This is a genomic window from Pseudomonas sp. TUM25319 (assembly GCF_056388475.1).
In genome coordinates this window covers 3,378,582-3,434,855 of the sequence record NZ_CM150751.1, presented here as the reverse complement: position 1 = coordinate 3,434,855, position 56,274 = coordinate 3,378,582, and the positions used below count along the sequence as shown (strand labels likewise).

Here is a 56,274-nt window from a genome sequence, read left to right as displayed (position 1 = left end):
CCCGGTCGCCGCGGTGATCCGCTTCAAGACCGAGGAAGAAGCCCTGGCGATTGCCAACGACTCGCAGTTCGGCCTCGCCGCCGGCATCTGGACCCGCGACCTGGGCCGTGCCCACCGCCTGGCCCGCGACGTGCGTTCGGGGATCATCTGGGTCAACACCTACCGTGCCGTCTCGGCCATGGCGCCCATCGGTGGCTTCAAGAACAGTGGCTATGGCCGCGAAAGCGGTATCGACTCGGTGCTGGCCTACACGGAACTGAAAACGGTCTGGATCAACCTCTCGACCGCGCCCATGCCCGACCCCTTCGTGATGCGCTGACAGGTGAACTGAAATGATCGAACCCGGCATCTACAAAGACGTGATGGGCTCCTTCCCGTCCGGCGTGACCATCGTCACCACGCTGGATGCCGAGGGCGGCATCGTCGGCATCACCGCCAGCGCGTTCAGCGCGCTGTCGATCGAACCGGCGCTGGTGCTGTTCTGCCCCAACTACGCCTCCGACACCTACCCGATCCTGCGCGACGCCAAGCGCTTCGCCATCCACCTGCTGGCCGCAGGGCAGACGGCCGAAGCCTACGCGTTCGCCGGCAAGGGCAAGGACAAGGCCAAGGGCATCGCCTGGCACCTCAGTGAGCTGGGCAACCCGCTGCTGGACAACGCCACGGCGATCATCGAATGCGAACTGTGGCGCGAGTACGACGGTGGCGACCACGCCATCATCGTCGGCGAGGTGAAGAACCTGGTGCTGCCCGAGCAGCCGGCGACCCCGATGATCTACCACAAGGGCAAACTGGGCGCGCTGCCGCCCCTGGGTTGACCTTGAGGGCCCTATCGCTGGCAACGCCAGCTCCCACAGGTCCCGAGGTGCATGCGGTCACTGTGGGAGCTGGGGTTGCCAGCGATGAGGCCCTCAAGAACTACCAAGCTTTCAGGGGTTGCCGCACGCAATCGCTCACCTTCGGTTGCGGCACCCCGTTTTTCTTCTCCCCTGCAGGAACCCGAGCATGAGCAACGAAAAATTCGAAAAAGGCCTGAAGATCCGCACCCAGGTGCTGGGCGAGGACTACGTCAACCGCTCGATCCAGAACGCCGACGAGTTCAGCAAGCCGCTGCAGGAACTGGTCACCGAATACTGCTGGGGCCATGTCTGGGGCCGAGACGGTTTGTCGCTCAAGGAACGCAGCATGATAAACTTGGCCATGATTTCGGCGCTCAACCGGCCACACGAACTCAAGCTGCATATCCGAGGCGCCTTGCGCAACGGCCTGAGTCGTGAACAAATACGTGAAATCCTGCTTCAGGTCGGTATCTATTGCGGTGTACCCGCGGCCGTGGACAGCTTCCGCCTGGCCCGCGAAGCCTTCGCCGAGGCCGACTCGGAGTCAACCAGTTAAACACTGGCTGTTCGAAACCACCGCAGGGAGCACCCGGTTGTCGTGTGCTCCGATGTCGCTGGCGCAACAGCCAACTGCAGAGCGCAAACGATGAAACGCCAGCCACTCGACGACACCTTCAAGGTCAACCGCAACCCTGTCACCCTGCGCGAAATCGTGCTCGACAAACTGCGCGGCGCGATCATGAACTTCCACCTCCTGCCCGGCGACCGCCTGGTCGAACGCGACCTCTGCGACCGCCTCGGCGTCAGCCGCACCTCCGTTCGCGAAGCCCTGCGCCACCTGGAATCCGAAGGCCTGGTGGAATTCGCCGACGCCAAGGGCCCACGGGTCGCCATCATCACCCTCGAAGACGCCCGCGACATCTACGAGCTGCGCTGCGTGCTCGAAGGGCTGATCGTCCAGCTGTTCACCCTCAACGCCAAGGCCAAGGACATCCGCGCCCTGGAAAAGGCGCTGGAAGAAAACCGCGAAGCCCTCAAGGACGGCGAGCTGCAGCAGGTGCTGGAGTCGGTCCAGGGCTTCTACGACGTGCTCCTGGAAGGCTCCGGCAACCACGTCGCCGCCACCCAGTTGCGCCAGTTGCAGGCGCGCATCAGCTATCTGCGGGCGACCTCGGTGTCCCAGGAAAACCGCCGTGGCGCCAGTAACCAGGAAATGGAAAAGATCGTCGAGGCGATCAAGAGCGGCGATCCGCTGGCCGCCCACCAGGCCTCGGTGGACCACGTCCGCGCTGCCGCCAAGGTCGCCCTGGACTACCTGCGCTCCAAGCAGGAAGACAACAGCAAGATCCGTGAAATCGCCACTCCCATCGCTCTCAAAGAGCCCCGCATAGGTCGCTGATCATGCCCGCCGTCCCGCGTTTCTGCCCGCAATGCTCCGCCGCGCTGAGCCAGGGACGGCCCGACGGCGATACCCACGAGCGGCTGCTCTGCGCCGCCTGTGGCTACATCCACTACGTCAACCCGAAGATCATCGCCGGCTGCATCATCGAGCGCGATGGCAAGTACCTGCTGTGCCAGCGCGCCATCCCGCCGCGGCCCGGCACCTGGACCTTGCCGGCAGGCTTCATGGAAGCCGGGGAAACCACCGAACAGGCGGCCCTGCGCGAAGTCTGGGAAGAAACCGGCGTGCGCGCCGACATCGTCTCGCCGTACTCGATCTTCAGCGTGCCGCAGATCAGCGAGGTGTACATCATCTTCCGCGCCGTGGCGGTGGAGATCACCGGCGAATACGGCCCCGAGACCATGGACTGCCGCTTCTTCGCCCCCGATGAAATCCCCTGGGACGCCATCTACTACCCGGCGATCCGGCAGATCCTCGAACGCTACATCGAGGAACGCCAGGCCGGGGTCTACGGCATCTACATGGGCAACGACGATACCGGCAAGGTGCATTTCATCCGCTGAGGCGTTCGCGCAGAAACTCGATCAACGCCTGCACCGGCCGCGCACTCTGGCGGTGCTGGGGATAGACCGCCGACAGCTGCAACGGCTCCGGCGCGAAGTCCTGCAATACCGGCACCAGCGATCCCGCCGCCAGGGCTTCGCCGACGATGAAGGTCGGCAGGTAGGTGATACCCATCCCGCTGATGGCCGCCTCGCGCAGCAGATCACCGTTGTTCGCCCGCATCCGCCCGCACACCGTTACCACCCGCGCCTTGCCCTGCTCGACGAAACGCCACTGCACCTGGCGGCCATGGCCGTAGGGCAGGCATTCGTGGGCCGCCAGTTCATCGGGCCGTGACGGCGTGCCGTTCCGAGCCAGGTAGTCGGGGCTGGCGCAGTACACCCGCTCGATGGCCGCCAGGCGCCGGGCGATCAGGGTCGAGTCTTCCAGCACGCCGATACGCAGGGCCAGGTCGTAGCCTTCGGCGAGCAGGTCCACCGAGCGGTCGCTCAGGTCCACTTCGACGCTGACCTGCGGGTGACGCTGGAGAAAGGCCGGCAGCAACTCGCCCAGGTGCGCCACGGCAAACGACAGCGGTGCACTCAGGCGCACCGTGCCACGCGGCTCGCTGGTCTGCCCGGCGATGCCCTGTTCAACCTGCTCCACTTCGGCCAGCAGGCGCAGGGCCGATTCGTAATAGCTCTGGCCCAGCGGCGTCGGATCGAGGCGCCGGGTCGAACGGTTGAGCAGGCGCACGCCCAGGCGCTCCTCCAGGGCCATCAGCCGGCGGCTGACGAACTGCTTGGACAGGCCCAGCTTCTCGGCGGCGGCGGTAAAGCTGCCGGACTCCATGACCTGGGAAAAGATACGCATGTCTTCGAACGGGTTCATTGTCACTCTCTGGTGGACAGTCAAACGCTTTATAGCGGCTTTTTCACTCCGGCGCATCTGAATAATCTACACCCACGTTGCAGCGATGGCCCGCAGCAGAGCCCTCGCCGCCCGAATCGCAACCTTGCGTACCTCACGTGCCAACACTTACGAAGAAAAGGAATCCACAGATGAACCGCATTCACAAAACCCTCGGCGCCACCCTCCTCGCCCTCTCCATCGGCAACGCCTTCGCTGCCGGCAGCCCGGGTGTCGAACACACCACCCAGGCGTTCCTCGAAGCACTGGAACAAGGCGGCGGCAAGCCCCTCGAGCAACTGGCCCCGAAAGACGCCCGCGCCGTCCTCAGCGGTGCCCAGTCGTCGGTAAAGGTAGACCTGTCGGGGATCGAGGTCAGCGAGCGGACCATTAATGTCGGCCAGGACAAGGTTACCCTGAAGATCGTCCGCCCGGCCAAGGTCGAAGGTGAGTTGCCGGTGTTCATGTTCTTCCACGGCGGCGGCTGGGTGCTGGGCGACTTCCCGACCCACCAGCGGCTGATCCGTGACCTGGTGGTGGGCTCAGGCGCCGTGGCGGTGTATGTCGACTACACGCCGTCCCCCGAGGCGCACTACCCGACCGCGATCAACCAGGCCTACGCCGCGACCCAATGGGTGGCCGAGCATGGCAAGGAGATCGGTGTGGACAGCACCCGCCTGGCGGTGGCCGGCAACAGCGTCGGCGGCAACATGGCGGCGGTGGTGGCGCTGATGGCCAAGGAACGCAAGACCCCGGCGCTGCGCTTCCAGTTGCTGCTGTGGCCGGTGACCGACGCGAACTTCGAGACCGCTTCATACAAGCAGTTCGCCGAAGGTCACTTCCTCACCACCGGACTGATGAAATGGTTCTGGGACAACTACACCACCGACCAGGGCCAGCGTGCGCAGATCCAGGCTTCGCCGCTGCGCGCCAGCAGCGAGCAGCTCAAGGGCCTGCCGCCAGCGCTGGTGCAGACCGCCGAGTTCGACGTACTGCGTGACGAAGGCGAAGCCTATGCCCGCAAGCTCGATGCCGCCGGCGTGACCGTCACCGCCGTGCGCTACAACGGCATGATCCACGACTACGGCCTGCTCAACCCGCTGGCCAAGGTGCCAGCGGTGCAAGCAGCGATGCGCCAGGCGGCAGGCGAGCTGAAAGCCCACCTGAACTGACGTACCCACGCCACACCGACAAGCGCGCTCCCGAGAGGGAGCGCGCTGTTATTTACGCAGGGCTCTGCCAGAACGGCTCCTTGCCCGGCAGCGCTATCTGCACCCGGCCATCGTCGCGCAACGTCAGCACCGAGTTGCGGTAGAGCGCCTGTTGGTCCTTGAAGTACTTGTCCGTCGCCCAGTAAGGGAAGCCTTCCTGGGTGTAGGCAACGAAATTACCGTCCGCCTGCAGCAGCAGGCGCCCCGTTGCCGTCAGCACGACCGTGGTTGCCACGGCCCAGACCGCCTTGTTTTCGCCGGTCCTGACCACTTCCACCGCGCCACCGTGGCGGTAGTACAGGCGGTAGGTGTCGGCGGGCGACTTCAGGTAGTCGCCTGGCCGCAGATATTCGTCGACCCGCAGTTGCTCCTTGACCGTAATCTTGTAGGGCACTATCTGGAACAACCGGTCCCTGTCGAAATACTGGCTCAACATGCGGCCTTCCACTTTGTGCCCATTCGGTACGTCATGGCTCACAAGGTTCTTGCCGGTATTGGGATCATCGGACCTGCCCTGATACTTCAGGCGGAATGCACCAGGGCCTGGCTCGAAAGCGATGGACCAGCCCTCGAGCACCGTCGAGTCGTCGTGCCGCTCGCCCCCTTTTCGTTTGCCCCGCTGGATACCCGATGCGCCCCGCACGTCGTCCAGCACCAGGATTCTGTCCGATACAATCTGGCGCAAGCGGAACCGATGGTCGACGGTCGGGCTGTAGAGCCACGACTCCATGAGTTCCAGCCGCCACTCCTCGGTCCATGAAGACGCCTGCAGCCGATCTTCGTTGTCCAGCCTCAACCCGTCGCCACCCGGGACGCGAAGGGTCACGGCCGCGGCGGCATGCATCCCGTCCGACTCCTGCGCCAACTGCCGGACCAGATCCTGCACCGGCTGATGCAGGGTACAGAACATCGCGTACTCGCTCTTGTGCGTCTGTTCTTCGAAGTCGTTGAGCTCGGTGGACAGCCGGTAGGGGTTGCGCGGATCCTTGTGCGCCAGGTGCAGCAGCAGGAATGCCTTGACCTGAGCGAGGTAAAGACGGGCATAGCCGAACTTGGTGCCGTAGAAGAACGACATGAAATCGCGCTCGCGGTGTTCCTGGTAGAACTCATCGACGAAGTTTCCATCGGACCTGTTCAGCACGCGCTGGAGCTTGCTCAGGTTCGCACCGATCTCTCTGCCCGCCCGAAGACTCACGTCGCTCAGGCGCACCGACGCCTCGAAACGCTGGGCCCTGATCTCCGGCGCCCCTGCCGCTTGCTGGCGGATGCGCTCCAGCAGGTTATCGAGCGAGTCCTCGAACTCCCGGTAGCGCGCCTCTACGGTGCTGACCGCGGCGGCCAGCGGATATCGGGAGATATCAGGCTGGTAGCGGTCGATCTGGCGATGGACGGCCGCGATCCCCGAACGCACCGCGTCCAGCGCGCGAAGCCGCTGGCCCAGGATCGCACCCATCTTCTGGGCGTCGGTACTGCCGTAATTCTGCAAGAGCACTTCCCACACACCATCGAAGGCCCAGGACAGCGACCGGAATCCGGTTTGCTGCGCGAGCGATTCGGCGCTGATCTCTATGCCGTACTGGAACGGTGAACTGCTCATCGATGCCTTTCTCCCTGAATAGCACTGTGGCCAGACAACCCGGCCGACGGTCGACCGAGTGTAGGGACAGCGCGTGACAGAGGAAATAGCAAAATGCCACCAATGATTACCCTGCCAGCGCCAACCCCGCCAGATAGCCGAAGGTCATCCCCGGCCCGAGGGTGATCCCGCCGCTCGGGTAATGCCCGCCCATGATGCTGTGCATGTCATTGCCGACCGCGTGCAGGCCCGGAATCACTTCGCCGGTGGCGTCCAGCACCCGCGCCTGAGCGTCGGTCTTCAGCCCGGCGAAGGTGCCGAGGCTGCCGGGCACCAGGCGCACCGCACAGAGCGGCCCGTTCAAAGGTCGCAATGACGGATTAGGACCGTTCGACGGATCACCCAGGGCGCGGTTGTAGGCCGACTGGCCACGTCCGAAGTCCGGGTCATGTCCCACCTGTGCATGCTGGTTGAAACGCTCGATCGTGGCCTGCAACTGCTGCGGATCGAGGCCGCAGCGCTCGGCCAGCTCATATGCGTCACGCCCCCGGACCAGATAGCCACGGCGCTGGTAATACCAGAGCGGAAAGGGAAACGGCTTGGCCCAGCCCAGGCCGAAGCGCCGCTGCGCCTGCCGGTCGCAGATCATCCAGGCGTAAGGCTGCTGCCCGGCCGGTGTGCGGGCGAACAGGTTGTTCATGAAGTCGTGGTAGCAGTCGGCTTCGTTGGTGAAGCGCCGGCCCTCGCCATCCACGGCGATAAAGCCCGGTTTGCCGCGATCCACCAAGTGTGGAAAGCGTCCGGTCGAGCCGTCGCGACGAGGTACCAGCGACACCGGCACGAATGCCGCGTCATGGGCCAGATCCTCGCCCAGCAAGCCACCAGCCTGCTCGCCGAGGCGCAGGCCGTCACCGCTGTTGCTGGTGGGCGCCGCGCAGTGATGGACATGGCCAAGCCGCTGCGCCAGCCGGGGTCCGTCGTGGGCGAAACCGCCACAGGCCAGAACCACACCACGCCGCGCCAGCACATCGCACTCCTTGCCGTCACGCCGCAAGACCGCACCGCTGACGCGACCGTCATGGCGTAGCAACCGTACCGCCGGACTGTCGCTGAACAGCTGTACCTGCCGGTCCAGCGCACTGCGCAGCAGCCGCGCCACCAGCGCATTACCATTGACCAGATGCATGCCACGTCGGTACAGCAACAGGTCGCGGGCATGGCGCAGCAAGCGCCCGCCCACATGCCAGGCGGCCTTTGCCGAGCGGCGGACATTGAAGAACGCTCCCAGGTCGGCGCCTCCGGCAATGCCCATGCCGAACAGGCTGACGATATCCAGGGGCGGTCGCAACCGCTCGATCCACGGCCCCAGTTCGCGGCCGTCGTACGGCTGCGCACACAGCGAGCGGCCGCCCCTGGCCGAGCCTTCGCCATCGCGCATGTCCGGCATGGCGCTGCCGGAATAGAACTGCACGGCGGTATGACGCTGGAAGAACGAGACCATCTCCGGGCCCCGTTCGAGGTAGGTGCGCTGTTGTTCGCTCAGGTGCTCGCCGTGAACCTGCGCCAGCAGGTAGCGCGCGGGTGCGTCCTCCGGCTCTACCCTACCCTCGGCCACTGCCAGCGGGTTGCCCGGCACCCACAGCCAGCCGCCGGACCAGGCGCTGGTGCCACCGAACCAGCGGGTCTTCTCCGCGACGATGACCTTCAGTCCCTGCTGCGCCGCCGTCACCGCCGCCGCCAGACCAGCGGCCCCGGAGCCGATCACCAGCACATCGCATTCAAGCTGTTGCATTGCGTGTTGCCTTTTCTGGGGCCGCGGTGCGGCCCTTCGCGAGCGAGCTCGCTCCCACAGGGAATGGAATTCCCCGAACCGGTCACTTCAGCGGCGAGAACCCGGTCGGGCGCATCAACCGCGACTCCAGTTTCAGCACCGCACCCAGCTCCTTGTTCTTGCGGCCGAACTCGGCCCAGCGCGGGTCGGCGGCCATGCTGGCGCGGCGGGCGGCGCGGTCATCGAGGCTCTCGTAGGCCCAGATATGCACCACCTGGTTGGCCTCGCCGAACTCGGTGGTGAAGAACCCCACCAGGTTGCCCAGGTGTTCAGTCTGCACCGCCAGCGCATCGCTCTGGTACAGCGCCAGCCAGTCGGCCATGCGGGTCGGGCTCAGGGTGTAGGTGCGCAGTTCGTAGTACATGGTCATTGTTCCTGGATGAGTGAAGGGGTTTGCGCCAGCCGTTCGGCGGCATGGCAGGCGGCGAGCCAGCCGAAGGTCAGGCCGGGGCCGAGGGTGATGCCGGGGCCGGGATAGGTGCCGTCCATCAGCGAGTTCATGTCGTTGCCGGCGGCGTACAGGCCGGGAATCGGCGCGCCGCTGGCGTCCAGCACCCGCGCCGCGCTGTCGGTGGCAAGGCCACGGGCCGAGCCGAGGTCGCCGGTGTGCAGGCGGATCGCGTACCACGGCGCCTTGAGCAACGGCGCGTTGCACGGGTCAGGTCGGTGGTCGGGATCGCCCATGTAGCGGTTGTAGCTGTTGCCGCCCTTGCCGAACTGACGATCGACGCCGTCGCGGGCGTCGCGGTTGTAGCGCTCCAGCGTGCGGCGCAAGCCGTGGGGATCGACGCCGACCCGGGCTGCCAGTTGCTCGGCCGTGTCGGCACGGAAGAGGTAGCCGGCCTCGATCAGCGCGCCGTTGTCCACCGGCTTGGGCCGGGCCAGGCCCAGTCCGTATTTGTTCAGCGCCTCGGCGTCGCAGATCAGCCAGCACGAGGTATTGCCGGTGGCGAACATGGTCTGGACGAAGTGGTGATAGGAGTCGGACTCGTTGACGAAGCGTTCGCCGGCACTGTTGACCGCAATCACGCCAGGCTTGGCACGGTCGGTCACCAGGTGCGGGAAGCGTTCGCGCACGCCGTTGCGGTGCAGCACCTCCGATACCGGCGCCAAGAAGAAATTGGCGGCGAGGCCCTGCCCCAGCGCCGCGCCAGCTTGCTGGCCGAGGTGCAGGCCATCGCCCACGTTGGTCTCGGGCGACATGCTCAGGTGTGGCGCGTCGCCCTGGGGACGCTGCGCCGCAGCCTCCGGCCCCGCCGCGAAACCACCGGTGGCACAAACCACGCCACCATGAGAGCGCACTCGCAGCTGGCGACCGCCACGCTCGATCACCGCGCCCACCACGGTGCCGCCTTCGACGATCAGTGATCGGGTCTGGCTGTCCAGCCACAATTCGAGACCGTGGGCGAACGCGGTGGTCGCCAGCCGGGCGATCAGCGCGTTGCCAGTGGTGAGCCGAGTGCCACGGGGATGACTCAGGCGGTCAATGGCATAGCGCCCCATGAGTTTCAGGCAATGCAGCAACGAGCGCGGCGAGCGACGGAAACTGAGGAAATGCTGGATATCGACGCGATTGACCATCATCCCGCCGAACAGCAGCATGCCCGCCGGCGGCATCTTCAGGTCCTTGAAGTGCGCGCCCAGGTGGCGGCCGTCGTATTCGAGCATTTCCAGTGCCCGGCCACGCTCGGTGGCGCCCTCCTCGTCCGGGTAGTAATCCGGTGACAGCGGGCGCAGGGCGTACTTGAGTTCGGTGTTGGCTTCCAGCCAGCGCAGTGCCTGATGGCCCTGCTCGATATAGGCATCCACCAGCGCGGCGTTGTAGCCGGGGCCAATGACCTTCTGCAGATAGCGGCGCATGGCCTCGGCGCTGTCCTGCACACCGGCGGCATGGGCCTGGTCGGTGCCGTACAGCCACACGGCGCCACCGGAGATCGCCGACGTGCCGCCGAACTGCGCGGCCTTCTCCACCAGCAACACCTTGAGGCCCTTGCGCGCCGCCGTGGCAGCGGCGGCGAAACCGGCGGCGCCGCTGCCGAGCACGATCAGGTCGAACGCCGCGTCGCTGCCATCGGGAAAACGGGTTGCGCTGTTCATCGTCCGGCCCTCACAACTGCAAGGGCGTGACGCCCATGAAATGACCGAGGTTGCCGAGCTGCGCCAGGGCCATCTGCGGGCCGGTCTGCACGCTGCAGCCACGGGCACGGGCGGCGGCCAGCAACGGGGTGATTTCCGGTGACGTCACCACATCGGCCACCAGGGTCGAGGCGGCCAGCTGGTCCAGGTGAACCGCAGGCAGCGGCAACTCACCGGTGCCGCCCATGCCCGCAGGCGTGGCATTGACCAGCAGATCGAAGCCCGCCAGCGAGTCGTAGCCGATCTCCACATCAACCTCGGCAAAGGCCTTGCGCAGCAGCGCCGCCAGTGCCTCGCAGCGCGCCAGGCTGGCGTCGCTGAGCACCAGCGACACGACCCCGGCCTGGCACAGCGACCAGGCGATCGCACTGCCAACGCCGCCGGCGCCAATCACCAGGGCACGCTTGCCGCGGGCCTGGAAGCCATTGAGGCAGGCGGCGTTGAGAAAGCCTTCGCCATCGACGTTGTCGCCCAGCAGGCGACCATCGGCCTGACGCCGGATGACATTCACCGAGCCCAACGCGGCAGCGCGTTCGCTGACTTCGTCCAGACGCCCGGCCAGGACCTGCTTGTACGGCACCGTCACCACCACGCCGCGCAGGTTCTGCCAGCCACGGAGGGTGTCGATGAAGGCATCGAGGGCCTCCTCGCGGATATCGATGGGCAGCATCGCCAGGTTGCGGCTGTTGTCCTGGAACCAGCGATTGAAGTTTTCCGGGGATTTGACCTGGGTGATGGGCGACCCGACGATCGCCACCAGTTCAGTGGATCCGTGCAGCATGCTGACCTCCAGAAGGTCGTTGTTGTTATGCCGTCAGGTTGCGTGACGGCGCTGAAGCGGCCAATGGCGCAGATCGTGGTTCTGGTTGTTATTCGCAGCATCACTGCGATAATCGCGTTATTCGTCGAAATCTGCGGAGTCACCATGACCCAGCCCAGCATTCATCCACGGGACCTGATCGCCGGCCTGCAAAAGGGCCTGGCACTGATGCAACTGTTCAGCGTCGACCAGCCGAAACTCACCGTGCCCCAGGCCGCCAGCCTGTCGGGCATGACCCCGAGCGCCGCACGGCGCTTTTTGCTGACCCTGGTACACGATGCCTTCGTCGAAACCGATGGCCGCCACTACTGGCTGACACCCAAGGCCCTGCGCATTGGCCAGGCCTATGTGGATTCGGCGCAATTGCCGCGGATGCTGCGACCGGTGGTGGAACAGGTGGCGCGGACCACCCAGGAACATGTGTCGGTGGGCACCCGCGACGGCGACGAGATCGTGCACATCGTCCGCAGCCGCTACAGCCATGTGGCGTCGCTGTCGATCCGCCCCGGCTCGCGGGTACCGATGTACTGCACCGCCAGCGGCCGCCTGTGGCTGGCGGCGCTGGCTCCGGCGGAGCTGGACGCCTACTTTGCCCGCACCGAACTGCGCGGCCTGACGCCCTACACCTGCATCGACGAAGCGACCCTGCGCGAAGAACTGAAAGCCATCGCCCGCCAGGGCTTTGCGGCGGTAGACCAGGAATTCGAAGTGGGCATGCGCGTGCTCGGCGTGCCGCTGCCGGATCGCCACGGAGTGCTGCGCTCGACCCTGGCGATCACCAGCCATGCCTCGCGCATCAGCCTGGACGAGATGAAAAAGCGCTTTCTGACGCCGCTGTACGAAGCGCAAGCCTTACTCAAACCCGTGCTGGACTGAAGTAACACGTCGCTTATCTCCAATTCGAATAAATTTATTTTTATTAAGAATTGGACGGAATAACACGTCCCCTCTAAAAATCCCCGCCTGTCGAACAGTGTTCACCCAACAACTGTTCGCCCACCAACAGCAGATCAACAGTTGCGTCGCCCGGGCAACACAGCCTTTGCTTAAAAAGCGACGCAACCTGTTGATTCACAACGATTTCAAAAACTGGAACGGCTCTTGCTCCACCCCAGGCAACCCTCCGCGCCAAAGGAATCGAATCAATGAGCACTGCTTTCAATATCGTCGCTGTTTCCGGTGGGGCCTGGCGCCCATCGCGCACCCTGGTCCTGACCGAAGCGCTGATCACCGCCCTCGGCCAGCACCTGGATTTCAACGTCAAGGTCATCGAACTGGGCGATATCGCCCGTCCTGTAGGCGGCGCGCTGTCCCGTGCCGAATTGCCGATTGAGGTCGAAGCGCAACTGCTGGCCATCGAACAGGCCGACCTGCTGATCGTCGCCGCACCGGTCTACCGCGGCTCGTACCCGGGCCAGTTCAAGCACCTGTTCGACCTGATCGGCCAGGATGCACTGATCGACACCCCGGTGCTGCTGGCCGCCACCGGTGGCAGCGAGCGCCACGCGCTGGTCATCGATCACCAGTTGCGCCCGCTGTTCAGTTTCTTCCAGGCGCTGACCCTGCCCATCGGCGTCTACGCCTCGCAAGCCGACTTCCACGACTACCAGATCACCAGCCCGGCCCTGCAGGCGCGTATCGCCCTGGCCGCCGAGCGGGCCGCCGCGACCCTGGCCGGCGTGGTCACCGACAGCGCCCTGCGCAAGATCGCCTGAGGCCGATGTCGACCATGAACCTGCCTTCCCGATCCCTGCAAACCCCAGTGCAAATCGCCCGTGAACTGGCCGCGCAATTCGCCGAGACGGCGGTCGAGCGCGATGCCCGTGGCGGCACGCCCAAGACCGAACGCGACGCCCTGCGCGCCAGCGGCCTGCTCGGCCTGGTGATCCCCACCCAGTACGGCGGCCTCGGCGCCACCTGGACAGAAACCTTTGAAGTGGTGCGTCAGTTCGCCCGGGTCGATAGCTCCATCGCCCATGTCTTCGGCTTCCAGCACCTGATGCTGGCCACCGTGCGCCTGTTCTCGCGCCCCGAACAATGGGAGCCGTGGTTCGAACTGACCGCCCGCAAAGACTGGTTCTGGGGCAACGCCCTCAACCCGCTGGACACCCGCACGGTGGTCAAGCGCTTCGATGGCTGGTGCGAGTTCTCCGGCAAGAAGAGCTTCTGCTCCGGCGCCAGCGACTCGGAAATGCTCATCGCCTCGGCGGTGGACGAAAGCGCCGGCGGCAAGCTGCTGATCGCCGCCATCCCCAGCGGCCGCACCGGCATCACCCTGCACGGCGACTGGGACAATATCGGCCAGCGCCAGACCGACAGCGGCAGCGCCACCTTCGAGCGGGTGCGGGTCGAACACAGCGAACTGCTGCTCGATCCAGGCCCGCTGAGCACGCCGTTCGCCTGCCTGCGCCCGCTGATCGCGCAACTGCATTTCGCCAATATGTTCCTCGGCATCACCGAAGGCGCCTTCGAAGAAGCGCGCCAGTACACCCTCAACGAAAGCCGGCCATGGTTCCGCTCCACAGCGCGTCACAGCGGCGAAGACCCCCATGTGCTGCGCCACTACGGTGAGTTCTGGGTCGGACTGGAAAGCGTGCGCCTGCTGATCGAACGCGCTGCGGACCTGCTCGACCGCGCCTGGGCCAAGGAACACGCACTGGGCGCCGAGGAGCGCGCGCAACTGGCGCTGGCCATCGGCACCGCGAAAGTGGCCGCCACCCGCCACGGCCTGGATATCTGCAACCGCCTGTTCGAAGTCACCGGCGCCCGCGCCACCCACGCCTCGCTGCGCTTCGACCGGCACTGGCGCAACCTGCGCACCCAGACCCTGCACGACCCGCTGGATTACCGCATCCACGAGCTGGGCGAGTGGGCGCTGAACGGTACGCGCCCGACCCCGACCTTCTACTCATAAGGCCCGTCCATGCAATTGCTGACCCTGCCCCCGTCGCCCTCTCTGGCCACCTCGATCCGCGCTACCGCGCAGGTCTTCGAAGACCCGCACTCGCAGGCGCTGCTTGCCCACCTGCAACAGGTCGCGCCCAGCGAGGCCAGCGTGCTGATCATCGGCGAGACCGGGACCGGCAAGGAGTTGGTGGCACGGCACATCCACAACCTCAGCGGGCGGCGCAACGGGCCGTTCGTGGCGGTCAACTGCGGCGCGTTCTCCGAGTCGCTGGTGGAAGCCGAGCTGTTCGGCCATGAGAAAGGCGCCTTTACCGGTGCCCTGGCGGCCAAGGCCGGCTGGTTCGAAGAAGCCAACGGCGGCACGCTGTTCCTCGACGAGATCGGCGACCTGCCGATGCCGATCCAGGTCAAGCTGCTACGGGTGCTGCAGGAACGCGAGGTGGTGCGCCTCGGTTCGCGCAAGAGCATCCCGATCAACGTGCGGGTACTGGCCGCCACCAACGTGCATCTGGAAAAGGCCATCAACGCCGGGCACTTCCGCGAAGACCTGTACTACCGCCTCAACGTGGTCAGCCTGCAGCTGCACCCGCTGCGTGACCGCCCCGGCGACATCCTGCCCCTGGCCCGGCACTTCATTGCCGAGTACAGCCGGCGCCTGGGCTACGCCGACGTCAGCCTGAGCGAGGAAGCCCGCCAGCGCCTGGCCGGCTATGACTGGCCGGGGAACATCCGCGAGCTGGAAAACGTCATCCACCACACCCTGCTGATCTGCCGCGACAAGGTCATTCGCGCCGAAGACCTGCACCTGTCCAACCTGCGCATCGAGCGCGAGGACAGCGGCCGGCCACGGACGGAAAGCGCCGATGAACTGCTGCAGCGGGCGCTGTTGCAACTCTTCGAGGAACAAGGCGAAGGGCTGCACGAAAAGGTCGAGGACGCCCTGCTGCGGGCGGCCTATCGCTTCTGCCATTACAACCAGGTCCACACCGCACAACTGCTGGGCCTGTCGCGCAACATCACCCGCACCCACCTGATCCGCATCGGCGAACTGGTGGTGAACAAGCGTCGCGCCGCCCCGGGCGGTTTCGATGGCCGGGTGATCAACCTGTCGATCTGAATTCCTAGAAAACACCCCCTGCCACGCGTGCCCACTCAACGATGGCAATGAGGACAAATTGATGAGTCTCGATATTTTCTGGTTCCTGCCGACTTCCGGCGACACCCGTTACCTGGGCCACTCGGCCAGCGGCCGGCCGGCGACCAACGCCTACATGCGGCAGATCGCCGTGGCCGCCGACCAGCTTGGCTACGATGGCCTGCTGATCCCCACCGGTGCCAGTTGCCTCGACCCGTGGGTGACCGCCGCCAGCCTGGTGCCGGTAACCCAGCGCATCAAGCTGCTGGTGGCCCTGCGCACCTCCCTCGGCAACCCCACCGCCTCGGCCCGCCAGGCCGCCAGCCTCGACCAGGCGAGCAACGGGCGTCTGCTGCTCAATGTAGTGCCTGGCGGCGACGCCACGGAGCTGGCCGCCGATGGCGTATTCCTCAAGCACGACGAGCGCTACGAAGCCTCGGATGAATTCCTCACCATCTGGCGCCGCCTGCTGGAGGGCGAGACCGTCGACTTCGAGGGCAAGCACCTGAAGGTCGAGGGCGCGCAGAACTTCTTCCCGCCGGTACAACAGCCCTACCCGCCGCTGTACTTCGGCGGCTCTTCGCCGGCAGCCCATGAACTGGCGGCCAAACACGTGGACGCCTACCTGACCTGGGGTGAGCCACCGGCCGCGGTGGCCGAGAAGATCGCCGACGTCCGCGCCCGCGCGGCCAGGCATGGCCGCACCGTGCGCTTCGGCGTGCGCCTGCATGTGATCGTGCGGGAAACCAACGAAGCCGCCTGGGCCGCCGCCGACGAGCTGATCAGCCATCTGGACGAAGAGACCATCGCCGCGGCCCAGGCCAACTACGCGAAGATGGACTCCGAAGGCCAGCGGCGCATGGCCGCCTTGCACGGCGGCGACCGCAACAAACTGGAAGTGGCGCCGAACCTGTGGGCCGGTGTCGGCCTGGTGCGTGGCGGTGCCGGCACCGCACTGGTAGGCGATGCCGAGACCGTCGCCGCGCGCCTGCTGGAATACGCAGACCTGGGTGTCGACAGCTTCGTGCTGTCCGGCTACCCGCATCTGGAAGAAGCCTACCGCTTCGCCGAACTGGTGTTCCCGCTGCTGCCGGGCAAGGGCAAGGTCACCGTGGACGGCGCCTTCACCGGTGGCGCCTTCGATGTGCGGGCCGGCAAGAGCAAGGAACAGGCGGCATGAAGATCATCGACCTGCGCTGCCGCCCGGCGTTTCTTCACCCGTTCTTCGGCGGCGTGCCGGGTTCGCCCGAGCACGCCACCGCCCGCTGGCTCAACCGCCGCGTCGGCACCCGTGGCGCCGACAACCACTTCGAACGCTCGCTGACGCAAGAAGGTTTTCTTGCCGAAGTGCGCGAGGCCGGCCTGTACAAGGCGGCGGTGGTGGGCCGGCATACGCCGGGCCAGCACCTGCCCAACGACCTGATCCACAGCGTGGTCGAGGGCCACGCCGAGCTGGTCGGCGTCGGCGCTGTGGAGCCTGTGTTGCAGGGCATTGACGGCGCCATTGCCGAAATCGACCGCGCCATCGACGTCCTCGGCCTGCTGGCCATCGACCTGGAGCCGGGCTTTGCCGAACCTGCACGGCACGCCGATGACCCGCTGTACTGGCCGATCTACGAGCACCTGCAGAAACGCGGCATCCCGCTGTTCGTCATGAGCGGCCCGACCACTCCGGATCCGGCCTACAACGACCCGGGACGCCTCGCGGCGGTTGCCCGGGCGTTTCCCGAGCTGAAGATCGTCGCCAGCCATGGCTACTGGCCCAACGTGCAACAAGCGATCGGCGTCGCGTTCCGCTACGAGAACATCCACCTGCTGCCCGACATGTACCTGTTCCAGGCCGGCAGCGAGGCGTATGTGCAGGCAGCCAACGGGTTTCTTGGGGATCAGTTGCTGTTCGGTTCCTCATACACCTTCAGGCCGATCGCGCAGAGCATCGAGGATGCGCAGAAGCTGGGGTTCAGGGATGAGGTGGTGGAGAAGTTCTTCTACCGCAATGCGGCGCGGGTGCTGAATCTGCTTTGATGGCACCGGCCCCATCGCCGGCAAGGCCGACTCCCACGGGTATCCTGGACCACTGTGGGAGCCGGCCTTGCCGGCGATGAGGCCCGCCCGGTCAACATCACGCTCAAACCCGTTCGACCCGGTCTGCAAGTTCCCTGCTGCGTTCCAGATCCACCCTCGCCACCGCCACCCGCAACCGCCCCAGCGCCCGCCCCTGGATCCGCTCGATCCCGCCCTGCACCAGCCGCAACCCCGGCAAGGCCGCCGTCAACGCCGCCAGGTCTGGTTCCAGTCCGCGCTCGCCAGTGTAGTGCAGGTCCAGCAGCACCTCGCCATCGACTTCGACATCTTCCTGATGCAGGGAAGGCGCCAGCAAAATCCGGCTCACCTCATGCCGAGGGTCACCGAACACCCGCCACACCTCGCCCTGCTCCACCACCCGCCCGCGCTCCAGCACCGCGACGCGGTGGCACAGATCGCGGATCACCTCCATTTCATGGGTGATGAGGACGATGGTCAGCCCCAGCCGGCGATTGATATCGCGCAGCAGTTGCAGGATGGCCTGGGTACTTTCCGGGTCGAGGGCCGAGGTGGCTTCGTCGCACAGCAGGATCTGCGGCTCCAGCACCAGTGCACGGGCAATGCCGACCCGCTGTTTCTGGCCGCCGGACAGTTGCGCCGGGTAAGCGTCGCGACGCTCCACCAGGCCCACCAGTTGCAGCAGTTCATCCACCCGCCGGGCACGCTCGGCGGCCGCCATGCCGGCCATGCGCAACGGCAGTTCGATGTTCTCGGCCACGGTGCGGGTGGCCATCAGGTTGAAGTGCTGGAAGATCATCGCCACCTGGCGGCGTAACGGGCGCAGTTGCCTGGCGTCCAGAGCGGCGATGTCCTGGCCGTTGATCAGCACCTGGCCTTCACTGGGGGTTTCCAGGCGGTTGATCAGGCGCAGCAGCGAGGACTTGCCGGCTCCGCTGCGGCCGATGATGCCGAAGATCTCGCCGCGCTGGACGCTGAGGTCGATGTCCTGCAGGGCGGTGAGGTTGCCGTAGCGTTTGCCGATGCCCTGCAGATGCAGGTGGGTGACGAGGGACTCGGGGAGGAAGCTGGTCATGGGGTGAATCCTGGATGTGTGGAGTTGCTGAGGGCCTCATCGCTGGCAAGCGGAGCGCCGCCCGGCCAGCTCCCACAGGGTTCTGCATGCACAGTCATTGTGGGAGCAACTGTCTCGCTCAAAATCTGAAAGGTTGCACATCCCTCGTGAGCGGCTTCAGCCGCGAACGGCGGCGCAGCCGTCGTAAAGCCTGAGTCCCTGATCCGCCTGATACAACCGGGACACAGGTTTTGTGGCCGCTTCGCGCCCATTCGCGGCTGAAGCCGCTCCCACAAGGTTCGTGCCGGCAACTATGCCGGCCGTCAACGATGAGGCCACGAGCAGCCCGGAAGATCAGAAGCCCGGTGCGATCTGCCCCTTGTAACGGGTCAGGATGAAGTTGCGCACTTCAGGCGTATTCAACGCCTTGGCCAGTTTCTGGATACCCGGGTCCTGCAGGTTGTCCGGACGGGCCACCAGGTACTCGACGTACAGGTCCTTGCCCTTCTCGACGATCAGCGCACTGTTGGTGTCGATACCGGCTTCCAGGGCGTAGTTGGCGAACACGAACGCGAGGTCGACCTGGTTGACCGCCCGCGCCAGCAAGGCGCCTTCCAGTTCGCGGATCTTGAGTTTCTTCGGGTTCTCGGCAATGTCGCGCTGGGTGGCCAGGGTGTTGCTCGGATCCTTGAGTTTGATCAGCCCGGCCTCATGCAACAGCACCAGGGCACGACCGGTGTTCACCGGGTCGTTGGGGATGGCCACGCTGGCACCGTCGGGCAGATCCTTGAGGTCTTTGATTCGGGTCGAGTAGGCACCGAACGGCTCGATGTGCACGCCCACCACCGGCACCAGGTCGGTGTGGCGGGTCTTGTTGAAATCATCGAGGAACGGCCGGTACTGGTAGTAGTTGGCGTCGAGGTTCTTCTCCGCCAGTTGCTGGTTGGGCTGGATGAAGTCGGTGAAGACCTTGATGTCCAGGTCCACACCCTCCTTGGCCAGCACCGGTTTGACGAATTCGAGGATCTCGGCATGGGGCACCGGCGTAGCGCCGACCACGAGTTTTTCGTTGGCATGGGCCGACAGGCTGAGGATGGCAGCGGCCAGAACCGCCAGAGACTGCTTGAACATGATGTGCTCCTTTGGGTTGGGTGTGGCCGTCGTAGGGCGAACGTGGGGCCGGGTTGGGCAAACGGTGTTTCAGCGGCGGGTGAAGTACCGCACCAGGCGGTCGCCGCTCATCTGCAGGGCCTGCACCAGCAGGATCAGCAGCAGCACGGTGACCACCATCACATCGGTCTGGAAACGCTGGTAGCCGAAGCGGATCGCCAGGTCGCCAAGGCCGCCACCGCCGATCACGCCGGCCATGGCGGTGTAGTCCACCAGCACGATGGCCGTGACGGTGACGGCGGCGATCAGCCCGGTGCGCGATTCCGGCAACAGGGTGTAGCGGATGATCTGCCAGGTGCTGCCGCCCATGGCCTGACTAGCTTCCACCAGGCCGCGATCGACCTCGCGCAGCGCGGTTTCCACCAGCCGGGCGAAGAACGGCGTGCAGCCCACCACCAGCGGCGGGATGGTGCCGCGTACCCCCAGCGAGGTGCCGGTGATCAGGGTGGTGACCGGAATCAGCACGATCAGCAGGATGATGAACGGCAGCGAACGCAACACGTTCGCCACCAGCGACAGGCAGCGGTACAGCACCGGGCTGGACAGCAACTGGCGCTGCCCGGTGAGGTACAGCAGCACCCCCAGCGGCAGGCCGAGCAACACGGTGAAGGCCAGCGCCGCGCCGAGCATGCTCAGGGTCTCCAGGCTCGCCTGGCCAATCTCGGGCCAGTTCAGGTTGACCAGCAACTCGTTCATTGCCCGCCTCCGCGGCGCAGCGCCGCCACCGGGTGCGGCGCCCGCAGGCGGTCGCCCTGGCCGAACAGCTTGTTGCGCAAGGTGCCTTCGGCGTACTCGCGCTTGAACAGACCGCGGGCCTGCAACTCCGGCACCAGCAGATCGACCACGGCGACGAAGGTTTCCGGTGCCACTACGCTGGCGAGGTTGAAGCCATCGACGCCAGTGTCCTCGACCCACTCCTGCAACTGGTCGGCCACGGTTTGCGCCGAGCCCACCAGCACCGGACCGTCACCGCCGATGGCGCAGTAGTCGGCGATTTCGGCGGTGGTCCAGGTGCGGTTCGGGTCGGCCCGGGTAAAGGCCTCCACCGCCGACTGAATGGCATCACTGGGCACTTCCCTGAGCACCTGGTCCGGGTCATAGCGGGAAAAGTCGATGCCGGTCCAGCCCGACATCAGCGTCAGCGCGCCACTGGCGCTGGCGTACTCGCGATATTCGCGCAGCCGCGCCAGGGCCGCCTCGTCGGTCTCGGCAACGATCACCGTAAGCTGCTCGAGAATGACGATATCCTCCGCCGCACGCCCGGCAACCACCGCTGCGGCGCGCAAATCCGCCACCTGTTTCTTCAGCACGGCCTTGCTTGGCGCGGCGACGAACACGCACTCGGCGTTGGCCGCCGCGAAGGCGCGGCCACGGCTGGACGCACCGGCCTGGTAGAGCACGGGGGTGCGTTGCGGCGACGGCGCACACAGATGGAAACCCGGAACCTTGAAGTAAGTGCCCTCGTGTTCGATGCCATGGACCTTGGCCGGGTCGGCGTAGACGCCGCTATCGCGGTCGGCGCGCACCGCGTCTTCGTCCCAACTGCTCTCCCATAGCTTGTAGCAGACCTGCAGGTATTCCTCGGCCAGGGCGTAGCGCTGGTCGTGGGACAATTGCTCGCGCTGGCCAAGGTTGCGTGCGCCGCTGCTCAGGTACGAGGTGACGATGTTCCAGCCGGCGCGGCCCTGGGTCAGGTGATCGAGGGTGGACATGCGCCGGGCGAAGGGAAACGGATGCTCGAACGACACCGAGGCCGTCACGCCGAAGCCCAGGTGCGTGGTGGCGGCCGCCATGGCCGGCACCAGCTGCAGCGGGTCGTTGACCGGCACCTGGGCGCCGTTGCTCAGGGCGGCGTCGGCGTTGCCGCCGTAGACGTCATAGACCCCCAGCACATCGGCGATGAACAGGCCGTCGATGCAGCCACGCTCCAAGGTCCTGGCCAGCTCGACCCAGTAATGAATATCGGTGTAGCGCCGCGACTGGTCGCGGGGATGCCGCCACAGGCCGGGCGACAGATGCCCGACGGTGTTCATGGCAAAGGCGTTGAGACGGATCTGCTTGCTCATGCGCCACCTCAGTTCCAGTCGTGACGCGCCGGCTTGATGCCGTTCAGCGCCCAGTTGCCGACCAGGTGATACTTCCAGCGCACCGGGTCGTGCAGGGTGTGTACCCGGGCATTGCGCCAGTGGCGATCGAAGTTGTGCCGGGCCAGGGACGAACGGGTTCCGCCCAGTTCGAACAGGCGATTGGTGGCTTCCAGGGCGGCTTCGGTGGTCAGCACCTTGGCCTTGGCCACGGCCACCGAGGCAGCGGCGACGTTGTCTTCGTCCGGCGCCGGCCTGGCGGCATCGAGCACCCATCCGGCGCGTTCGAGCAACGCTTCGGCGGCTTCCTGGCGAATCTCCAGGCTGCCGACCTGGATGATGGTCAGCGGATCGTCCCCGGCGCTCTCCACCTTGGCGTCCACCCAGGGCCGGGCGTGTTCGCGAACGAAGGCAATGGTGTCGTCCAGCGCTGCGCGACCGATACCGGCGTCGATGGCAGCGGTGGTCAACTGGGCGAAGGGGCCGGCCAGGGTCGGGCTCTCGTAGGAGCGGTAGCTGGGGAACAGATGAAACGCCGGCACCCGCAGGCCATCGGCAATCACCGTGCCGCTGGAGGTGGTGCGCTGGCCGACACTGTCCCAGTCATCGACCACCACCAGTCCCGGGGTGCCACGCTGGACGAAGGCCAGTTGCGCGCGGTCCTGATCGTCCAGCGCGAGCACGCCGATCCAGTGGGCATACAGCGAACCGGTGCAATAACCCTTGCGTCCGTCGATGCGATAGCCTTCGCCTTCACTGACCAGGCGGGTGCGGATGTCCTGCACGGTCTTGCCGCCGGTTTCCGACAGCGCATTGGCGAAGCGGTTGCCCTTGAGCACCAGGTCGAAGAAAAAGCGTTTCTGCTCTTCGCTGCCCTGCAGGCGAATGTCTTCGAGCAGGCAGTAGTGGTTCTGCGGAATCTGGCCAAGGGACGGATCGGCGGCGGAAACGATGGCGATTACCTTCGCCAGCGTGGCGAACGACACTTCGGCACCGCCGTATACACGGGGCACTGTGATGCCCCATAGACCACTGTTGGAAAAGGCATCGACCACATCGGCCGGCACCTGGCGAGTGCGGTCACGTTCGGAGGCGCCTTCGCGCAGCAGCGCGGCGACCTGGTGGGCCACGGCAATGGCCTCGGCATCGTCGTGAATGACATGGGCATCCGGCTGGCGGATATCGTAGTGGGCAGAAACGGCAGGTACGGACATGGAAATTCCTTGGTCCTGGTCAGGGGATGCCAAGGACCAGAGCACAAGCCATGCCAAGGATAAAAATCCTTTTATTTCAACAACTTAAGAAATACGTAAGACAGTCCGGCAAGATTGCCGGACAGCAAAGTGTTGGCCAGGTGTTGGTGGGTGGACAGTTGGGCAGCGGGCAGCGAGGCGTTATTCGATAATCACACCGGGGCGTGAATCGCACACTTCCTCGAGAAACAGGCAGCTGCCACTTGCAAACGGTTGCGGCACTTACTTGGACGGCGAATCCGGATGATCGGTCTTGCCCTCGCGCTTGGCGTGGGACTGGGCGGTGGAATCCCGTTTGCCGTGTCCGGGTTCGTCCGGGCGCTGGGCGTCGTTGTCGCGCTCCACTTCGCCAGGCAGGTGATGGGTATCGGCGTGTTGTTCGCGGCTCATGGCAAGGCTCACAAGGTCAGGGAATTGTTGTGGTTGACCCGACACCGACGGCAAAAGGTCCATCGGCATGACCACCGGCCAGCGCAGTGACCACACGGCGCCCACCAACCATAAAAACGGAACCCCTGAAAAACCGCCTTTCTCCAATGAGTCAGGACCGTCGCGCCATTGCCGCGAACAGGAGACTGCCCTTATGAAAGCGCACTTGATGAAACTCCTTACCCACCCGGACTACGCCTGGGTGGAAATCCGCACCGAAGAAGAACGCGCCCCCCGCCATTACCTGCCCCACCTGTTGCTGTGGGCCTTGCTGCCGGCCGTGTGCCTGTTCATCGGCGTGACCTGGACCGGCTGGAGCCTGGCCGAAGGCGAGCGGGTGCGGGTCAGCATGGCCAGCGGCCTGCAACTGGGCGTACTGCTGTACATCACGACCTTGCTCGGCACCCTGATCATGGGCGGTTTCATCCGCTGGATGTCGCGGACCTTCGATGCACGCCCGACGCTGAACCAGTGCATCGGCTTCGTCGCCTACACCACCACGCCCTACTTCCTCGCCGGTATCACCGGGCTCTACCCGAGCCGCTGGCTGGCGGTGGCGGCGCTGATCGTGGCGGGTGCCTACGCCACCTGGCTGCTGTTCGTCGGCCTGCCCAAGTTCATGCGCCTGACCCAGGACCGCGGTTTTCTCTATGCCGCCTCGGCCTGGGGCGTCGGCCTGCTGGTGTTGGTGACCATCCTGGTGAACATGATCCTGTTCTGGTTCAACGTGCTGGAGCCGGAGTACCTGCGACCGGCGGCGTTGCCCTGACAGACATCGCTGCGGTTCGGCGCCCCGACAAGGCCAACTCCCACTAGAAACCGGGCCAGCCGCGCTGCCCAAGACAGGACGCAAAACCTGTGGGAGTCGGCCTTGCCGACGATGGCGTCATTACCGGCGACATCATTGCCTGTGCCGACCCCATCGTTGGCAAACAGAGATCTACCGGACACCCTGCTCGATGCTGTAGTGAAAAGTGTTCTTCACCCCTGGCACTTCCACTGCCCGCCCGTCCACCAGCTTCGGCTGGTACTTGAAGCTGCGAGCCGCCTGCAATGACGGCTGGGCAAACCACGGGTGGCAGCCGTCGAGCACCTGCGGATCACGTACCCGACCCTGCACATCGACCGTGTAGCTGACCGTGCAATCGCCCTGCACGCCCTTGTCCAGCGCCCGCTGCGGATAGTCCGGCGCTTTCTTGCTGATGGGCAGGTACTGCTGGCTGGCGGCCGCCCGGGCCCTGTCATCCGCAGCACGGCGTTCAGCCGCCGCACGCTGCGCCTCGGCCGCGGCCTGGGCAACCCGCTGCTGTTCGAGCCGGTCCTGTTCCTGACGCGCTTGCTCCTGCTCCTGCCGCTGGCGGGCTTCGTCACGACGACGCTGCTGTTCGGCGATCCGCTCCTGCTGGCGTACCTCGGCCTGCCGCTGACGCTCGCGCTTGAACGCCAGTTCCGCCTCGCTCGGCACTACTGGTACCGGTGCCGGTGCCGACACCAGCTCCGGCTCGGGCGGCGGCGCGATCGCCGGCGGTGGCGCAACCTCGGGCTCCGCCGGTGCAGGCAACGGCACGCTGATCAATTGCGTGGTGATCACCGGCACCACGGGCACCGGCAACTGCGGCCGGTAGTCATGACCGAGCAAGGCGGCCGCCAGCGCCACATGCAAGGCCACGGCAATCCCGGCAGCCCCCGCATGACCGCGCCAGTTCGGCAGAGTGAAGCCCGGCATCGGGGACGACGACATCGGAAGGCTCAGGCTGCTCATCTTCAAGGCTCCTCGGTGATCAGGCCCAGGTTGCTGACACCGCCACGCTGCAACTCGGCGATACCCGCCACCACCCGGCCATAGTCGGCGCCATGGTCGGCGCGCACGTAGACCTGGGTGTCGCCACGCCGGGCGATGACCTGGCCGACCTTGTCGCGCATCTCCTCCAGGCTTACGGCGCTGTCGCTCTGGCCCTGGATGTCGAGGTCCGGGCCGACGTTCCAGTAGAAGCCGCCGTCGGCCTTCACCGACAGGGTCAGCACCTGTCGCTCGCTGTCCGCCGGCAGGGCCTGGGCGGCGACCTTGGGCAGTTCGAGCTTGACGCCCTGCACCAGCATCGGCGCGGTGACCATGAAAATCACCAGCAGCACCAGCATCACGTCGATGTACGGCACTACGTTCATTTCCGCCTTCACGGCGTGTTTGCGCTGGGGTTTGACCAACATCGATGCGACTCCTTTCAGGCCACCGCGGCCATGTTCGTCGTGCAGTGCAGACGCTTGTGTAGGCGCGCCTGCAGTTCGTTGGCGAAGCTGTACTGGCGGGCGCTGAGGGTCTGGCCGCGGGCGCTGAAGCGGTTGTAGGCCATCACCGCCGGGATCGCCGCGAACAGGCCGATGGCGGTGGCGATCAGCGCTTCGGCGATGCCCGGCGCCACGGTGTTGAGGGTGGCCTGCTGCACCTGCGACAGACCGAGGAAGGCGTTCATGATCCCCCACACCGTGCCGAACAGGCCGATATACGGGCTGACCGAACCCACGGTGGCGAGGAAGGCCAGACCCTTGTCAAGGCGCTCGTCCTGCTCGGCGAGGGACACGTACAGGCTGCGCTCCACGCCTTCGAGCACGGTGTCGCTGCCGATCTGCGGCTGGCGCTGCAACTGCGAAAACGCCTGGTAGCCGTCGACGAAGAGCCGCTGCAACGGGGTTTCCTCGACGCCCTCGGCGGTACGGGACTGGCTTTCCCGGTACAGCAGCGCCAGGTCGCCACTGGCGCGGAAACGCTGCAGGAACGCCTCCGACTGGCGCTCGCTGCGGCGCAGGCTGACCCCGCGCTGGACGATCAGGTACCAGCTCAGCAGCGAGGCCAGCACCAGGCACGCCATCACGGCCTGCACCACCAGGCTGGCGTCGCTGACCAGGCCCCAGAGGCTCATGTGTTCGGTTGCAGCTTGCATGTCTTGCTCCTTGGCCCCGCGTCGGGCGGGGCATCACGTATTGGATGACGGGCGTGTTGCCGGTTGATGACAGCCGCTCACTCGAGCTTCAGGGCCTCGGCCACCTGGCTCCAGCCGATGTACTTGAAGTTCTGCCGGCCCTCGGGCATGCGCTTGCGCCCGTCCTGCACCACCAGCAGCCCCTGGCTCCAGGGCCCGCCAAGATTGGCCGAGCTGACGTCCAGGCCGTCGGTCTGCGAGGCGCCGTCGATGCCGCGCGCGGCATCCAGGCCGATGCGGAAGGCACCGCGCAGGCGATACGGCGGGCTCGCTTCCACAACCAGATAACTGTCATTGCCCTGGCTGGAGATCACCAGGTAGTCGCGCTGCTCGCCCTGATAGAAACCCAGGCCCTCGATATCGGCCTTGAGCGGACCGCCGACGCCGATCACCTTTTCCAGGGTGGTCGGCCCGTCAGCCCGGGCATCCAGGGCCCAGACGGCCTGGTCTTCCTCGCCGATGAACAGGCGCTGGCCACGGTCGTCGGCGACACAACCTTCCGGTTGCGTAGCGGTGGCGAAGCGACGCACCAGTTCACCCTGCAGCTCACCCTTGGGCGCACTCAGGCGGTACTGCAGGAAGCTGCCGTCCTTGTCGTTGGCGATGGCATGGATCGCCCCGCCGCTGTCCTTGAACAGGCACAGGCCGTAGATCTCCTTGAGCGGCGTGGCCACTTCGCCCAGCACGCTGACTTCGCCGGTCTTCGGCTCGATGGCGAAGACGTGCAGGCTGTTGTGGTCGCGGTTGCTGGCCACGGCGACATCCACCTCCCGCTCGCCCAGGCGCAGGCCCTTGCGCACATCGACGTTGTTGACCCGGCCGATGCGCAGGTCCTGCAGTTGCTTGCCGTCGAGGTCGTAGACCAGCAACCCGCCCTTCTTGTCGGTGCCGAGCACGCGGCTGTTGCCCGGCTCGGCGTCGTTGACCCAGATCGCCGGATCGTCGGCGGCATCGCCGAAGCTCGGCACCGGCTCGGTCTGCACGCGGGCCGGCAGCACCGGGATGGCCGGCGTTGCAGTGACGGCCGGCAGGTCCCAATCCAGGCGCGCCCGGCGCTGGCCTTCGTCATCGACGATCAGCAGCTCCAGGCCCTTGGCGTCACGGCGCACACTCAGTTGCTCAGGCTCGTTCAGCCCGGCCAGCGGCAACCCGGCCTCGGCCTGCCAGCCGGCGCCACTGCGGCGATACAGGTGCAGGACCGACGCCTGCGGGTCCAGCGCCAGCAGGCCACCCGGCACCAGCGCCATGCCGGCGATGCCCTTGCCGATAGCGCCGAACGGCGTGCGCAGGTCCACCGGGCGGCGCTGCAGCGGCGCTTCGGCAGCGGCGCCATAGCGCCACAGGCCGAGGTTTTCTTCGTTGACGTAGAGGCTGTCACTGGCGTCGTCGCCCTGGCAGTGCTCGCTCAGCGGCGGCAGGCTCAGGCCGCGCACCCGCAGCGGGTTGTCCAGCGGCTGGTCGGCGCTCGCCACCAGCCACTGCTCGCCGACACCCTCGGCCCCCAGCAGGAACACGAAGCTGTTGCGCGCACTGTCGCGGTACAGGCACAACCCTTCGATCGGGAAATCGCGCTTGGGCAGGTACAGCGGCGCACTCCAGCCGCTGTCCCGCTGCAGGCGCACCAGCAGCGCCTGCTGACGCTTGCTGTCCAGCGTGGCAACCAGCACGCCGCTGTCGCCCACGCGGTAGTCGAGGCCCTTGTAGCGGCCGTCCAGTTGGCTGAGCAGTTGCCCGTCAGCCTTGAGCAGTTGCAGGCCCTGCTTGCCGGCCACCAGGCGCTCGGCGCCGGGCCAGAAACCTTCGGCGGCCAGCAGCCGGGCGTTTTCCACGCTGCCCGGCAGGCGCTCGCCCAGGGTCAGTTGCGGCTGCGCATGGGCCTGGGAGATTGCCAGTGCCAGCAGCAGGCCGCCCAGCAGGGTGTGAGGTCTTGCGTTGAACATGATCGGGTCTCGTGACGGTCGTTCAGAAGTGGGTCAGGGTCAGGCCGAGCTTGTAGGTCGGCCCGTATTCCTCGTACTGGGCGTTGAACGAACGGCGTCCGGTGTAGGTGTAATAGGACTCGTCGGTGATGTTCTGCGCCTCGAAGGTCAGTTGCAGGTCCGGGGTGATGAAGTAGCCGGCCTTGAAGTCGACGAACAGCTGGTCGTCGGCGTAGAGGTCGTGGGCCTTGTCATCCACCGCGGCCACTTCGGCCAGGTAGCGGGACTTGTAGTTGGCCGCCAGGCGCAGGCTGAGGGTGTCGTCTTCCCAGCCCAGGGTCAGGTTGCCGACGGTGTCGGACTGGTTGGGCAGGTCGATGCGTCGGTTCAGGCCCTGGCCTTCGATCTCGGCGCGGGACTTGCTCAGGGTCAGGTTGCCGCCCAGCAGCAGGCCGTTCCAGGGCGCCGGCAGCCAGTCGAACTTCTGCGAGTAGGCCAGTTCGACGCCATAGAGTTTGGCGCTCTGGCCGTTGGCGAAGGTCTTGGCCTCGTCGAAATCGACCCACTCGCCGCTGCCGGCCAGGTCGGTGCTGTACACGAAGTTGTCGATGTCCTTGTAGAACACGTAGGCCGACAACACCCCGGCGCGGCCCAGGTAATGCTCGATGCCGAGGTCGAGGTTCATCGACTCCAGCGGCTTGAGGTCCGGGTTGCCGAAGCTGGCTTCGCCTTCGCTGTCATCGATCATGAAGCCCGGTGCCAACTGGCCGAAGGTCGGCCGCACCACGCTGTGGGTCCAGGCCGCGCGCAACTGGGTCTGCGGGGTGAACGAGTAGCGGGCGTGCAGGCCCGGCAGCCAGTGGTCGTAGCGCTTGCGGCTCTGGGTCGGGCTGTATTCGCCGTCGCGCAGGCCGGTGCCCTTGGCTTCGAACTCGGTACCCTCGTAGCGCACCCCGGCAATGAAGCGCCAGGCGTCCACATCGAGGGTGTTCATCAGGTAGGCGGCGTTGATGTCTTCGCGCATCTGGAAGTCGTTGATCCGCGATTCTTCTTCGTCGTAGAAGGCATTGCGGTCCAGGCCGCCGATCAGGTCCTTGATGGCGCCGGCACTGATGCCGTTGCCGAAGTTACCCAGGGAATAATCGACGTTACCGCTCTGGTAGCCCGCCAGGCTGACATCGTCGAAATCGTCGTAGACCCACACGTCGGTGTTGCTGCGCTTGTCGCGGCGGCTGGCCTTGGCGCCAAACTTGACCTGGGCGCTGTTGCCGCTCAACTCGTAGTCGCGGGCCAGATCGAGGCGGATGTTCTTTTCTTCGTCGGTGGAGTTGGCTTTCTCCCACTCCACCTTGTCCAGGGTGAAGGCGTCGGCGTCGTAGAAATCGCTGCCGGTGCTCAGCCGTGGCTTGCGCGTGCCGTCGAAGCCGATGCCGCTGAAGTCGCCGGTGAACCTGGCGTTGGCGATGCCACCGGGGTCGTTTTCGCTGGACTTGCTGTAGCCCACCTGGCCGCTGAGGGTCCAGGCGTCGATCAGGCGCTCACCACCGAACACGTAGGACTGGATCTCCTGGGTGTCCTCGCGGGACTTCAGCGCCCGCCAGCCTTCCCCGTCACCGCGCTCGCCGGAGGCTTGCGGGTCTTCGAACTCGACGCCGGCGGCGTTGCGGGTCTCGGTGTCCTTGAAGCGGCTGTACAAGGTGCGCAGGTAGTAGCTGGAGAAATCGTCCGGACGGTAGTCGAAGTTGAGGCCCGCGCCGGTGCGTTCGCGGCGGATGCGGTAGTCGCGTTGCTCGGCTTCTTCGAGGCGCGGCTGGCCGTCGTCGAAGTCCCAGCCGCCACCGGTCTCGACGTTGTCCGAACCGAAGTCACGCTGCTGCCAGCTGAAGGCAGCGGCCACGCCGAAGTTGTCGATGCCGTCGCCGAGGCTGAACTTGTCACTGATGGCGCCGGAGAATTTCGGGCTGTCCTGGCTGGTGTTCTGGTCGTGGCTGGCTTCGCCGCTGAGGGTGTAGAACAGCCCCGCGTGGTCGTAGGCGGACAGGCTCTCCACCTCGATGGTGCCACCGAGCGAGTTGGCGTCCATGTCCGGGGTCAGGGTCTTGACCACCGACAGCGACTGCACCAGTTCGGTGGGCAACACGTCCAGCGCCACCGCGCGGCGCTCGCCTTCCGGCGCCGGCAGCAGGGTGCCGTTGATGGTCACGCTGTTCAGGTCCGGGCCGATGCCGCGCACGCTGACGAAGCGGCCTTCGCCCTGGTCGCGCTCCACCGACAGGCCGGGAATCCGTTGCAGCGCCTCGGCGGCGTTGTCATCGGGCAACTGGCCGACGGCGTCGGCGTGGACCACGCTGCGCACGGTATCCGAGGCTTTCTGCTCCTTGAGGGCCTGGTCCATGCTGGCGGCCTGACCGACCACGTTGACGTGCTCGGTCTTGTCTTCGGCGAAGGCCGGCAGGCTGGCGCCGATGGCCAGGCTCAACAGGCTGATCTTGAATCGCCGACGGTTGTCCACGGGTTTGATGCTCACCACGATTGCGCTCCCCTGAAGTCCATCCGCCACGTCGGGGCGGAAACTGCAGGGCACGCTAGGGGTGGTGTGTGGCAGATCTGTGACAGGGATTTTCGTAACCAGCGGATCCGCACTTTTTCGCCGGTTTTTGCCGGTGTTCTGGTCCGAAATGACCTCCTGACCTGGCCAACCTCATCGCTGGCCACGCCAGCTCCCACAAAGTCACTGCACGCCGCACACCTGTGGGAGCCGGCGTGGCCGGCGATGAGGCCGGTGTTTCTCAGCGAAATCCGACATTTTTTTCACATCTGCCCCCACCCAAATAGACCCCCTCCCCTGTAACCCAACCGTCATTCGCCTTTGTTTCCTTGGCCGCCACTACCCATCGACCAAGGACCCTCCATGACCCGCCCGCGCCTTCTGGCCCTCGCCCTCGCCGCCTGCCTAGGCACTGCCGTTGCCGAGCCCCTGCCCCATTCTCCCGGCGCGCCCTACGCCGCCAGTGGCCTGGCCGACCGCATCGTGCTGACCCCCGGCGCCAACCCGGCGCGGGAGATGGCCGTGACCTTCCGCACCGACAGCCGCCAGCCCGACAGCCAGCTGCAACTGGCCCCGGCCCTGGACGGCCCGCAACTGGAAAAACGCGCCCGCCTGCTGCAAGGCAGCAGCCAGCCGCTGGACAGCGAGAACGGCCCGGCGCTCTATCACCAGGTCCGCCTCACCGACCTGCAACCCGACAGCGCCTACGTCTACCGGGTCAAGGGCGCCGAGGGCTGGAGCGAATGGCTGCAGTTCCACACCGCTGCCGAAAGCTTCAAGCCGTTCCGCTTCATCTACCTCGGCGACACCCAGAACGACATCCTGTCGATCGCCTCGCGCACCGTGCGCCAGGCCCTGCAGGCCACCGCCAGCCCGGCGCTGGTGGTGCACGCCGGCGACCTCACCTCGCAGCGCGACGATCTGGTCCACGACGACGAATGGGGTGAATGGAACCAGGCCGGCGGTTTCCACTACGCCGGCGTGCCGCAGGTGGTGGCCGCCGGCAACCATGAATACCTCGACAGCCTCAACGCCGACGGCAGCGAAAGCCGCACCCTTGGCCCGCACTGGGCCAGACAGTTCGCCCTGCCAGGCAATGGCGTGACCGGGCTGGAAACCACCACCTATGTCACCGACTACCAGGGTGTGCGCTTCATCGTGCTGGACGGCACTGCCGCCCTCGACCTGAACACCCTCGACCAGCAGACCCAATGGCTGGAACAACGCCTGAAAGAGAGCACGGCGCGCTGGAAGGTGGTGGTTACCCACCAGCCGATCTTCACCTGCGCCCGCCCCGAAGACACCGGCCCGCTCAAGGCCGCCTGGAAGCCGCTGTTCGAGCGCTACGCCGTAGACCTGGTGTTGCAGGGCCACGACCACTGCTACAGCCGCCTGAGCAATGAAAATGGCCGCGCGACGGCGAAGCAGGCCCACACGGCCGGCAAGGTGCAGGGGCCGGTGTACATGGTCTCGGTGGCCGGCTCGAAGATGTACGGCCTCAACGACCGCGCCCACCAGCAACCGGACCGCAGCGCCGAAGAAACCCAGCTGTACCAGACCGTCGAAGTCGGCGCCTCGCGCCTGGAAGTGCGCAGCTACACCGCAGCGGGCCGGCTCTACGACGCCTTCGACCTGAGTCGCGACAAACAAGGCCGCAACCGCCTGAGCGAACCGGCGAAACACCTGCCGGCAGAGCGCTTCTGCACGGGCGAGCAAGGCCCCGATCAGTTGCCGTGCAAATCCCGGGACAAAAGCCTGTAACAGCACTGTGATATCGGTCGGGCACGCTGGGCGGGCCCGGCCCGGAGACCCGCGATGAAATCACTGCTCAAACTGCACACCCTGACCTTCGTCGGCCTCGCCGTCGCCGCCAACCTCGGCCTGCAGGTCTACCTGGCCTTCGGCGAGGTCAAGCCGTGGGCACAGATCAACTGGATGGATGTGGTCGGCGAAGGCGGCTCGGGGCTGATCTGGCTGCTCTGGCTGGTGATGCTGATGCGCAGCCGCCCCGCCGGCCGGGTCACGCGCATGCTTGCAGTGGGCATGGCCTGCGTGTGTTTTTCCTGGTGGATGGACGTGCTCGACGAGTTCATCCGCCTGGCCCCGGAAGCGGTCTGGGACAACTGGCTGGAAACCGCGCCGATGCCTGTGGGGCTGGTGCTGGTGACCTTCGGTATCTACCACCTGCACAAGGAACAACAGGCGATCAACGCGCAAATGAGCAAGCGCGAGGGGCTGTTCCGCGAGCACCTGCTGTTCGACAAGCTCACCCCGCTGGGCGGCGCCCAGTACCTGCGCCAGCACGTGCAACGGGCACTGGAACAGGCCGCCGAGGAGCAGCAGCCCCTGTCGCTGGTGGTGCTGGATATCGACGACTTCAGCGCAGTCAACCTGGTGCACGGCGAAGCCGAGGGCGATCACCTGCTGCAGGTGCTGGCGCAACTGCTGCTGCTCAACCTGCGTCAGCAGGACGTACTCTGCCGGCTGGCCGGCGACCGCTTCGTGGTGGTCATGCCCAACACCGGCGAAACCCAGGCGCGCTGGCTGGCAGACGAGCTGCAACAGGCGGTCGCCAGCCTCGCCCACAAGACCCGCCGCCATGGCGAGCGCCTGCACCTGCGGGCCAGCGTGGCGGTGGCCATGGCCTATGACGATGACGTCGACAGCCTGCTCAAACGGGTCAACCTGGGCATCGCCAAGGCCAAGCGGCAGGCGCCGCACAAGGGGGCGGCATGAGCGGCTACGAGCGTGACCAGCGCTTTATCGTCGGGCATTTCCAGCCGGCGGCGCTGATCGATCTGGCGCTGTCCCGGGGCATCGACAGCCACCGCCTGCTGCGGGGCTGCGAAGTGTTCTACGAGGACGTCAGCCAGGGACGGGCGAAATTCAGCCAGGAACAGTTCCTTACCCTGATCGACAATGCCCGGCGCCTGCTGGACGCCGACGACAGTGCCTTCCTGTTCGGCCAGCGCCTGCTGCCGGGCCACTACGGCGACGCCAGCCAGACCCTGCTGCATGCCCGCGACCTGTACCAGGCGCTGGAGCACCTGTGCGAATTCCACGCCCTGCTCAGCCCGCTGCTGACACCTCGGCTGTGGCTGGAGGAGCACTACCTGCACCTGTACTGGCAGGACGGTTGCGGTGCCGGAAACCAGGCGCAGTTTCTCGGCGAAGCCTGCCTGAGTTCGGTGCTGGCGATGAGTCGCCGGCTGGCCGGCGAGCACCTGCCGTGGCGCATCCAGTGCGCCTGGAGCGAGCCGCGTCATATCGAGCAGTACTGGGTGTACCTGGGCGAAGAGGTGCGCTTCGATGCGCAACTGACCTTGCTGTCGCTGCCCCGGGAGTACATCCACCGGCCGTTGCCGAATGCGGCGACCACACCGGGGCTGGTGGCGCGGCAGGCGTGCCTTGGACAACTGCAGGCGCTGGGCGGCGGGTCGAGTTTTCTCGACAGCCTGTACGACCATCTGCACAGCCACATTCACGAACCGATCAACCTCGACCGGGTCGCGGCGGCGTTCGGCATCAGCCCCACCACCCTCAAGCGGCGCCTGAGCAAGCATGGCACCCACTTCCAGCAACAACTGGATCTGGTGCGCCGGCATGTAGCGCTGTACCTGTACCAGATGAAGGGCTACACCAATGAAGAGGTGTGCAGCTACCTGCGGTTCAGCGACACCACCAACTTCCGTCGCTCGTTCAAGCGCTGGACCGGGCTGACCCCGAGCGGGCTGGCCCGCTGGTTCGAGCGGATCGGCTAGACCTGGGACCCGGGCGTGCTCATGACCTGCTCCATATGCGTCGTCCGCCACACCGGCTCCGCTTCCACATCGACGATGGCGAACCCCTGGCGCTGCCAGAATTCGATGGCTCCCGGCAGGAACGGGTGGGTGTGCAGGTACAGCACCTCCACCCCCTGCGCCAGCGCCAGGGCCTTCAAGGCCTCGAACAAACGCCTCGCCAGACCGCCACGCCGATACCCCGGCTCGACGAACAGGCGCACCACCTCCACTACCCGCCTCTCGCGATAATCGAGCTGGGGGAAGCGATGGTCATAAGGCAGGTAACCGATGGCGGCGACGATCCGCCCGCCATCCCGGGCAATCAGGAAGCGTCCGCCAGCAGGTGCCAGGTATCTGCCGGTGAAATCGGCCAGGTCCGCCGGCATCGGCGCATCCGCCAGCATCGGAAAGATCGCGGCACGGGCCGCCATGACGAAATCCACCGTGGCAGCGATGGTCTCCTGGCCCGGCACTTCGATGCAGAGATCCACCGAACTCATGTCAATAAGCCACAAAAAAAGCCCGGTTTTGCTTGACCCACTCCAGAAACCTCCCATTAAATCGGCACATTCTTACAAAAATATCAGCCATCAGGGACGCCCCATGCTCGACCTCGCCCTCGATAACGCACGTGTCCACGATCTCCATCACCAGGCGGTTCGCTGCCGCAACCAGGGAGAACTGGATCAGGCGGACGCCCATTGGCTGATGGCGTTCACCCTGGCCGAAGGCATCGATGGCTTCGATCCCGCCTGCCTCGCCACGCTGCGCAGCGAGCTGGCAGACCTGCGCTGGCTGCAGCAGCGCCACGACGACGCCCTCGACCTGCACCTCGATGTACTGCGCTGTCGCGAGCAGTTGTTTTCGGCAAGCCACCAACTGGTGGGCCGCAGCCTGCAGAGCCTGGGCGACTGCTACCTGGAGCTCGGTCGCCTGGCCGAGGCCGAGCAGATGCTGGAACGCGCCGTGCAGGTCTACCGCGAAGACACCCCCGACGACCTCGAACCGGTCGGCGCCTGCCTCGCCTCGCTGGGTGCCGCGCACCTGCAGCAGGAACACCTGGCCCAGGCCCACCGCGCGCTGCAGGAATCCCTGGTGATCTACGAAGTGCTGCGCCCGTTGAACGAGCGGGCCATCACCGTCCTGGGCGAGCAGTTGAAAGCCATCGAGAGCCATAGCGGTTTTCGCCGCAAAGGGGCGTGGTGGCGATTCTGGTAAAGCTCGCATAACCGCTGAAACACATTCCCGAGCACGCCCGGCCAAGAAGGATTATTCTTCGAAGACATTTCCCCGGCTCAGAGTATGTGAGAAGCGAATATGAAGATCGATGACATGGACGCCTTTGTCGCCGTCATCCGCTGCCAGTCGACCAACCTCGCCGCCGAGGCGTTGCAGTTGACCCAGCCGGCGATCACGCGGCGGGTGCAGAACTTCGAGGAAGACCTGGGCGCCAATCTGCTGGATCGCAATACCAAGCCGCTCAAGCCGACGCCCATGGGCTGGCGGGTCTACGAGCAGTGCAAGGCGATCCTGCGGGAGATCGATACCCTGCGCGAGCTGGTGGCCAGCGACGGCGCGCCCAGCGGCACGCTGCGCCTGGGCGTGCCGCAGACCATCGGCGATGTGGTGCTGCTCGATGCCCTGGCGCAGATCCGCGAGTCGTACCCGGAACTGCGCACGCAAGTGGTCAGCGGCTGGGGCAGTGCGCTGATCGCCAAGATGGAAAACGGCGACCTCGACGCCGCCGCCGCGCTCTTCCCCACCGGCAAGATCTTCCCCGAGGGCATCGCCAGCCGTTCCATCGGCCGCATGCAGTTGCGGGTGGTGGCCGCCAAGGGCACCGCCAGCAAGCGCAGCTACAAGCTCAAGGATTGCTACCTGCGCGGCTGGGTGCTCAACCCCGATGGCTGCGGTTTCCGCGCCGGCCTGCAACGGGCACTGAGCGAACAGGGGCTGTCACTGCAGATCAACCTGGAAACCTTCGGCACCGAGTTGCAACTGGGCCTGGTGGCCAACGGTCAGGGCCTGGGCCTGGTGCCGGAGCCACTGCTGGCCGCCAGCCGTCACCGCGACCAGCTTGAAGTGCTGAACGTCAGCGACTTCAAGCCGCAAGTGGACCTGTGGCTGTTCCATCCACGCTATCTGGGCAACCTGCAGGAACCGGTGGAATTGTTCGGCAGCGTCTCGGCCCAGCGACTGGACGGCAACAAAATATCCTGATCGCATGTTAATACGCTGTTGTTATGCTTATTTCTGATAATTAACTTAGAACCAAAAAGCCTTTCACAAGCGTTTTAAAGACGCTTATGTTCGCTCTACCGACCCCGACCTGGTGGAGGCAAATGGATTTCTGCCACCGCCAGCGGGTCTGCCCTCCCGCTTCTCTCCGCCTTTGCGGCCCGCCCCTGGCTGTGCGCAGAACGCCGACATCCCAACCTCGCGGTTGCCGGTCGGGTCGCGCTGCTGCCTCGTCATTCCCAGCGTACCTGCGGCAACCTCATGGAGATACGCGATATGGGGCTCACCCGTAGAGATCTGATTTCCCGCCTGGCTGCCATCGGTGGCTACTCGGCGGCGCTGGGCGGCCTGTCCGCGCTGGGCTTGCCCGGATCGGCCCAGGCCGCGACCTTCGAACCCCTGAAGCTGGCCAGCCGGGCCGGCAATGGCAAGAAAGTGCTGATCGTCGGAGGCGGCATCAGCGGCCTGGTGTCGGCCTACGAGCTGCGCAAGGCCGGTTTCGAGGTCAAGCTGCTGGAAGCCCGCGACCGCATTGGCGGCCGGGTCTGGACCCTGCGCAACGGCGACCGCATCGAGCACAACGACGGCAGCCGGCAGACCGTGGAATTCGACAACGGCCTGTTCTTCAACGCCGGGGCCGCCCGCCTGCCCAGCCATCACCTGACCATCCTTGGCTACTGCCGCGAACTGGGCGTGGAGCTGGAAGTGCTGGTCAACAGCAGCCGCAACGCCCTGGCCCAGCCCGACCTGAGCAAGCCACCCCTGCTGCTGCGCCAGGCGGTCAACGATACCCGCGGCCACCTCAGCGAACTGCTGGCCCGCAGCATCCAGCGCAGCAGCCTCGACCAGGAACTCAATGCCGGCGAGCGCAAGGCGCTGCTGGACTTCCTCAAGGTCTACGGCGACCTCAACGACCAGCAGCAGTACCGCGGCTCGGTGCGCTCGGGCTACACCCGCTTCGCCGGTGCCGGCGACCAGACGCCCATCCAGCGCACGCCCGTGGAGCTGGACCGCCTGCTGGACAGCAACCTGCTGCTGCCACTGGTGTTCGACGAGATCCCGGAGTTTTCCGCGACCATGTTCCAGCCGGTGGGCGGCATGGACCAGATCCCCAAGGCGTTCTATCGCCAGGTCAAAGACGCGGTGCAGCTCAATGCCGAAGTGCAGTCGATCCAGACCTCCGACAGCGGCAGCCGCGTGATCTGGCGCGACCGTACCACCGACCGCCAGCACACCGAGGACGCCGACTACGCCGTGGTCGCCCTGCCCTTGCCGTTGCTGCGCAAGCTCGACAGCAACTTCACCCCGGCCTTCAAGCAGGCACTGGAACTGGCCAAGCCGGACAAGGCCAACAAGGTGGCCTGGCAGTCGCCACGTTTCTGGGAAACCGACTTCCAGATCTACGGCGGGCTCTCCTACATCAACCATGACGCACGCTTCCTCTGGTACCCGAGCGATCGCCTCAACAGCCCGCAAGGTGTGCTGGTGGCGACCTACAACACCGGCGAGGTCGCCGAGCGCTTCGCCGGCCAGTCCTGGCAACAGCAATTCGCGTCTTCGCGCAGCGCCGTTGAATCGCTGCACCCCGGCCATTCGCAGAAGCTCGGCCGGGCCGTGGCGGTGAACTGGTCGAAGATCCCCTTCAGCGAAAGCCCGTGGATCGTCCACGACGAAGTGGCCCAGCCGGGCTACGACGCCCTCAACCAGCCCCAGGGCCGCACCTGGCTGGCCAGCGATGCCCTGGCCCATGGCGGGGTCGGCATCTGGCAGAACAGCGCCGCCGAATCCGCCCGCCGCGTGGTCGGCCTGATCGCCCGGCACGCCAGCCAGACCACCCGCAACGTCGCCGCCGCCTGACAGACAAGGAACGTCACCATGAACCGCATCACCAGCCTCGCCCTCGGAGCCGCCATGAGCCTGACCCTGAACGCCGCCCATGCCGACAGCATCCAGCGCGTCAGCCCGCCGGGCTCCAACTTTCCCATTTCGCAACTGGTCACGGTGCCGGCCTCGGCGCAACTGACCTTTGTCAGCGGTACCCTGCCGGACGTTGCCGACCCGAATGCGCCCAAAGGCAGCATCAAAGCCTACGGCAACACCGAAACCCAGACCCTCTCGGTACTCAGGAAACTGCGGGCAGCCCTGCAGACCCAAGGCCTGGACCTGGGCGACATCGTGCAGTTGCGGGTCTTCCTGGTGGGTGACCCGGACAAGGGCGGCACCCTCGACTTCGCCGGCCTGCAGGCCGCCTACACCCAGTTCTTCGCCACCGCCGAACAGCCGAACAAACCGAGCCGCACCGCCGTGCAGGTCGTCGCCCTGCCGTTGCCGGGCGCGCTGGTAGAAATCGAAGCCGTTGCCGCCAAGGCGCCTTGAGCCGCCCCGCGAACAAAACCAGAACAGGAAACACGCCTTGAACACTGCCCGCTTTTCCAAGTGGCCGGCAGCGGCCGCGCGCACCCCGCTGTTGGGTGCCGCGCTGCTCGCCAGCCTCAACATTCCCGCCCTGCACGCCGAAGAAACCGGCGACTCCGCCAGCGGCTCGCGCCTGGAAACCGTGATCGTCACCGGTAGCCGCGGCAGCGAAAAACGCACCGTGACCACCAGCCCCGCACCGATCGACGTGATCAGCGCCAAGCAGTTGCAGGACACCGGCAAGCCCGGCCTGATGGAAGCCCTCAGCGCCAGCGTCGCCTCCTTCACCCTGCCAGAAAAGACCGGCTGGGACGCCAGCGGCATGGCCCGCGCACCGAGCCTGCGCGGCCTCAACGCCGCGCAGGTGCTGGTGCTGGTCAACGGCAAGCGCCGCCACACCAGCGCCACCCTCAACATCAGCGGGATCAACGCCGGCGCGGCGCCGGCCGACCTCGACCTGATCCCCATCAGCGCCATCGACCATGTCGAAGTGCTGCGTGACGGTGCGGCGGCCCAATATGGTTCCGACGCCATCGCCGGGGTCATCAACGTGATCCTCAAGGCCGACACCAGCGGCACCGCGGTGACCAACGCCGGCCAGGGCTACGATGGCAAGAAGCAGACCGTGCAGCAGAGCCTGAACAAGGGCTTCGAGATCGGCACCGACGGCGTGCTGCAACTGGCCCTCGATGCCCGTAGCCAGAACGACGACAACAAGGCCAGCGCCAACGGCTACAGCGTCGCCGAGGCCCACGAGAAGGCCGGCAAGGTCACCTATGGCGGCTACGGCACGCCGAAGATCAACCTGCTGACCCTGGGCTACAACGCCGAGCTGCCGGTCGACGATGACCTCAGCCTGTACTCCTTCAGCACCTGGTCCTACCGCAAGGCCGAACAGGGCCAGAACTTCCGCCTGCCGACCATCGTCAACACCATCACCACCGGCCCCAATGGCCGGCCGTCCGGCTACACGCCGACCTGGTACATCGAGGAGCAGGATTTCCAGGCCGCCTTCGGCGCCAAGGGCCTGGTGGGTGACTGGGACTGGGACCTGTCCAGCACCTACGGGCGCAACGACGCCGAACAGGGCACCTGGAACAACCAGAACCCGTCGCTGGGCGAAGCCACGCCGAACCGCTTCAAATCCGGCACCTGGATCTCCACGCAACTGACCAGCAACCTCGACCTGCACCGTGGTTTCGACGTCGGCCTGAGCAAGCCGCTGGACCTGTCCTGGGGCCTGGAGCAGCGCCGCGACGGCTATGAAGTGGAAGAAGGCGACTGGGCCAGCTGGGCCAACGGCGGCTACTGCCGTGCGCCGGGTGACTGCGCCTCGTCGGGCGCCCAGGTGACCAACGGCATCTCCCCGGCCGAAGCCACCAGTGCCCACCGCAACAGCGTCGCCAGCTACGTGGACGTAGGCTTCAACCCGTTGCCGCAGTGGTACGTCGGCACCGCGCTGCGCTACGAGCACTACGACCAGGGCATCGGCGCCACCCGCAGCGGCAAGCTCAGCACCCGCTACGAGTTCACCCCGCAACTGGCGGTGCGCGCCACCGTGAGCAACGGCTTCCGCGCCCCGTCCCTGGCCAACAGCCTGTTCAGCGCCCGCTCCACCACCTATGGCGTGGTCAACGGCGTCTACCAGTCGATCAACTACGGCGTACTGCCAGTGGACTCGGCAGCGGCGAAGGCCCTCGGCGCCGAAGCGCTGAAACCGGAGAAGTCGAGTAACTACAGCCTCGGTCTCACTTATCAGCCCAGCGACCGGCTGTCGTTCACCGCCGACGCCTACGTGATCAACGTGCGCGACCGCATCACCCTGACCGGCACCCTGCTCGGCACCGAGGTGACCCAGACCCTGATCGACAACGGCATCACCTCCACTTCCGGCGGCCAGTACTTCACCAACGGTGCCGACACCCGCACCAAGGGCGTCGACCTGGTGGGCAACTACGACCAGGACCTGGGCGGCTACGGCAGCGTCAAATGGACCGCGGCGTGGAACTGGAACGACACCGAGATCCTCGACTACAAGCAGAGCGTCAACATCCTCGGCAAGGACTACCAGCTGATGAACCGCCAGGCGCGCAACTTCATCAGCGGCGTGCAGCCCAAGACCAAGCTGATCCTCGGCGGCAACTGGCGGCTGGAGCGCTACAACGTCAACCTGGGTCTGACCCGCTATGGTTCCTGGCGCGAGGTCAACGATGCCAGCAACCGCGACTACGACCGTATCTACAAAGCGCGCTGGATCACCGACCTGGACGTGGGCTACCAGCTCACCAAAGGCCTCAACCTGGCGATCGGGGCGAAGAACCTGTTCGACATCTACCCCGAGCGGCAGAACCCGAGCAGCAAGACCATGACCAAGGGCTACGGGGCGTATTCGCCGTATGGGTTTACCGGGGGGTATTACTACACGCGGTTGAGCTATGACTTCTGATTGAGCTTCAGGGCTTGCCAGCGATGAGGCCGGCACGGGCAATGATGGTGCCTGCAATGACGCCATCGTCGGCAAGGCCGACTCCCACAGGTATGGAGTCTGATCCGGACTCTGTGGGAGCTGGCTTGCCAGCGAGGAGGCGCAAAGGAGCATTCAGAATCAAAATTCAATTTATTGATATCTATCAATTTTAAAATGCATAAATTACATAATTAGCATAGAAGAAAATGTGCTTTCACAGGCGCGCCACAGCAGCTTAAGGTCTACCCCACAGACCGACCCCATTCCTGGCGGAGGCCGTTATCGACGACTGAAGCCGGGAACCCTCTCCCGCGCTTCGTCCCACCTCTTTGCGGGAGCGAAGCATGAGCAAACGACAGATCAAACTCGGCGCGATGATCCACGGTGTCGGCCACGGCTGGGGCGAGTGGCGTCATCCGGACGCGCTGGCCGACGCCAGCGTCAACTTCGGTTACTACAAGCAGCAGGCGCAGATCGCCGAGGCGGCGAAATTCGACTTCGCCTTCATCGCCGACAGCCTGCACATCCATGCCAAGTCCAGCCCCCACTACCTCAACCGCTTCGAGCCGCTGACCGTGCTCTCGGCCCTGGCCGCCGTCACCGAGCATATCGGCCTGGTGGCAACCATCACCGTCAGCTACACCGAGCCCTTCCAGGTCGCCCGCCAACTGGCGTCGCTGGACCATATCAGCGGTGGCCGCGCCGGCTGGAACGTGGTGACGTCGTGGCTGTCCGGCACCGCCGACAACTTCGGCAAGGCCGAGCACCCGCCCCACGCCCAGCGCTACCGCATCGCCAACGAGCACGTTCAGGTGGTCCAGGGGCTGTGGGACTCCTGGGAAGACGACGCCTTCACCCGCGACAAGCAAAGCGGTGAATTCTTCGCCCCCGACAAGCTCCACGCCCTCAACCACCAGGGCGAGTTCTTCAAGGTCAAAGGCCCGCTGAACATCGCCCGCTCGCGCCAGGGACAGCCGCTGATCTTCCAGGCCGGCACGTCCGAGGACGGGCGCAATTTCGCCGCACGCCAGGCCGATGCGATCTTCGTCAGCCCCGACAGCTTCAGCGAAGCCCGCGCCTACTACCAGGACCTCAAGCAGCGAGCGAAAACCTTTGGCCGCAACCCGGACGAGCTGTTCATCCTGCCGGGCATCCGCCCTATCGTCGGCCTCGACGCCGAGGACGCCGAGCAGCGCTACCAGCAAGCCGTGGCGCTGGTCAGCATCGACGACGCGCTGGTAGCCGTGGGCCGGCCGTTCAACGACTACGACTTCAGCGGCCATGACCTCGATGCGCCCTTCCCCGACCTCGGCGACCTGGGCAGCCAGAGCCACAAGGGCTCGTCCGACCACCTCAAGCGCATCGCCCGCGAAGAAAACCTGACCCTGCGCGAAGTGGCGCTGCGTTTCTCGGCGCCGAAGCGGGACTTCGTCGGCACCGCCGAGGAGGTCGCCAACGCCGTGCAGGACTGGTTCGAACACGGTGCGGCAGACGGTTTCATCATCAATTCGCTGCTGCCCGACGGCCTGCAGCGCTTCAGCGAAACCGTGGTACCGCTGCTGCAGCAACGCGGCCTGCTGCGCCAGGACTACGAAGGCCAGACCCTGCGCGACAACTTCGGCCTGGCCGTGCCGGAAAACCGCAACACCTTGCGTCGCACCCAGGAAGCGGTCGCCTGAACCGCCCACGCCCCCACTCATTCACGAACAAGGAGTTTGCCCCATGAGCCTCGAATTCATCGGCCTGATCGGCCCCCAGGAAGCCAGCGAATCCCAGGCCCCCCGCGGCCCGGGCGTTGACCTCGATTTCATCAAGGCGTTCGCCCAGGCCCAGGAATACGGCGGGTTCGACAAGGCCCTGCTGGCGGTCAACACCAGCGCCGCCGACTCGCTGATCATCGCCAGCCATGTCGCCGCCTACACCGAAAAGCTCGGCCTGCTGGTCGCCCACCGTCCGGGCTTCCAGGCGCCGACCTTCGCCGCCCGCCAGTTCGCCACCCTCGACCAGCTCAGCCGTGGCCGCGCCTCGATCAACGTCATCACCGGCGGCGACAGCGGCGACCTGCAGCGTGACGGCGACTTCATCGACAAGGACGCCCGCTACGCCCGCACCGACGAATACCTGGACGTGGTCAAGCAGACCTGGACCGCCACCCAGCCGTTCAGCCACGAAGGCGCGCACTACCGTGTCGAAGACAACCTGACCCTGGTCAAGCCGCTGCAGAAGCCCCATGTGCCGATCTACTTCTCCGGTGCCTCCGATGCCGCCGTGGAAGTCGCAGCCAGGCATGCCGACGTCTACATGATGTGGGGCGAGCCGCTGGAACAGGTGCGCGAACGCATCGCCAAGGTGCGCAGGGCGGCGGCCAAGTATGGGCGGGAGAAACACATCCGTTTCAGCCTGTCGCTGCGGCCGATTCTGGGTGCCACGGAAGACGAAGCCTGGGCCCGCGCCGAGCGGATCCTGGCGGACGCGAAGGTGCTGCACGAACAACGCGCCGGCAAACGCCGTGAGCTGAACGTGGGCAAGAACAACATCGGCTCGGCACGACTGGTGGAACTGGCCAGCCAGAAAGTGGTGCATGACAAGCGCCTGTGGACGGCCATTGCCGCACTGACCGGCGCGGCGGGCAACTCCACCTCACTGGTGGGCACTGCCGACCAGGTCGCCGACGCGGCGCTGGAGTACTACAACCTGGGGGTCACCACCTTCCTGTTCCGCGGCTTCGACCAACTGCGCGATGCGGTGGAGTACGGGCAGGATCTGCTGCCAAGGATTCGCCAGCGGGTGGCGCAACAGGCCCAGGGGAAACGGGCCAACGGCTGACAGCTCGTCTTGAACTCAAAGGCGCCATCGCTGACAAGCGATGACGCCTTTGGACGTAACTCAGGAATCCTGCTTGCCGCTCTTCGACTCGACCTTCTTGTCGGCCACGGTCTGCTGGCCAGCCTGGTCTTTCTGTGCTTGCTGGAACTGTGCATGCCACTCCTGGACCCGATCGCTGCCGCCCTCGGCATGAGCGATCACCGGCAGGGCGAAGAGGATGGACAGGGTTGCTGCTTTCAAAACGGACATGGGTAAACCTTGCTTGAGGGAACTGGTGCCCATTGTCCGGGAGCAGGGTTAACCGAGAATTAAGTGCATCCGGAGAACCTCATCGCCGGCAACGCCGGCTCCCACAGAGGACTGAGTCCGCCATGAAATCCACGCCCGACACAAACCTCGTGGGAGCCGGCGTTGCCGGCGATGAGGCCCTTGCTACACCCACGGCAACTGATGGGTCACACAGTGAATCCCGCCACCCCCTGCGGCAATCGCGTCGATCTCCAGTTGCACGATCTCCCGCTGCGGATACAACTGTGACAGCAGGTCGAACGCCGCCTTGTCTGCCTCCCGGTCTCCAAACTGCGGCGCAATCACCGCACCATTGATGACGAAGTAATTGATATACCCCGCCGCAAAATCCGGGTTGCCGCGGCTGAACTTGCTGCGCCGCGGATTCAGCGGCGGCGACAGCGTGTGCACGGTCAGCTTGCGGCCATCGGCGTCGGTGGCATTGCGCAGGATCTCCAGGTGCGCCTGGGTCACCGCGTGGTCGTAGGACTGCGGGTCGGTGTCGAGGTTGGCGACCACCACGCCGGGGCTGACGAAGCGCGCGTAGAAGTCCACGTGGGCATCGGTGATGTCCTTGCCGCGAATGCCCGGCAGCCAGATGATCTTGCGCAGCCCCAGGCACGCCTTGAGTTCTTCCTCGACCTGGGCGCGGCTCCAGCCGGGGTTGCGGTTGCCGTTGACCCAGCAGCTTTCGGTCATGATGCCGGTGCCATGGCCGTCCAGTTCGATCCCGCCGCCCTCGCCCACCAGTTCGCTGCGCAGGTGCCGTGCGCCGCTTTCCCGCGCCAGCAGCGCGGCGATGCGCGCATCGTCGGCATGGCGCTGCTTGCCGCCCCAGCCGTTGAAGTTGAAGTCCACCGCGCCCAGGTCGCCCGCGTCGGTGACGACGAAGTTGGCGCCGATGTCGCGCATCCAGATGTCGTCCAGCTCGGTGACCAGGAAGCGCACGTTGTCGCTGCCGCAGTGTTCCTCGGCCAGGTCCCGTTCTTCTTCGCGGCAAAGCACCGTGACCGGCTGGTAGTGGGCGATGGCGCGGACGATGCGGCCAAGGGCAGCCTGCACGTCGGCGGTGAAGTCTTCCCAGATCGCCTCCTGGGCGCCGAAGGCAACAAAGGCATGACGCTGGCGTTCGCCTTCGTCGGGCATGAACCATTCCTCGTCTTCACTGGCGGCAAGCAGCCGGGTCGGCAGCAGGCCGGTGCCGACGATGGCGCCGAGGCTGGCGGCCACGGAAATCTGCCGGATGAACTGGCGGCGTGTGGGCATTTCTCTTTCACTCGTTTCGGTTGAAGACGCCGCCCGGAGGCGGCGCAGGGGTTACTGACTGGCGGTCTTGAACTTGGTCCAGGCGCGCATCCGCGCACGCATGTCGGCCTGGCGGATGTCCTTGCCGGGGATCAGGCGCGCGAAGGCGGCTTCATCAGGATAGATATCCGGGTTGTCGCGCATCGCCGGGTCGACCTGCGGTCGCGCCCTGGCGCTGGAGGTCGGATAGCCGGTGAAGTCGCTGATGGCGGCCATGTTTTCCGGACGCATGACGAAGTTGATGAAGGCGTAGGCGTAGTCCGGGTGTTTGGCGTCCACCGGAATGGCCATGTTGTCCATCCACACCGTGGTGCCCTCCTTCGGAATCCGGTACTGGAACTTCACCGGCTTGCCGGCGGCATCGGCGGCGCGCTGGGCCTGGGTCATGTCGCCGCTGTAGCCCAGCGACAGGCACAGGTTGCCGTTGACCAGGTCGGTGACCGGCTGGGACTGGAACTTGCGGATGTACGGGCGCACCTTCATCAGCAGTTCGCTGGCGGCGGCCAGGTCCTCGGCCTTGGCGCTGCGCGGCTCGCGACCGAGGTAGTTGAGCACCACGGCCAGCACTTCGTCCGGCGAGTCGATCACCGAGATGCCGCAGTCGGCGAACTTCGCCGCCAGCTCCGGCTTGAACAACAGATCGAGGCTGTTGACCGGCGCATCGGGCATGCGCTTGCGGATCATCTCGTCATTCCAGGTCAGGCCGATGGTGCCCCAGGTGTAGGGCACCGTGGCGCCAGCGGCGTTGGGATAGTGCTTGCGCAGTTGCTGCAGCCCCGGCTCGATATCCGCCAGTGCGGTGATCCTGGCCGGGTCCAGCGGCTGCAGGCTGCCGGCACGCATCAGCCGTTCGGCCACGGTGTCACCGGGAAAGATCAGGTCGTAGCCGCTGCCAGCGGTCATCAGCTTGGCCTCCAGCACCTCGCTGCCATCCATCACGTCGTAGATCACCTTGATCCCGGTTTCGGCGGTGAAGCGCGACAGCGTGTCGGCGGCGAAATAATCGGACCAGTTGTACAGCCGCAGGGTCTTGCCGGGATCGTCGGCCTGGGCGCTGCCCAGTGCCAGGCCGAAGCAGGCTGCGGCCAGCCAGCGGCGGCTCATCGTGCACCTCCATCGGCCCAGACGCTGTCGCGGCGGCCGTCTAGCCCCAGCAGCGCGCCGTACATTTCCGGCCGGCGGTCGCGGAAGATGCCCCAGGTCAGGCGTTCCTCGCGCATGGCGGCCAGGTCGAGGGTACGCATCAGCACGCCCGGGGTCTGGCGATCGGCCTCGGTCAGCAGCTTGCCCTTGTGGTCACTGATGAAGGACGAGCCATAGAAGTCCATGTGCAGTTCCGGGTCGCCGGTCGCCACCTCGCGCCCGATACGGTTGGACGCCAGCACCGGCAACAGGTTGGCCGCCGCATGGCCGCGCATGGTCATCTGCCAGTGGTCACGGGAATCGAAGTCCGTCGCCCCCGGCTCCGAACCGATGGCGGTGGGAAACAGCAGCACCTCGGCGCCCATCAGGGCCAGGCTGCGGGCGGTCTCGGGGAACCACTGGTCCCAGCAGATGCCGACGCCAAGGCGGCCGAAGGCGGTGTCCCAGACCTTGAAGCCGGTATCGCCAGGGCTGAAGTATTCCTTTTCCTGATAGCCGATGGCGTTGGGGATGTGGGTCTTGCGGTAGACGCCCAGCAGGCGACCGTCAGCGTCGGCCACGCTCAGAGAGTTGAAGAAGGCGTTGCCGGCCTTCTCGTACCAGCTCAGCGGCAGCACCACGCCCAGCTCCCGGGCCAGCGCGGCGAAGCGCTGCAGCACGCGGCTGTGGCGATACTCCTCGGCCAGGGCGAGGTGCTTGTGGTCTTGCTCGATGCAGAAATACGGAGTGGCGAACAGTTCCTGCAACAACACGACCTGGGCGCCCTGGGCGGCGGCGGCGCGCACCAGTTGCTCGGCGCGGTCGAGGTTGTCGTCAAGGTTCCAGGTGCACGGCATCTGGGTAGCGGCGATGGTCAACAGGCTCATGGCATCACCCCCGCACCGGCCAGGCTGGCTGCTGCTGGGTGATGCAGTGCACCCCGCCGCCGCCATGGGCCAGACGCTCGATACGCACCGGCACCACTTCGCGGCCGGGGAAGGCCTTGGCCAGCACCTCGGCGGCCTCGCGGTCGGCGTCGATACCGTAGGCCGGCATGATGATCGCGCCGTTGGCGATGTAGAAGTTGGTGTAGGAAGCGCAGAAGACCTCGGCGTCCGGGTCCACCGCGGCGCTGGCTTCGTACAGGTCGATCAGCTCGAAGCGGCGGCCCTGGGCGTCGCGGGCCAACGCCAGGGCGCGGCGGTTTTCCCGCACCACCTCGGCATAGACCGAATCCTGGTCGCGGGTCGCGTCCACCAGCAGTACGCCGGGACGGGCGAAGGCGCAGACACCATCGACATGGCCATCGGTCATGTCGCCAGTGACGTACTGCGGATCGCCGGGCAGCCAGATGGTCTTCCTGATCCCCAGCAGGCGCGCGAAGATCTCTTCCATCTCGGCCTTGCTCAGGCCGGGGTTGCGGTTGGGATTGAGCAGCACCGACTCGGTGGTGATCAGCGTGCCCTCGCCGTCGACATGGATGGCGCCGCCTTCGTTGGCCAGTGGCGTGCCGAAGCACGCCAGGCCAAGACCGTTGAGCACGCGGCGGCCCAGGCTTTCGTCCAGCTCATGGGCCGACTTGCCGCCCCAGGCATTGAAGCGCCAGCTCACCCCGGCCAGGCCCTGTTGCGGATGGGTGATGAAGGTCGGGCCGGAGTCGCGGCACCAGCTGTCGTTGACCGGCAGCTCGATCAGTTCGACGTTGGCCCCGCACAGGTCGGCAGCGCTGGCACGACCAGCAGGATCGACCACCAGCTTCACCGGCTCGAAGCGGGCAATGGCGTTGACCACGCGAGCGAAGTCTTCCTGCACCTGGGCCAGGGTCACGCCCCAGGTGCCCTCCCACAGGGCCTGGTTGTGCGGCCAGACCATCCAGGTCGCCGCGTGGGGCGCCCACTCCGCGGGCATCGTCCAGCCCATCTCACCAACGCCATTGCACAGCATGTCAGTCCACCTTTTCAGTTAAGGATTTTTTATTACTGAAATCCGCCCTCGGCGGAATGGAGTTCATGCTATGGCTTCAATACCGGCGCAACAAACGATAGATTTAGCGTACAACTGATTAGCCGAGCTTATCGATAATGTTGAAACACTGGCCTCCCCTCAACGCCCTGCGCGGCTTCGAAGCAGCTGCCCGCCTCGGCAGTTTCCACAAGGCCGCCGAGGAACTGCACCTGACCCAATCGGCCATCAGCCAGCAGATCCGCAGCCTGGAAACCTTTCTCGAACAGCCGCTGTTCTTCCGCAATGGCCGCAGCGTCAGCCTCACCGATGCCGGCCACGACCTCCACGCCACGACCCAGTCGCTGCTGCAGGACCTGTCGGTGGGCATCCGTCGCCTGGAGCAGTACCGCAAGCCCAACCAGCTGGTGGTCAACACCACGCCGGCCTTCGCCCGCCACTGGCTGATGCCGCGGCTGGGAGATTTCCACCGTCGCCATCCGGAAGTGGACCTGTGGCTGTTCACCACCTTCGAAGCGCCGGACATGACCACCCAGACCGTCGACCTGAGCCTGCGCGACGACCTCGACCCGCAGGCCGAATGCAGTTACCAGGAACTGTTCGACGACCGTCTCTACCCGGCCTGCCACCCGGACGTGCTGGAGCAGCCGGCGGCACAGCGCACCACCCTGCACGGCGAACGGGAGATGGACTGGAGCCGCTGGCAGGTGCAGGGCGGCGAGGATGTCGGGCAGCGCACCCACGGGCTGAACTTCTCCGACCCGGGGCTGCTGCTGGACGCGGCCTGCGAGGGCTACGGGATTGCCCTGGTGAGCGAGCTGCTGGCGGCGCGGGCGCGGGACAAAGGCCTGCTGCAACCGCTCAGCGAGCACCGCGTGGCCGGGGCGAAATGGGTCTGCCTGATTCATCAGGACAGCGAGAAAAGCGCAATGACCCGCTCGTTTGCCCAGTGGTTGAGGGAGGCACTGGCCTAGATGGGCTGGGCGATCAGCAGAATCGCCGTGCCGTGGGCGACGATGGCGGCGGGCACGCCGTAGCGCATCCGCAGCAGACTGCAGGCCAGGCCCTCGACCAGGGTGAACAGCAGCACCGGCCAGCCCGCCTGGGTGACCGTCAACGCGAGAAAGACATGGCAGGCAGCGAAGGCCACGGCGCTGCCCAGTGCTGCGCGCAGGGCCGTGGTGTGCCGGGCCAGATGACCTTGCAGCAGGCCGCGAAACAGCACCTCTTCAAGGGCGTTGCCGCCGTAGGCCAGTACCAGCAGACCGCCCAGCCAGAGCCCGTCGCCGTTGAACGCGACACCCTGCCAGAGGCGCAGCGGCAGGCCGATGGCGCAACCGGCCAGCAGGCCCGCCCACAGGCCGCCGGTGCGCCAGTCAACCCATCGCCACAGCTCCGGAGCGGCGCGAGGCAGCAGTGCGACCAGCCCCAGCGACATCAGGCCGAGCGCGGCCAGCACGAGCGGGTTGGTGCTGAATCCGAGCTGCATGCCCGTGCCCAGCGACCACAGCCCTGCGGGGGTCATGGCGTCGCGCACCAGGATAAAGGCGAGGATCAGGATGAGGATGCGCAGGCCGCTGGCGGCTCTGGGGGTTAGCCAGAACCACAGGGCGCACAGGGCCAGGCCTGGAGACAGGTGCAGCAAGTAGGTGGCGAGTTGGCTGAGGGCGTGTTCGATCACAGCGGGCTTCCATGCGCGGGCGTGCGGCGCAGTTTAATCCAGAGGCGCGCCCCCAGGGCACGCCACAGCGGAGTGGGAGCGGCTTCAGCCGCGATTGGCCGCGCAGCGGCCATAAAACCGGGATCCGAGGTGTGTCAGTGCGACTGGGGACTCAGGTTTTACGACGGCTTCGCCGCCGTTCGCGGCTGAAGCCACTCTCATCAAACAAATCCCAACCCATTGATTTTTAATCATAAAAATCAAGCCGCGACCAGCTGCAATCCCAATTTCCGGGCTTTGCGTTGCAAAGCCCGGAGCTGGCGATCCTGGCTTCTGGCTTCGAATTCAGCCAGCCCTTGCTCCACATAGGCCTTCTTTTTGGTCAGCATCAAGTAGATCAGTCGTGCGAGCTGATGCGCCGTTGCGTTGATCGCACAGCTCGTATCCATGCGCGTCAGCCTTGCTCTGTGCGAAGCGCCGATAAACCCTTTGTCGTTTCGTGCGTTTGAAGCGGCTTGCTTCAAGGCTTGCCCCGCATGGTTGTGAATCTTGGGTCCAGCGCCGGATAAGGATTTTCCGCCCGATATGCGCGTAGGCGGAGCAAGGCCGAGCCAGGAACAAAAGTGCTGTGACGACGGGAAGCGGGAAAGATCAGCGCCGACTTCACTGGCAATGACTAGCGCAGTGTCGACACCAATGGTCGGAATGGCGGTCAGATCCACGCCCATCACCCGGCATAGTGCTTGATGCAATTGAGTTTGCTGTGCCGCTGTGCGATGCGGGCTACGCAAAGTCTTTTGGGGCTTGGGTGGGGAAACATCCAATACCGGCATCTGGTCTATCACCTCGACAATAGCTTCGTCGCATTCGGCGATCTGTTTTTCCAGAAAGTCGTAAAGCGCCAACTCCAGCTTCAATGCCGTCAGGTGCTCCTTGCGCCAATTGCCGAGCAAGCTACGCGCTATGGTTTCCTGGCTTGCCTTGATGCGTGGGTCGCTCAAGCTGGCGAGTACGTACGGATCGCGCTCACCCTTATTGATAGCACGCAGGATTTTCATCCCAGTGACGCCGGAAATGTCGCTGATGACATTGGCCAGTTGAATATTCATCTGGGCCAAGGCTTTCTGGATCCGGTTCAGGGTCTTCGCTTGATCACGAACCTTGTGACTTCGCTGCCTGAACAAGGATCGCGCGACACATGTCAGGTCATCGGGTCGGAAAGCACTGCGCAGGAGCCCATAAGACATCAACTGCAAGATCCATTGGCAATCCATCACGTCAGACTTACGGCCTGTAATCTGTCGGGTTGACCGTGCATTGACGAGACGAACATCAAAACCTCGCGCATCGAGGATTTCGTAAATGGGGATCCAGTAAACGCCTGTCGACTCCATGGCTACGACCTTGATATTCAAGCTCTCCAGCCAGTCGGCAAGCTTATGAAGGTCGTCAGTGAAGGTCGCGAACTTGCGGACGGGCTTGTCATGCCTGTCATCAACTGCAACGAAGTGCTCCCGGCTGCCGATATCAATCCCGGCACAGTCGGTGTGGACAAGGGTGAGGTGTTGCTTGGAGGGCTTGCGTGCCATGGTCAATCCTCGCAGGATAAGGGGCGCGCGGGGCACACGGTGGCGAAAGGGGTTCACTCTCTCATACGTGGTCACAGCTGATTTTTCAGCTGATGCCGACAGGGACTTCACGCCGATACCGTGGCGGACCACTCTCCCACTCGGGTGTGCTGGCACACACCAGTGCTGGTTACGGTCTCTGTCCCGCGCGTACTGAACCTAACAAAGCAAAAGGCGGTTGGCCCTATCGGGCCAACCGCCTTTTGTCTTTAGATGTAAGCGGCACCGCGTAACTGGCGTCGTACGCTTCATGTTTGCTGCGCGACAGCGCGGCGCCGGGGCGGCGGGCGGACTCCCACAGAAGAATGTGCACGCTTACAGATCTCGGCCAAGACAGTTGCTGCCACAGAGCGTTGAGCCGTGCGCGGTCCTGTGGGAGCCGGTCTTGCCGGCGATGGCGTCAGGCCAGACAACCCATTTCCCACAGGATCCCTACCAGCCCTGATTACCAGTCGTAGGTCATCTGCACCGACGCCACCCGCTCCTGCCCGTAGTAGCACCCGAACGAGTAGTTGCAGTCCGACACATACTCGCGATCAAACAGGTTCTGCACGTTCAGGCTGGCCTGCAAGCCACGCAGGCTCGGGTCGAGTTTGCCCAGGTCATAACGCACGGTGGTGTCGTACACCACATAGGCCGGGACGTCGAAGGAGTTGGACGAATCCCCCGGCTTGCGTCCGGTGTAACGCGCCCCCGCCCCCACCGTCAGGCCGTCGAGGCCGACGCCGGTAATGTGGTAGTCGGCCCACAGGGTCGCCGACACCGGCGCCTGGGACTCGTTGCGGTTGCCTTCGTCGCCATAGGTGCTTTTGGTGTAGAACGAATCGATGTAGGTCGCCGCCGCCAGCAGGTCGAGGCTGTCGAGGCTGGATTTCAGCTCGAGCTCCACCCCGCGGGAACGCACTTCGCCGTTCTGGCTCTGGTACTGCGGGTACTCGGTGTCGCCGGTGAGCACGTTCTTCTGCTTGACCTCGAACACCGAGGCGGTGATCAGGGTCTTCTCCAGCGGCTGGTACTTCACCCCCACTTCGTACTGTTCGCCCTCGGTCGGCTCGAAGGCCTTGCCGCCACGCTCGGGCGCCGCCGTGCCAACGGTCGGCAGGAACGATTGCGAGTAGCTCACGTAAGGCGCCAGGCCGAAGGTGGTGACGTAGGTCAGGCCCACGCGGCCGGTGAACTTGCTGTCACGCTGGGAGGCGATGGCGTGGGCCAGCAGGTCCTTGTTGTCGATCTCGGCCCAGTCCTGGCGACCGCCCACGGTGAGGATCCACTGGTCCAGACGGATCTGGTCCTGCATGTACACGCCCGTCTGGCGCACGGTGTTGTCCCACTTGGTATCCAGCACCGGGGTGACGCTGGAAGTGTCGTAGTTGTTCTTGCCGTAGAGATCCACCGGCAGCACGTTGTTGGCATTGAGGCCGTCGTACTGGCGGGTGAAGTGGCGGTAATCGACGCCGCTCAGCACCGTGTGTTGCAGGGCGCCGGTGGCAAACCTGTATTCCAGGTTGTTATCGATGGTCCAGGCGATGTTGTGCTGACGCCAGTCGAGCTTGGTACGGTTGGCCCGGGTGTAGTCGGTATTGCCGGCGCCATCGGTGGCGAAACTGCGCAGGTAGAACCCCTTGTAGCGGTCGCGCACGTCGGTGTAGCGGGCGGTGGAGCGCCAGGTCAGGTCGTCGTTGAAGGCGTGGCTGAAGTCATAACCGGCGATGTACTGATTGCGCGTGTAATCGTTGTAGCGAGAGTCGCCGGAGAAGAAATCGCGGTCGATCCGCTCGCCGTTGGGGCTACGGTCCAGCGAGCCGATGCGCGGCAACGACTGATAGTCGGCCTTGCCGTCGTCGCGCTGGATCTGCGCCAGCAGGGTCAACGAAGTGGCCTCGTTGGGCGTCCAGGTCAGGCTCGGGGCCAGCAGCATGCGCTCGTTGTGGGTGTGCTCGACCTGGTCGTTGCCCTTGTTGGCGAGGCCGATCAGCCGGTAGGCGAAGGTGCCCTGTTCATCCAGCGGTCCACTGCTGTCGAAGGCACCGTTGACCCGGTTGTAGCTGCCGGCGCCCAGCCGGACCTGGTTGCGCGCCTCGCGGGTCGGACGCTTGGACACCAGGTTGATCAGGCCGCCCGGCTGGTTCTGCCCGAACAGTACCGAGGACGGGCCCTTGAGCACTTCGATGCGCTCCAGGGTGTAGGGGTCGATCTGCGGCGCGCCACCCAGGCTGCCGGCATAGGGCACGTAGGCACCGTCGAAGTACAGCGGCGTCGGCGCAAAGCCACGGCTGGTGATTTCATCGGCGATGGTGTTGCGGTCGGTAAAGCCGCCGATGTTCAGGCCCGGGGTGTAGCGCAGGGCCTGGGTCAGGTTGCGGGCACCCTGGTTCTGCACCTGTTCGGCGGTGACCACGTTGATCGCCTGGGGAATCTCCAGGATCGGCGTGTCGGTCTTGGTGGCGGTGGCACTGCGGCTGGCAACGTACCCGTCCACCGGCCCCCAGGCCGATTCGGCGGCCCCCAGGCCGATTCGGCGGCCGCACCGGTGATGCTGGTGCTCTCCAGTTGCATCACCCCGGCATCCGCTGCGGGCAGCAGCGAGTAGCTGCCATTGCCCTGGCGCACCGCCTGCAGGCGGCTGCCGGCGAGCAGTTGGCGCAGCCCGGCCTCGACGCTGTAGGTGCCTTGCAACCCCGGCGATTGCAGGCCACGGGCATGGGCCGGATCGAACGACACGGTCACCCCGGCCCTGGCCGCGAAGCGGGTCAGCGCACTGTCCAGCGGGCCGGCGGGAATGTCGAAACGGGCTTCGGCCTGGCTCTGCGCCCACGCCGGTGCCGCGCCCAGCAGCAGCGCTGTCGGCGTGGCCAGGGCGGCGCCGAGCACGGCACAGTGCACTGCCCGGCTCAGGGGGGACGTCTTCGAGGTCATGGTCTGGGGGGTGCGATCAGTGGAACGGGACATGCGGTTTCCTTTCGCCCTGTGGCAGTGATGAACGGCGTCTCTGTGGCGCCTCTACCTACAAGTCGAAGCAGGCTGGAAATCGATAACCCTGCGCGCAAAAAAATCTCAGGCCGCGTCGATCCGCGTCCAGAAACGGCTGATTCGGCGCACCCGCACCGGCAAGGTGCTGGTGAGATTGTCGAGGACGATATCGGTGTCACGCAGATGGAAGGCCCCGGAAATCCGCAGCTCGCCCACGCCTTGCGCGCAGCCGAGGTGCCCCGGGCGATAGCGCCCCAGCTCGGCGAGAAAATCCGCCAGCCGCCAGTCGTTGACCACCAGCATGTCACGGGTCCAGGCATCGGCCTCCACCGGCGCAGGACGCAACGGCCCGGCCTGGCGGCCCGTGAAGCTCAGCTGCTGGCCGGCCTCGACCCGTACCGGAACAAGACGCTCGACGCAGCGCACCTCCACCGCATGCTCCAGCACGCAGACCCGGCTCTCGCCACCCTCGCGGCGGACGATGAAGCGTGTGCCGAGGGCACGTACGCTGCCTTCGGCGGTATGCACGACAAAGGGCCGGGCCTGGGGATCGCGGGCGGTCTCGATGAGGATCTCGCCCGCCAGCAGGTCGATCTGCCGCAACTGCCCGTCGTAGCGGATATCCACGGCACTGGCGGTGTTGAGCTGCAAGCGGCTGCCGTCGTCCAGGCGCAGCGAGCGGCGCTCGCCAGTACCCGTGCGCTGATCGGCGAGCAAGGTCGGCAACGACGTCTCGCGCCAGGCCAGCGTGCCCGACGCACCGGCGGCCAGCAGCAGCGACAGCACCTTGAGCACCTCCCGGCGCCGGGCCCGGGCGCCGGCCA

At 65.6% G+C, this 56,274-nt stretch carries 50 protein-coding genes and 1 pseudogene (2 of these 51 running past the window's edge); 24 read left to right on the top strand and 27 right to left on the bottom strand.

Annotation, left to right across the window (positions count from 1 at the left end):
- The 5 genes from AC05QJ_RS16140 to AC05QJ_RS16120 all read left to right on the top strand — a co-directional run.
- Positions 1-319 carry the final stretch of an aldehyde dehydrogenase gene (locus AC05QJ_RS16140; RefSeq protein ID WP_476747819.1) on the top strand. The gene continues 1,163 nt to the left of window position 1, outside the view, so 319 of the gene's 1,482 nt are visible here — the last part of the coding sequence; its start codon lies beyond the left edge, outside the window; it ends in the stop codon at positions 317-319.
- Positions 320-332: 13 nt separating this feature from the next.
- Positions 333-818 carry a flavin reductase family protein gene (locus AC05QJ_RS16135; RefSeq protein WP_476747818.1) on the top strand — a complete coding sequence of 162 codons (486 nt, stop codon included), beginning with the start codon at positions 333-335 and terminating at the stop codon, positions 816-818.
- A gap of 187 nt (positions 819-1,005) precedes the next feature.
- Positions 1,006-1,395, top strand: coding sequence for a carboxymuconolactone decarboxylase family protein (locus AC05QJ_RS16130; RefSeq protein ID WP_476747817.1), 390 nt, complete (start codon positions 1,006-1,008; stop codon positions 1,393-1,395).
- Positions 1,396-1,485: 90 nt separating this feature from the next.
- Positions 1,486-2,238 carry a GntR family transcriptional regulator gene (locus AC05QJ_RS16125; RefSeq protein WP_476747816.1) on the top strand — a complete coding sequence of 251 codons (753 nt, stop codon included), beginning with the start codon at positions 1,486-1,488 and terminating at the stop codon, positions 2,236-2,238.
- A gap of 2 nt (positions 2,239-2,240) precedes the next feature.
- Positions 2,241-2,804, top strand: a complete 564-nt coding sequence (locus AC05QJ_RS16120; RefSeq protein WP_476747815.1) for an NUDIX hydrolase — start codon at positions 2,241-2,243, stop codon at positions 2,802-2,804.
- On the opposite strand, the gene AC05QJ_RS16115 is transcribed toward AC05QJ_RS16120, so the two are convergent.
- A complete protein-coding gene (locus AC05QJ_RS16115; protein WP_476747814.1) occupies positions 2,794-3,675 on the bottom strand; it encodes a LysR family transcriptional regulator in 882 nt (293 codons plus the stop codon). The genes AC05QJ_RS16120 and AC05QJ_RS16115 overlap by 11 nt on opposite strands.
- Positions 3,676-3,845: 170 nt before the next feature.
- Here AC05QJ_RS16115 and AC05QJ_RS16110 point away from each other — a divergent pair, with 170 nt between their 5' ends.
- Positions 3,846-4,865 carry an alpha/beta hydrolase gene (locus AC05QJ_RS16110; RefSeq protein ID WP_476747813.1) on the top strand — a complete coding sequence of 340 codons (1,020 nt, stop codon included), beginning with the start codon at positions 3,846-3,848 and terminating at the stop codon, positions 4,863-4,865.
- Positions 4,866-4,917: 52 nt separating this feature from the next.
- On the opposite strand, the gene AC05QJ_RS16105 is transcribed toward AC05QJ_RS16110, so the two are convergent.
- The 5 genes from AC05QJ_RS16105 to AC05QJ_RS16085 form a co-directional block, all read right to left on the bottom strand.
- Positions 4,918-6,501 carry a hypothetical protein gene (locus AC05QJ_RS16105; RefSeq protein WP_476747812.1) on the bottom strand — a complete coding sequence of 528 codons (1,584 nt, stop codon included), beginning with the start codon at positions 6,499-6,501 and terminating at the stop codon, positions 4,918-4,920.
- 106 nt (positions 6,502-6,607) lie between these two features.
- Positions 6,608-8,272 (bottom strand): FAD-dependent oxidoreductase, encoded by a 1,665-nt coding sequence (locus tag AC05QJ_RS16100; RefSeq protein WP_476747811.1) that lies wholly within the window; start codon positions 8,270-8,272, stop codon positions 6,608-6,610.
- An 82-nt stretch (positions 8,273-8,354) separates the two neighbouring features.
- The gene (locus AC05QJ_RS16095) at positions 8,355-8,675 is read right to left on the bottom strand and encodes an NIPSNAP family protein (protein ID WP_262130507.1); all 321 of its coding nucleotides are present in this window, start codon (positions 8,673-8,675) and stop codon (positions 8,355-8,357) included.
- Positions 8,676-8,677: 2 nt separating this feature from the next.
- Positions 8,678-10,408, bottom strand: a complete 1,731-nt coding sequence (locus AC05QJ_RS16090) for an FAD-dependent oxidoreductase (protein WP_476747810.1) — start codon at positions 10,406-10,408, stop codon at positions 8,678-8,680.
- Between the two features lie 10 nt (positions 10,409-10,418).
- Positions 10,419-11,228 (bottom strand): shikimate dehydrogenase family protein, encoded by an 810-nt coding sequence (locus AC05QJ_RS16085; RefSeq protein ID WP_476747809.1) that lies wholly within the window; start codon positions 11,226-11,228, stop codon positions 10,419-10,421.
- 144 nt (positions 11,229-11,372) lie between these two features.
- Here AC05QJ_RS16085 and AC05QJ_RS16080 point away from each other — a divergent pair, with 144 nt between their 5' ends.
- The 6 genes from AC05QJ_RS16080 to AC05QJ_RS16055 all read left to right on the top strand — a co-directional run bounded on the left by AC05QJ_RS16080 (position 11,373) and on the right by AC05QJ_RS16055 (position 17,334).
- Positions 11,373-12,143, top strand: coding sequence for an IclR family transcriptional regulator domain-containing protein (locus AC05QJ_RS16080; RefSeq protein WP_476747808.1), 771 nt, complete (start codon positions 11,373-11,375; stop codon positions 12,141-12,143).
- A 269-nt stretch (positions 12,144-12,412) separates the two neighbouring features.
- Positions 12,413-12,982, top strand: coding sequence for an FMN reductase (msuE, locus tag AC05QJ_RS16075; protein ID WP_476747807.1), 570 nt, complete (start codon positions 12,413-12,415; stop codon positions 12,980-12,982).
- Positions 12,983-12,996: 14 nt separating this feature from the next.
- Entirely contained in the window at positions 12,997-14,181 is a 1,185-nt protein-coding gene (locus AC05QJ_RS16070; protein WP_476747806.1) for an acyl-CoA dehydrogenase family protein, read from the top strand.
- Between the two features lie 9 nt (positions 14,182-14,190).
- On the top strand, positions 14,191-15,291 hold the full coding sequence (locus AC05QJ_RS16065; protein ID WP_476747805.1) for a sigma-54 interaction domain-containing protein: 1,101 nt from the start codon (positions 14,191-14,193) through the stop codon (positions 15,289-15,291).
- Positions 15,292-15,352: 61 nt separating this feature from the next.
- Positions 15,353-16,489, top strand: a complete 1,137-nt coding sequence (gene ssuD, locus AC05QJ_RS16060) for an FMNH2-dependent alkanesulfonate monooxygenase (RefSeq protein WP_476747804.1) — start codon at positions 15,353-15,355, stop codon at positions 16,487-16,489.
- The gene (locus tag AC05QJ_RS16055; RefSeq protein WP_476747803.1) at positions 16,486-17,334 is read left to right on the top strand and encodes an amidohydrolase family protein; all 849 of its coding nucleotides are present in this window, start codon (positions 16,486-16,488) and stop codon (positions 17,332-17,334) included. Before ssuD ends, AC05QJ_RS16055 begins: the two co-directional genes overlap by 4 nt.
- A 103-nt stretch (positions 17,335-17,437) precedes the next feature.
- On the opposite strand, the gene AC05QJ_RS16050 is transcribed toward AC05QJ_RS16055, so the two are convergent.
- The 6 genes from AC05QJ_RS16050 to AC05QJ_RS16025 all read right to left on the bottom strand — a co-directional run bounded on the left by AC05QJ_RS16050 (position 17,438) and on the right by AC05QJ_RS16025 (position 23,303).
- Positions 17,438-18,427, bottom strand: coding sequence for a methionine ABC transporter ATP-binding protein (locus AC05QJ_RS16050; protein ID WP_476747802.1), 990 nt, complete (start codon positions 18,425-18,427; stop codon positions 17,438-17,440).
- A gap of 333 nt (positions 18,428-18,760) precedes the next feature.
- Positions 18,761-19,537 (bottom strand): MetQ/NlpA family ABC transporter substrate-binding protein, encoded by a 777-nt coding sequence (locus AC05QJ_RS16045; RefSeq protein WP_476747801.1) that lies wholly within the window; start codon positions 19,535-19,537, stop codon positions 18,761-18,763.
- A gap of 69 nt (positions 19,538-19,606) precedes the next feature.
- The gene (locus tag AC05QJ_RS16040; RefSeq protein ID WP_476747800.1) at positions 19,607-20,272 is read right to left on the bottom strand and encodes a methionine ABC transporter permease; all 666 of its coding nucleotides are present in this window, start codon (positions 20,270-20,272) and stop codon (positions 19,607-19,609) included.
- Positions 20,269-21,642: an LLM class flavin-dependent oxidoreductase gene (locus AC05QJ_RS16035; protein WP_476747799.1), complete on the bottom strand. Its 1,374-nt coding sequence runs from the start codon at positions 21,640-21,642 to the stop codon at positions 20,269-20,271. Before AC05QJ_RS16035 ends, AC05QJ_RS16040 begins: the two co-directional genes overlap by 4 nt.
- An 8-nt stretch (positions 21,643-21,650) precedes the next feature.
- Entirely contained in the window at positions 21,651-22,874 is a 1,224-nt protein-coding gene (locus AC05QJ_RS16030; RefSeq protein WP_476747798.1) for an SfnB family sulfur acquisition oxidoreductase, read from the bottom strand.
- Between the two features lie 261 nt (positions 22,875-23,135).
- Positions 23,136-23,303 (bottom strand): hypothetical protein, encoded by a 168-nt coding sequence (locus AC05QJ_RS16025; protein ID WP_476747797.1) that lies wholly within the window; start codon positions 23,301-23,303, stop codon positions 23,136-23,138.
- Positions 23,304-23,496: 193 nt separating this feature from the next.
- Between AC05QJ_RS16025 and AC05QJ_RS16020 the strand changes: the two genes are divergently transcribed.
- Positions 23,497-24,111 carry a Yip1 family protein gene (locus AC05QJ_RS16020; RefSeq protein WP_476747796.1) on the top strand — a complete coding sequence of 205 codons (615 nt, stop codon included), beginning with the start codon at positions 23,497-23,499 and terminating at the stop codon, positions 24,109-24,111.
- A gap of 171 nt (positions 24,112-24,282) precedes the next feature.
- Here the strand turns inward: AC05QJ_RS16020 and AC05QJ_RS16015 are convergent, their stop codons facing one another.
- From AC05QJ_RS16015 to AC05QJ_RS15995, 5 genes are all read right to left on the bottom strand, one after another.
- Positions 24,283-25,104, bottom strand: coding sequence for an energy transducer TonB (locus tag AC05QJ_RS16015; protein ID WP_476747795.1), 822 nt, complete (start codon positions 25,102-25,104; stop codon positions 24,283-24,285).
- Positions 25,105-25,106: 2 nt separating this feature from the next.
- Entirely contained in the window at positions 25,107-25,550 is a 444-nt protein-coding gene (locus tag AC05QJ_RS16010) for an ExbD/TolR family protein (RefSeq protein WP_476747794.1), read from the bottom strand.
- A gap of 14 nt (positions 25,551-25,564) precedes the next feature.
- The gene (gene tolQ, locus AC05QJ_RS16005; RefSeq protein WP_476747793.1) at positions 25,565-26,281 is read right to left on the bottom strand and encodes a protein TolQ; all 717 of its coding nucleotides are present in this window, start codon (positions 26,279-26,281) and stop codon (positions 25,565-25,567) included.
- A gap of 77 nt (positions 26,282-26,358) precedes the next feature.
- Positions 26,359-28,260, bottom strand: coding sequence for a phytase (locus AC05QJ_RS16000; RefSeq protein WP_476747792.1), 1,902 nt, complete (start codon positions 28,258-28,260; stop codon positions 26,359-26,361).
- Positions 28,261-28,282: 22 nt separating this feature from the next.
- Positions 28,283-30,766: a TonB-dependent receptor gene (locus tag AC05QJ_RS15995; RefSeq protein ID WP_476747791.1), complete on the bottom strand. Its 2,484-nt coding sequence runs from the start codon at positions 30,764-30,766 to the stop codon at positions 28,283-28,285.
- Positions 30,767-31,150: 384 nt separating this feature from the next.
- Between AC05QJ_RS15995 and AC05QJ_RS15990 the strand changes: the two genes are divergently transcribed.
- The 3 genes from AC05QJ_RS15990 to AC05QJ_RS15980 are packed head-to-tail and all read left to right on the top strand — an operon-like array spanning position 31,151 to position 34,548.
- Positions 31,151-32,548 carry a purple acid phosphatase family protein gene (locus AC05QJ_RS15990; protein ID WP_476747790.1) on the top strand — a complete coding sequence of 466 codons (1,398 nt, stop codon included), beginning with the start codon at positions 31,151-31,153 and terminating at the stop codon, positions 32,546-32,548.
- Between the two features lie 54 nt (positions 32,549-32,602).
- On the top strand, positions 32,603-33,523 hold the full coding sequence (locus tag AC05QJ_RS15985; protein ID WP_476747789.1) for a GGDEF domain-containing protein: 921 nt from the start codon (positions 32,603-32,605) through the stop codon (positions 33,521-33,523).
- Positions 33,520-34,548, top strand: coding sequence for an AraC family transcriptional regulator (locus AC05QJ_RS15980; RefSeq protein WP_476747788.1), 1,029 nt, complete (start codon positions 33,520-33,522; stop codon positions 34,546-34,548). Before AC05QJ_RS15985 ends, AC05QJ_RS15980 begins: the two co-directional genes overlap by 4 nt.
- Here AC05QJ_RS15980 and AC05QJ_RS15975 read toward each other — a convergent pair.
- The gene (locus tag AC05QJ_RS15975; RefSeq protein WP_476747787.1) at positions 34,545-35,069 is read right to left on the bottom strand and encodes a GNAT family N-acetyltransferase; all 525 of its coding nucleotides are present in this window, start codon (positions 35,067-35,069) and stop codon (positions 34,545-34,547) included. The genes AC05QJ_RS15980 and AC05QJ_RS15975 overlap by 4 nt on opposite strands.
- 103 nt (positions 35,070-35,172) lie before the next feature.
- Between AC05QJ_RS15975 and AC05QJ_RS15970 the strand changes: the two genes are divergently transcribed.
- The 7 genes from AC05QJ_RS15970 to AC05QJ_RS15940 all read left to right on the top strand — a co-directional run bounded on the left by AC05QJ_RS15970 (position 35,173) and on the right by AC05QJ_RS15940 (position 44,515).
- Positions 35,173-35,787: a tetratricopeptide repeat protein gene (locus AC05QJ_RS15970; RefSeq protein WP_476747786.1), complete on the top strand. Its 615-nt coding sequence runs from the start codon at positions 35,173-35,175 to the stop codon at positions 35,785-35,787.
- 99 nt (positions 35,788-35,886) lie between these two features.
- Positions 35,887-36,789 carry a LysR family transcriptional regulator gene (locus tag AC05QJ_RS15965; protein ID WP_476747785.1) on the top strand — a complete coding sequence of 301 codons (903 nt, stop codon included), beginning with the start codon at positions 35,887-35,889 and terminating at the stop codon, positions 36,787-36,789.
- 294 nt (positions 36,790-37,083) lie between these two features.
- A complete protein-coding gene (locus tag AC05QJ_RS15960; protein WP_476747784.1) occupies positions 37,084-38,664 on the top strand; it encodes a flavin monoamine oxidase family protein in 1,581 nt (526 codons plus the stop codon).
- An 18-nt stretch (positions 38,665-38,682) separates the two neighbouring features.
- Positions 38,683-39,183: a RidA family protein gene (locus AC05QJ_RS15955; RefSeq protein WP_476747783.1), complete on the top strand. Its 501-nt coding sequence runs from the start codon at positions 38,683-38,685 to the stop codon at positions 39,181-39,183.
- Between the two features lie 121 nt (positions 39,184-39,304).
- Complete coding sequence (locus AC05QJ_RS15950) at positions 39,305-41,668, top strand: TonB-dependent receptor plug domain-containing protein (protein ID WP_476747952.1); 2,364 nt, start codon at positions 39,305-39,307, stop codon at positions 41,666-41,668.
- A 365-nt stretch (positions 41,669-42,033) separates the two neighbouring features.
- Complete coding sequence (locus AC05QJ_RS15945; protein ID WP_476747782.1) at positions 42,034-43,368, top strand: LLM class flavin-dependent oxidoreductase; 1,335 nt, start codon at positions 42,034-42,036, stop codon at positions 43,366-43,368.
- A 43-nt stretch (positions 43,369-43,411) separates the two neighbouring features.
- A complete protein-coding gene (locus tag AC05QJ_RS15940) occupies positions 43,412-44,515 on the top strand; it encodes an LLM class flavin-dependent oxidoreductase (RefSeq protein WP_476747781.1) in 1,104 nt (367 codons plus the stop codon).
- Between the two features lie 60 nt (positions 44,516-44,575).
- Here AC05QJ_RS15940 and AC05QJ_RS15935 read toward each other — a convergent pair whose 3' ends face one another.
- The 5 genes from AC05QJ_RS15935 to AC05QJ_RS15915 all read right to left on the bottom strand — a co-directional run bounded on the left by AC05QJ_RS15935 (position 44,576) and on the right by AC05QJ_RS15915 (position 49,174).
- A complete protein-coding gene (locus AC05QJ_RS15935) occupies positions 44,576-44,764 on the bottom strand; it encodes a DUF2790 domain-containing protein (RefSeq protein ID WP_476747780.1) in 189 nt (62 codons plus the stop codon).
- A 183-nt stretch (positions 44,765-44,947) separates the two neighbouring features.
- The gene (locus AC05QJ_RS15930) at positions 44,948-46,069 is read right to left on the bottom strand and encodes an agmatine deiminase family protein (protein WP_476747779.1); all 1,122 of its coding nucleotides are present in this window, start codon (positions 46,067-46,069) and stop codon (positions 44,948-44,950) included.
- Between the two features lie 51 nt (positions 46,070-46,120).
- Positions 46,121-47,212 carry an extracellular solute-binding protein gene (locus AC05QJ_RS15925; protein ID WP_476747778.1) on the bottom strand — a complete coding sequence of 364 codons (1,092 nt, stop codon included), beginning with the start codon at positions 47,210-47,212 and terminating at the stop codon, positions 46,121-46,123.
- Positions 47,209-48,117, bottom strand: a complete 909-nt coding sequence (aguB, locus tag AC05QJ_RS15920; protein ID WP_476747777.1) for an N-carbamoylputrescine amidase — start codon at positions 48,115-48,117, stop codon at positions 47,209-47,211. The genes AC05QJ_RS15925 and aguB overlap by 4 nt, the downstream gene beginning before the upstream one ends.
- Positions 48,118-48,121: 4 nt before the next feature.
- Positions 48,122-49,174, bottom strand: coding sequence for an agmatine deiminase family protein (locus tag AC05QJ_RS15915; RefSeq protein ID WP_476747776.1), 1,053 nt, complete (start codon positions 49,172-49,174; stop codon positions 48,122-48,124).
- A gap of 137 nt (positions 49,175-49,311) precedes the next feature.
- On the opposite strand from AC05QJ_RS15915, the gene AC05QJ_RS15910 reads away from it, so the two are divergent.
- Positions 49,312-50,166, top strand: a complete 855-nt coding sequence (locus AC05QJ_RS15910; RefSeq protein ID WP_476747775.1) for a LysR substrate-binding domain-containing protein — start codon at positions 49,312-49,314, stop codon at positions 50,164-50,166.
- Here AC05QJ_RS15910 and AC05QJ_RS15905 read toward each other — a convergent pair.
- The 4 genes and pseudogenes from AC05QJ_RS15905 to AC05QJ_RS15890 form a co-directional block, all read right to left on the bottom strand.
- Positions 50,163-50,873 carry a CPBP family glutamic-type intramembrane protease gene (locus tag AC05QJ_RS15905; RefSeq protein ID WP_476747774.1) on the bottom strand — a complete coding sequence of 237 codons (711 nt, stop codon included), beginning with the start codon at positions 50,871-50,873 and terminating at the stop codon, positions 50,163-50,165. The genes AC05QJ_RS15910 and AC05QJ_RS15905 overlap by 4 nt on opposite strands.
- A gap of 239 nt (positions 50,874-51,112) precedes the next feature.
- Entirely contained in the window at positions 51,113-52,441 is a 1,329-nt protein-coding gene (locus AC05QJ_RS15900) for an IS110 family RNA-guided transposase (protein ID WP_476743459.1), read from the bottom strand.
- 484 nt (positions 52,442-52,925) lie between these two features.
- Positions 52,926-55,396: pseudogene (locus AC05QJ_RS15895) on the bottom strand (TonB-dependent siderophore receptor).
- Between the two features lie 138 nt (positions 55,397-55,534).
- On the bottom strand, positions 55,535-56,274 hold the 3' portion of the coding sequence (locus AC05QJ_RS15890; RefSeq protein ID WP_476747773.1) for a FecR domain-containing protein. Its footprint extends 202 nt past the window's final position; only the last 740 of its 942 coding nucleotides appear in the window; its start codon lies off the right edge, out of view; the stop codon is at positions 55,535-55,537.

Excerpts from the sequence above, each read along its gene's own strand:
- AC05QJ_RS16135 (WP_476747818.1), top strand. The coding sequence starts at position 333 with ATGATCGAACCCGGCATCTACAAAGACGTGATGGGCTCCTTCCCGTCC.
- AC05QJ_RS16130 (WP_476747817.1), top strand. The coding sequence starts at position 1,006 with ATGAGCAACGAAAAATTCGAAAAAGGCCTGAAGATCCGCACCCAGGTG.
- AC05QJ_RS16125 (WP_476747816.1), top strand. The coding sequence starts at position 1,486 with ATGAAACGCCAGCCACTCGACGACACCTTCAAGGTCAACCGCAACCCT.
- AC05QJ_RS16120 (WP_476747815.1), top strand. The coding sequence starts at position 2,241 with ATGCCCGCCGTCCCGCGTTTCTGCCCGCAATGCTCCGCCGCGCTGAGC.
- AC05QJ_RS16115 (WP_476747814.1), bottom strand. The coding sequence starts at position 3,675 with ATGAACCCGTTCGAAGACATGCGTATCTTTTCCCAGGTCATGGAGTCC.
- AC05QJ_RS16110 (WP_476747813.1), top strand. The coding sequence starts at position 3,846 with ATGAACCGCATTCACAAAACCCTCGGCGCCACCCTCCTCGCCCTCTCC.
- AC05QJ_RS16105 (WP_476747812.1), bottom strand. The coding sequence starts at position 6,501 with ATGAGCAGTTCACCGTTCCAGTACGGCATAGAGATCAGCGCCGAATCG.
- AC05QJ_RS16100 (WP_476747811.1), bottom strand. The coding sequence starts at position 8,272 with ATGCAACAGCTTGAATGCGATGTGCTGGTGATCGGCTCCGGGGCCGCT.
- AC05QJ_RS16095 (WP_262130507.1), bottom strand. The coding sequence starts at position 8,675 with ATGTACTACGAACTGCGCACCTACACCCTGAGCCCGACCCGCATGGCC.
- AC05QJ_RS16090 (WP_476747810.1), bottom strand. The coding sequence starts at position 10,408 with ATGAACAGCGCAACCCGTTTTCCCGATGGCAGCGACGCGGCGTTCGAC.
- AC05QJ_RS16085 (WP_476747809.1), bottom strand. The coding sequence starts at position 11,228 with ATGCTGCACGGATCCACTGAACTGGTGGCGATCGTCGGGTCGCCCATC.
- AC05QJ_RS16080 (WP_476747808.1), top strand. The coding sequence starts at position 11,373 with ATGACCCAGCCCAGCATTCATCCACGGGACCTGATCGCCGGCCTGCAA.
- msuE (WP_476747807.1), top strand. The coding sequence starts at position 12,413 with ATGAGCACTGCTTTCAATATCGTCGCTGTTTCCGGTGGGGCCTGGCGC.
- AC05QJ_RS16070 (WP_476747806.1), top strand. The coding sequence starts at position 12,997 with ATGAACCTGCCTTCCCGATCCCTGCAAACCCCAGTGCAAATCGCCCGT.
- AC05QJ_RS16065 (WP_476747805.1), top strand. The coding sequence starts at position 14,191 with ATGCAATTGCTGACCCTGCCCCCGTCGCCCTCTCTGGCCACCTCGATC.
- ssuD (WP_476747804.1), top strand. The coding sequence starts at position 15,353 with ATGAGTCTCGATATTTTCTGGTTCCTGCCGACTTCCGGCGACACCCGT.
- AC05QJ_RS16055 (WP_476747803.1), top strand. The coding sequence starts at position 16,486 with ATGAAGATCATCGACCTGCGCTGCCGCCCGGCGTTTCTTCACCCGTTC.
- AC05QJ_RS16050 (WP_476747802.1), bottom strand. The coding sequence starts at position 18,427 with ATGACCAGCTTCCTCCCCGAGTCCCTCGTCACCCACCTGCATCTGCAG.
- AC05QJ_RS16045 (WP_476747801.1), bottom strand. The coding sequence starts at position 19,537 with ATGTTCAAGCAGTCTCTGGCGGTTCTGGCCGCTGCCATCCTCAGCCTG.
- AC05QJ_RS16040 (WP_476747800.1), bottom strand. The coding sequence starts at position 20,272 with ATGAACGAGTTGCTGGTCAACCTGAACTGGCCCGAGATTGGCCAGGCG.
- AC05QJ_RS16035 (WP_476747799.1), bottom strand. The coding sequence starts at position 21,642 with ATGAGCAAGCAGATCCGTCTCAACGCCTTTGCCATGAACACCGTCGGG.
- AC05QJ_RS16030 (WP_476747798.1), bottom strand. The coding sequence starts at position 22,874 with ATGTCCGTACCTGCCGTTTCTGCCCACTACGATATCCGCCAGCCGGAT.
- AC05QJ_RS16025 (WP_476747797.1), bottom strand. The coding sequence starts at position 23,303 with ATGAGCCGCGAACAACACGCCGATACCCATCACCTGCCTGGCGAAGTG.
- AC05QJ_RS16020 (WP_476747796.1), top strand. The coding sequence starts at position 23,497 with ATGAAAGCGCACTTGATGAAACTCCTTACCCACCCGGACTACGCCTGG.
- AC05QJ_RS16015 (WP_476747795.1), bottom strand. The coding sequence starts at position 25,104 with ATGAGCAGCCTGAGCCTTCCGATGTCGTCGTCCCCGATGCCGGGCTTC.
- AC05QJ_RS16010 (WP_476747794.1), bottom strand. The coding sequence starts at position 25,550 with ATGTTGGTCAAACCCCAGCGCAAACACGCCGTGAAGGCGGAAATGAAC.
- tolQ (WP_476747793.1), bottom strand. The coding sequence starts at position 26,281 with ATGCAAGCTGCAACCGAACACATGAGCCTCTGGGGCCTGGTCAGCGAC.
- AC05QJ_RS16000 (WP_476747792.1), bottom strand. The coding sequence starts at position 28,260 with ATGTTCAACGCAAGACCTCACACCCTGCTGGGCGGCCTGCTGCTGGCA.
- AC05QJ_RS15990 (WP_476747790.1), top strand. The coding sequence starts at position 31,151 with ATGACCCGCCCGCGCCTTCTGGCCCTCGCCCTCGCCGCCTGCCTAGGC.
- AC05QJ_RS15985 (WP_476747789.1), top strand. The coding sequence starts at position 32,603 with ATGAAATCACTGCTCAAACTGCACACCCTGACCTTCGTCGGCCTCGCC.
- AC05QJ_RS15980 (WP_476747788.1), top strand. The coding sequence starts at position 33,520 with ATGAGCGGCTACGAGCGTGACCAGCGCTTTATCGTCGGGCATTTCCAG.
- AC05QJ_RS15975 (WP_476747787.1), bottom strand. The coding sequence starts at position 35,069 with ATGAGTTCGGTGGATCTCTGCATCGAAGTGCCGGGCCAGGAGACCATC.
- AC05QJ_RS15970 (WP_476747786.1), top strand. The coding sequence starts at position 35,173 with ATGCTCGACCTCGCCCTCGATAACGCACGTGTCCACGATCTCCATCAC.
- AC05QJ_RS15965 (WP_476747785.1), top strand. The coding sequence starts at position 35,887 with ATGAAGATCGATGACATGGACGCCTTTGTCGCCGTCATCCGCTGCCAG.
- AC05QJ_RS15960 (WP_476747784.1), top strand. The coding sequence starts at position 37,084 with ATGGGGCTCACCCGTAGAGATCTGATTTCCCGCCTGGCTGCCATCGGT.
- AC05QJ_RS15955 (WP_476747783.1), top strand. The coding sequence starts at position 38,683 with ATGAACCGCATCACCAGCCTCGCCCTCGGAGCCGCCATGAGCCTGACC.
- AC05QJ_RS15945 (WP_476747782.1), top strand. The coding sequence starts at position 42,034 with ATGAGCAAACGACAGATCAAACTCGGCGCGATGATCCACGGTGTCGGC.
- AC05QJ_RS15940 (WP_476747781.1), top strand. The coding sequence starts at position 43,412 with ATGAGCCTCGAATTCATCGGCCTGATCGGCCCCCAGGAAGCCAGCGAA.
- AC05QJ_RS15935 (WP_476747780.1), bottom strand. The coding sequence starts at position 44,764 with ATGTCCGTTTTGAAAGCAGCAACCCTGTCCATCCTCTTCGCCCTGCCG.
- AC05QJ_RS15930 (WP_476747779.1), bottom strand. The coding sequence starts at position 46,069 with ATGCCCACACGCCGCCAGTTCATCCGGCAGATTTCCGTGGCCGCCAGC.
- AC05QJ_RS15925 (WP_476747778.1), bottom strand. The coding sequence starts at position 47,212 with ATGAGCCGCCGCTGGCTGGCCGCAGCCTGCTTCGGCCTGGCACTGGGC.
- aguB (WP_476747777.1), bottom strand. The coding sequence starts at position 48,117 with ATGAGCCTGTTGACCATCGCCGCTACCCAGATGCCGTGCACCTGGAAC.
- AC05QJ_RS15915 (WP_476747776.1), bottom strand. The coding sequence starts at position 49,174 with ATGCTGTGCAATGGCGTTGGTGAGATGGGCTGGACGATGCCCGCGGAG.
- AC05QJ_RS15910 (WP_476747775.1), top strand. The coding sequence starts at position 49,312 with ATGTTGAAACACTGGCCTCCCCTCAACGCCCTGCGCGGCTTCGAAGCA.
- AC05QJ_RS15900 (WP_476743459.1), bottom strand. The coding sequence starts at position 52,441 with ATGGCACGCAAGCCCTCCAAGCAACACCTCACCCTTGTCCACACCGAC.